General features: G+C 74.6%; 47 protein-coding genes, 4 tRNA genes and 1 pseudogene (1 of these 52 running past the window's edge). 30 read left to right on the top strand and 22 right to left on the bottom strand.

The genetic code is table 11. From position 1 onward, the window contains the following. Positions 1-149: 149 nt before the first annotated feature. Complete coding sequence (locus tag MY520_RS04005; RefSeq protein WP_436690321.1) at positions 150-758, top strand: MBL fold metallo-hydrolase; 609 nt, start codon at positions 150-152, stop codon at positions 756-758. 3 nt (positions 759-761) lie between these two features. Here the strand turns inward: MY520_RS04005 and MY520_RS04000 are convergent, their stop codons facing one another. Then, on the bottom strand, positions 762-1,406 hold the full coding sequence (locus MY520_RS04000; RefSeq protein WP_436690319.1) for a DUF5701 family protein: 645 nt from the start codon (positions 1,404-1,406) through the stop codon (positions 762-764). Between the two features lie 153 nt (positions 1,407-1,559). Between MY520_RS04000 and purF the strand changes: the two genes are divergently transcribed. After that, a complete protein-coding gene (gene purF / locus MY520_RS03995) occupies positions 1,560-3,113 on the top strand; it encodes an amidophosphoribosyltransferase (protein ID WP_436690317.1) in 1,554 nt (517 codons plus the stop codon). Beyond that, positions 3,110-4,177 (top strand): phosphoribosylformylglycinamidine cyclo-ligase, encoded by a 1,068-nt coding sequence (purM, locus tag MY520_RS03990; protein ID WP_436690315.1) that lies wholly within the window; start codon positions 3,110-3,112, stop codon positions 4,175-4,177. The genes purF and purM overlap by 4 nt, the downstream gene beginning before the upstream one ends. A 145-nt stretch (positions 4,178-4,322) precedes the next feature. Here purM and MY520_RS03985 read toward each other — a convergent pair whose 3' ends face one another. The 3 genes from MY520_RS03985 to MY520_RS03975 all read right to left on the bottom strand — a co-directional run bounded on the left by MY520_RS03985 (position 4,323) and on the right by MY520_RS03975 (position 6,448). Further along, a complete protein-coding gene (locus MY520_RS03985; protein WP_436690313.1) occupies positions 4,323-4,547 on the bottom strand; it encodes a DUF3073 domain-containing protein in 225 nt (74 codons plus the stop codon). Between the two features lie 185 nt (positions 4,548-4,732). Beyond that, on the bottom strand, positions 4,733-5,221 hold the full coding sequence (locus MY520_RS03980) for an ester cyclase (protein ID WP_436690311.1): 489 nt from the start codon (positions 5,219-5,221) through the stop codon (positions 4,733-4,735). Between the two features lie 162 nt (positions 5,222-5,383). Then, positions 5,384-6,448 carry a Glu/Leu/Phe/Val family dehydrogenase gene (locus MY520_RS03975; protein ID WP_436690309.1) on the bottom strand — a complete coding sequence of 355 codons (1,065 nt, stop codon included), beginning with the start codon at positions 6,446-6,448 and terminating at the stop codon, positions 5,384-5,386. Between the two features lie 121 nt (positions 6,449-6,569). Between MY520_RS03975 and MY520_RS03970 the strand changes: the two genes are divergently transcribed. Together MY520_RS03970 and MY520_RS03965 are read left to right on the top strand one after the other, a co-directional pair. Continuing rightward, positions 6,570-7,538 (top strand): sugar ABC transporter substrate-binding protein, encoded by a 969-nt coding sequence (locus MY520_RS03970; RefSeq protein ID WP_436690307.1) that lies wholly within the window; start codon positions 6,570-6,572, stop codon positions 7,536-7,538. A gap of 335 nt (positions 7,539-7,873) precedes the next feature. Beyond that, positions 7,874-9,139 carry a M23 family metallopeptidase gene (locus MY520_RS03965; protein ID WP_436690305.1) on the top strand — a complete coding sequence of 422 codons (1,266 nt, stop codon included), beginning with the start codon at positions 7,874-7,876 and terminating at the stop codon, positions 9,137-9,139. A 62-nt stretch (positions 9,140-9,201) separates the two neighbouring features. Here the strand turns inward: MY520_RS03965 and MY520_RS03960 are convergent, their stop codons facing one another. Continuing rightward, positions 9,202-9,726 (bottom strand): hypothetical protein, encoded by a 525-nt coding sequence (locus MY520_RS03960; protein WP_436690303.1) that lies wholly within the window; start codon positions 9,724-9,726, stop codon positions 9,202-9,204. Between the two features lie 125 nt (positions 9,727-9,851). On the opposite strand from MY520_RS03960, the gene MY520_RS03955 reads away from it, so the two are divergent. From MY520_RS03955 to MY520_RS03945, 3 genes are read left to right on the top strand one after another with little or no spacing between them, the layout of a single operon-like run. Next, positions 9,852-10,721, top strand: coding sequence for an MBL fold metallo-hydrolase (locus MY520_RS03955; protein WP_436690301.1), 870 nt, complete (start codon positions 9,852-9,854; stop codon positions 10,719-10,721). After that, complete coding sequence (locus MY520_RS03950; RefSeq protein WP_436690299.1) at positions 10,718-12,049, top strand: class I adenylate-forming enzyme family protein; 1,332 nt, start codon at positions 10,718-10,720, stop codon at positions 12,047-12,049. The genes MY520_RS03955 and MY520_RS03950 overlap by 4 nt, the downstream gene beginning before the upstream one ends. Next, positions 12,046-13,665, top strand: a complete 1,620-nt coding sequence (locus MY520_RS03945; protein ID WP_436690297.1) for a GMC family oxidoreductase — start codon at positions 12,046-12,048, stop codon at positions 13,663-13,665. Before MY520_RS03950 ends, MY520_RS03945 begins: the two co-directional genes overlap by 4 nt. Positions 13,666-13,668: 3 nt before the next feature. Here the strand turns inward: MY520_RS03945 and MY520_RS03940 are convergent, their stop codons facing one another. Together MY520_RS03940 and MY520_RS03935 are read right to left on the bottom strand one after the other, a co-directional pair. After that, the gene (locus MY520_RS03940) at positions 13,669-15,762 is read right to left on the bottom strand and encodes a transglycosylase domain-containing protein (protein WP_436690295.1); all 2,094 of its coding nucleotides are present in this window, start codon (positions 15,760-15,762) and stop codon (positions 13,669-13,671) included. A gap of 172 nt (positions 15,763-15,934) precedes the next feature. Then, positions 15,935-16,138, bottom strand: a complete 204-nt coding sequence (locus MY520_RS03935) for a hypothetical protein (protein ID WP_436690293.1) — start codon at positions 16,136-16,138, stop codon at positions 15,935-15,937. Between the two features lie 186 nt (positions 16,139-16,324). On the opposite strand from MY520_RS03935, the gene MY520_RS03930 reads away from it, so the two are divergent. Genes MY520_RS03930 through MY520_RS03920 form a run of 3 tightly spaced genes read left to right on the top strand, consistent with a single transcriptional unit; the run spans position 16,325 to position 17,947 of the window. Next, positions 16,325-17,035: a phosphodiesterase gene (locus tag MY520_RS03930; protein ID WP_436690291.1), complete on the top strand. Its 711-nt coding sequence runs from the start codon at positions 16,325-16,327 to the stop codon at positions 17,033-17,035. Beyond that, on the top strand, positions 17,032-17,469 hold the full coding sequence (locus MY520_RS03925) for a helix-turn-helix domain-containing protein (protein WP_436690289.1): 438 nt from the start codon (positions 17,032-17,034) through the stop codon (positions 17,467-17,469). Before MY520_RS03930 ends, MY520_RS03925 begins: the two co-directional genes overlap by 4 nt. Positions 17,470-17,518: 49 nt before the next feature. Continuing rightward, entirely contained in the window at positions 17,519-17,947 is a 429-nt protein-coding gene (locus MY520_RS03920; protein WP_436690287.1) for a VOC family protein, read from the top strand. Here MY520_RS03920 and MY520_RS03915 read toward each other — a convergent pair. Beyond that, entirely contained in the window at positions 17,925-20,540 is a 2,616-nt protein-coding gene (locus tag MY520_RS03915; protein ID WP_436690285.1) for an ATP-binding protein, read from the bottom strand. The two genes, MY520_RS03920 and MY520_RS03915, sit on opposite strands and share 23 nt — an antisense overlap. Positions 20,541-20,780: 240 nt before the next feature. Between MY520_RS03915 and MY520_RS03910 the strand changes: the two genes are divergently transcribed. The 3 genes from MY520_RS03910 to MY520_RS03900 all read left to right on the top strand — a co-directional run bounded on the left by MY520_RS03910 (position 20,781) and on the right by MY520_RS03900 (position 24,403). Further along, positions 20,781-21,596, top strand: a complete 816-nt coding sequence (locus tag MY520_RS03910; protein ID WP_436690283.1) for a hypothetical protein — start codon at positions 20,781-20,783, stop codon at positions 21,594-21,596. After that, the gene (locus MY520_RS03905; RefSeq protein ID WP_436690281.1) at positions 21,589-23,301 is read left to right on the top strand and encodes an FAD-dependent oxidoreductase; all 1,713 of its coding nucleotides are present in this window, start codon (positions 21,589-21,591) and stop codon (positions 23,299-23,301) included. The genes MY520_RS03910 and MY520_RS03905 overlap by 8 nt, the downstream gene beginning before the upstream one ends. Positions 23,302-23,410: 109 nt before the next feature. Next, on the top strand, positions 23,411-24,403 hold the full coding sequence (locus tag MY520_RS03900; protein ID WP_436690279.1) for a glycosyltransferase: 993 nt from the start codon (positions 23,411-23,413) through the stop codon (positions 24,401-24,403). Positions 24,404-24,471: 68 nt separating this feature from the next. Here the strand turns inward: MY520_RS03900 and MY520_RS03895 are convergent. From MY520_RS03895 to MY520_RS03885, 3 genes are all read right to left on the bottom strand, one after another. Continuing rightward, positions 24,472-24,545, bottom strand: a tRNA-Phe gene (locus MY520_RS03895). Between the two features lie 24 nt (positions 24,546-24,569). Then, positions 24,570-24,643 (bottom strand) — tRNA-Asp (locus MY520_RS03890). Positions 24,644-24,657: 14 nt separating this feature from the next. Beyond that, positions 24,658-24,730 (bottom strand) — tRNA-Glu (locus tag MY520_RS03885). Between the two features lie 153 nt (positions 24,731-24,883). Here MY520_RS03885 and MY520_RS03880 point away from each other — a divergent pair. From MY520_RS03880 to MY520_RS03870, 3 genes are all read left to right on the top strand, one after another. Continuing rightward, positions 24,884-25,546 carry a hypothetical protein gene (locus MY520_RS03880; protein ID WP_436690277.1) on the top strand — a complete coding sequence of 221 codons (663 nt, stop codon included), beginning with the start codon at positions 24,884-24,886 and terminating at the stop codon, positions 25,544-25,546. Positions 25,547-25,613: 67 nt separating this feature from the next. Then, complete coding sequence (locus MY520_RS03875) at positions 25,614-26,207, top strand: hypothetical protein (protein ID WP_436690275.1); 594 nt, start codon at positions 25,614-25,616, stop codon at positions 26,205-26,207. Positions 26,208-26,262: 55 nt separating this feature from the next. Then, positions 26,263-26,928 (top strand): AMIN-like domain-containing (lipo)protein, encoded by a 666-nt coding sequence (locus MY520_RS03870; RefSeq protein ID WP_436690273.1) that lies wholly within the window; start codon positions 26,263-26,265, stop codon positions 26,926-26,928. Between the two features lie 27 nt (positions 26,929-26,955). On the opposite strand, the gene MY520_RS03865 is transcribed toward MY520_RS03870, so the two are convergent. The 3 genes from MY520_RS03865 to MY520_RS03855 are packed head-to-tail and all read right to left on the bottom strand — an operon-like array spanning position 26,956 to position 29,345. Next, a complete protein-coding gene (locus MY520_RS03865; RefSeq protein ID WP_436690271.1) occupies positions 26,956-27,285 on the bottom strand; it encodes a hypothetical protein in 330 nt (109 codons plus the stop codon). Positions 27,286-27,308: 23 nt separating this feature from the next. Further along, positions 27,309-28,805, bottom strand: a complete 1,497-nt coding sequence (locus MY520_RS03860) for a metallophosphoesterase family protein (RefSeq protein WP_436690269.1) — start codon at positions 28,803-28,805, stop codon at positions 27,309-27,311. Between the two features lie 39 nt (positions 28,806-28,844). After that, positions 28,845-29,345, bottom strand: a complete 501-nt coding sequence (locus MY520_RS03855) for a GtrA family protein (protein ID WP_436690267.1) — start codon at positions 29,343-29,345, stop codon at positions 28,845-28,847. 143 nt (positions 29,346-29,488) lie between these two features. Here MY520_RS03855 and MY520_RS03850 point away from each other — a divergent pair, with 143 nt between their 5' ends. The 4 genes and pseudogenes from MY520_RS03850 to MY520_RS03835 all read left to right on the top strand — a co-directional run. Next, positions 29,489-30,367, top strand: coding sequence for a DUF2231 domain-containing protein (locus tag MY520_RS03850; protein ID WP_436690265.1), 879 nt, complete (start codon positions 29,489-29,491; stop codon positions 30,365-30,367). A 41-nt stretch (positions 30,368-30,408) separates the two neighbouring features. Continuing rightward, positions 30,409-31,257, top strand: coding sequence for a hypothetical protein (locus MY520_RS03845; RefSeq protein WP_436690263.1), 849 nt, complete (start codon positions 30,409-30,411; stop codon positions 31,255-31,257). 393 nt (positions 31,258-31,650) lie between these two features. Further along, positions 31,651-31,723, top strand: a tRNA-Lys gene (locus MY520_RS03840). Positions 31,724-31,836: 113 nt separating this feature from the next. Beyond that, a pseudogene (locus MY520_RS03835) lies at positions 31,837-32,033 on the top strand (IS481 family transposase); the annotation flags it as partial. A gap of 323 nt (positions 32,034-32,356) precedes the next feature. Here the strand turns inward: MY520_RS03835 and MY520_RS03830 are convergent. Then, positions 32,357-32,560, bottom strand: a complete 204-nt coding sequence (locus tag MY520_RS03830) for a hypothetical protein (RefSeq protein WP_436690261.1) — start codon at positions 32,558-32,560, stop codon at positions 32,357-32,359. Positions 32,561-33,000: 440 nt separating this feature from the next. Here MY520_RS03830 and MY520_RS03825 point away from each other — a divergent pair, with 440 nt between their 5' ends. Together MY520_RS03825 and MY520_RS03820 are read left to right on the top strand one after the other, a co-directional pair. Continuing rightward, on the top strand, positions 33,001-33,360 hold the full coding sequence (locus MY520_RS03825; RefSeq protein ID WP_436690259.1) for an MmcQ/YjbR family DNA-binding protein: 360 nt from the start codon (positions 33,001-33,003) through the stop codon (positions 33,358-33,360). A 164-nt stretch (positions 33,361-33,524) separates the two neighbouring features. After that, complete coding sequence (locus MY520_RS03820; protein WP_436690257.1) at positions 33,525-34,892, top strand: GntP family permease; 1,368 nt, start codon at positions 33,525-33,527, stop codon at positions 34,890-34,892. 176 nt (positions 34,893-35,068) lie between these two features. Here the strand turns inward: MY520_RS03820 and MY520_RS03815 are convergent, their stop codons facing one another. After that, a complete protein-coding gene (locus tag MY520_RS03815) occupies positions 35,069-35,584 on the bottom strand; it encodes a hypothetical protein (RefSeq protein WP_436690255.1) in 516 nt (171 codons plus the stop codon). Positions 35,585-35,820: 236 nt separating this feature from the next. Here MY520_RS03815 and helR point away from each other — a divergent pair, with 236 nt between their 5' ends. Further along, positions 35,821-37,971: an RNA polymerase recycling motor ATPase HelR gene (gene helR, locus MY520_RS03810; protein ID WP_436690253.1), complete on the top strand. Its 2,151-nt coding sequence runs from the start codon at positions 35,821-35,823 to the stop codon at positions 37,969-37,971. A 98-nt stretch (positions 37,972-38,069) separates the two neighbouring features. Continuing rightward, positions 38,070-38,363: a hypothetical protein gene (locus MY520_RS03805; RefSeq protein ID WP_436690252.1), complete on the top strand. Its 294-nt coding sequence runs from the start codon at positions 38,070-38,072 to the stop codon at positions 38,361-38,363. An 18-nt stretch (positions 38,364-38,381) separates the two neighbouring features. On the opposite strand, the gene MY520_RS03800 is transcribed toward MY520_RS03805, so the two are convergent. Then, on the bottom strand, positions 38,382-39,797 hold the full coding sequence (locus tag MY520_RS03800) for a sensor histidine kinase (RefSeq protein WP_436690250.1): 1,416 nt from the start codon (positions 39,795-39,797) through the stop codon (positions 38,382-38,384). Between the two features lie 164 nt (positions 39,798-39,961). Then, positions 39,962-40,450, bottom strand: a complete 489-nt coding sequence (locus MY520_RS03795) for a response regulator (protein ID WP_436690248.1) — start codon at positions 40,448-40,450, stop codon at positions 39,962-39,964. 383 nt (positions 40,451-40,833) lie between these two features. Here MY520_RS03795 and MY520_RS03790 point away from each other — a divergent pair, with 383 nt between their 5' ends. Continuing rightward, positions 40,834-41,454, top strand: a complete 621-nt coding sequence (locus MY520_RS03790; RefSeq protein WP_436690246.1) for a hypothetical protein — start codon at positions 40,834-40,836, stop codon at positions 41,452-41,454. Between the two features lie 13 nt (positions 41,455-41,467). Here MY520_RS03790 and MY520_RS03785 read toward each other — a convergent pair whose 3' ends face one another. Continuing rightward, on the bottom strand, positions 41,468-41,848 hold the full coding sequence (locus MY520_RS03785) for an ArsR/SmtB family transcription factor (RefSeq protein WP_436690244.1): 381 nt from the start codon (positions 41,846-41,848) through the stop codon (positions 41,468-41,470). A gap of 106 nt (positions 41,849-41,954) precedes the next feature. On the opposite strand from MY520_RS03785, the gene arsB reads away from it, so the two are divergent. From arsB to MY520_RS03765, 4 genes are all read left to right on the top strand, one after another. Further along, on the top strand, positions 41,955-43,079 hold the full coding sequence (gene arsB, locus MY520_RS03780; RefSeq protein WP_436690242.1) for an ACR3 family arsenite efflux transporter: 1,125 nt from the start codon (positions 41,955-41,957) through the stop codon (positions 43,077-43,079). Next, the gene (locus MY520_RS03775; RefSeq protein ID WP_436690240.1) at positions 43,076-43,504 is read left to right on the top strand and encodes an arsenate reductase ArsC; all 429 of its coding nucleotides are present in this window, start codon (positions 43,076-43,078) and stop codon (positions 43,502-43,504) included. Before arsB ends, MY520_RS03775 begins: the two co-directional genes overlap by 4 nt. Before the next feature lie 10 nt (positions 43,505-43,514). Further along, entirely contained in the window at positions 43,515-43,955 is a 441-nt protein-coding gene (locus MY520_RS03770; protein WP_436690238.1) for a heavy metal-responsive transcriptional regulator, read from the top strand. Positions 43,956-44,128: 173 nt separating this feature from the next. Further along, positions 44,129-46,735 (top strand): EAL domain-containing protein, encoded by a 2,607-nt coding sequence (locus MY520_RS03765; protein ID WP_436690237.1) that lies wholly within the window; start codon positions 44,129-44,131, stop codon positions 46,733-46,735. Between the two features lie 16 nt (positions 46,736-46,751). On the opposite strand, the gene phaZ is transcribed toward MY520_RS03765, so the two are convergent. The 3 genes from phaZ to MY520_RS03750 form a co-directional block, all read right to left on the bottom strand. Next, positions 46,752-47,618 (bottom strand): poly(3-hydroxyalkanoate) depolymerase, encoded by an 867-nt coding sequence (gene phaZ / locus MY520_RS03760; protein WP_436690235.1) that lies wholly within the window; start codon positions 47,616-47,618, stop codon positions 46,752-46,754. Then, complete coding sequence (locus MY520_RS03755; protein ID WP_436690233.1) at positions 47,602-49,329, bottom strand: PHA/PHB synthase family protein; 1,728 nt, start codon at positions 49,327-49,329, stop codon at positions 47,602-47,604. Before MY520_RS03755 ends, phaZ begins: the two co-directional genes overlap by 17 nt. 165 nt (positions 49,330-49,494) lie before the next feature. Further along, on the bottom strand, positions 49,495-49,919 hold the end of the coding sequence (locus tag MY520_RS03750) for a lysylphosphatidylglycerol synthase transmembrane domain-containing protein (protein WP_436690231.1). It continues 664 nt past the right edge of the window; only the last 425 of its 1,089 coding nucleotides appear in the window; its start codon lies beyond the right edge, outside the window; the stop codon is at positions 49,495-49,497.

Raw genomic sequence — 49,919 nt, 5'->3', positions numbered from 1 at the left:
CGCGACTTCCCGATGCTGGTCGACCTGTACCTGCAGGGCCGCTTCGACCTCGACGCCTTCGTCTCGGAGACCATCGGCATCGACGACGTCGAGTCCGCCTTCGAGAAGATGCACCACGGCGACGTGCTGCGGTCGGTCGTGGTCTTCAAGTGACGGCGAGGATCGACAAGACCGTCGTCAGCGGGGTCTTCAGCCTCGACGGTCAGGACTTCGACGTCGACAACAACGTCTGGCTGGTCGGCGACGACAGCGAGGTGCTCGTCATCGACGCCCCGCACGACGCCGAGCCGATCGTCGAAGCGATCGGCGGGCGGACGGTCAAGGCGATCGTGCTCACCCACGGGCACAACGACCACATCACCGCCGCGGTCGACCTCCGCGAGGCCACCGGCGCGCCGATCTGGTTCAACCCGGCCGACCGGATGCTCTGGGACGTCGTCCACCCCGACGCGGCCCCCGACTCCGAGCTGGCCGAGGGCACCCGCTTCGAGGTGGCCGGGACGACGCTGACGGCGCTGCACACCCCCGGCCACTCGCCGGGCAGCACCTGCCTGCACGCGCCCGACCTCAACACGGTGTTCACCGGGGACACGCTGTTCTGCGGCGGCCCCGGCGCCACCGGGCGCTCCTACAGCGACAAGCCGACGATCCTGAGCTCGATCCGGTCGCGGTTGCTCACGCTGCAGGGCGACACCGTGGTGAAGACCGGCCACGGCGACGACACCACCGTCGCCGCCGAGGTCGACAACATCAACTGAGGTTCAGGCGACCGGCACACGGCGCTGGGCGGAGGCGAAGCCCAGCCACGTGTGCCGGTTGCCGGCCCAGCACCAGCCGACCTTGGGCGCGTCCCGCCGCTCGCGGCCGTCGCGGCCGGTCCCGTTGCTGAGCCAGAGCGCCGGCGTCCGGGCGTCGAGCGTGCCGTTCGGCCTGCGCCGCCGGGAGCCGATCGTCATGAAGCAGTGGTTGCGGTCGAGGACCTCGGGGGCCTGCAGGACCCACTGCACGCCCTCCCCGAGGGTCAGCGGCGCCCGGCCGGCACCGGTGACCGCCGGCAGGGCCTCGTCCGGGCTCCAGTTCGCCATGGCGTCCCCGCGGTCGAGCCCCTCGACGAGGTAGACCGGGCCAGGGGGCAGGTCCACGTCCGCGATGGGGGCGAACGCGTCGACGTCGGTCATGTCGCCGACGACGAAGCCGCGGCGGCCCCGCACCTCCAGCAACGGCGCCAGCGCCGAGGCGGGCGCCCGGTCGGGGTGCAGGACGAGCAGCCCGCACCGGTCGCGCGCGGCCGCCACGACCTCGCGCAGGTCCGCGGCGGAGACCCCCGCGACCTCGTGCGCCCCGACGGCGACGAGCCGCTCGGCCTGGTCCGCGACGGAGGGCAGGGTGGTGAGGGCGACCGGCACGGACACCTCCGGATCGGCGGGGCACGGGCTGGGGGTCAACGCGCCGGCCGCCGTCCTGGTTCCCGGCCGTGACGACCCCTCGGACCGCGGAACGTGGGCACGGTCACCGTGGGGCGCCGCGGGAACGGAGCCCGCCCCGGTACCGTGGTCTGCGTGCCACGCGGTGACGGACGGCTGACGCACGACCTCGACCCCCACTCTCCCGGTCCCCAGGACGCCTGCGGCGTCTTCGGGGTCTGGGCGCCGGGGGAGGAGGTCGCGAAGCTGACCTACTTCGGTCTCTATGCCCTGCAGCACCGTGGTCAGGAGGCCGCCGGGATCGCGGTCTCCGACGGCGCCTCGGTGGTCGTCTACAAGGACCTCGGGCTGGTCAGCCAGGTCTTCGACGAGGCGACGCTGGGCAGCCTGCGCGGCCACCTCGCCGTCGGCCACACCCGGTACTCCACGACCGGCGCCTCGACGTGGGAGAACGCCCAGCCGACGTTCCGGACGACGGACGCCGGCACCGGCCTGGCACTGTGCCACAACGGCAACCTGGTGAACACCGCCGAGCTGGCCAGCCGGGCCGCCGACGCCGGTGTGCCGGGCGCCTTCGCCTCCACGACCGACTCCGACCTGGTGACGGCGCTGATCGCCGCCCGGCCGGACCTCTCGGTGGAGGCCGCGGCGATGGAGGTGCTGCCGCAGCTGCGCGGCGCCTTCAGCTTCACCTTCATGGACGAGAGCACGCTCTACGCCGCCCGCGACCCGCAGGGCGTGCGCCCGCTGGTGCTGGGCCGGCTGGAGCGCGGCTGGGTGGTCGCCAGCGAGACCGCGGCCCTGGACATCGTCGGCGCCTCCGTCGTGCGCGAGGTCGAGCCCGGTGAGCTCATCGCGATCGACGAGGACGGCCTGCGCAGCCAGCACTTCGCCGCGGCGCAGCCGAAGGGCTGCGTCTTCGAGTACGTCTACCTGGCCCGCCCCGACACCACGATCAGCGGCCGCGGCGTGCACGCCGCCCGGGTGGAGATCGGCCGTCGGCTGGCCAAGGAGCACCCGGCCGACGCCGACCTGGTGATCCCCGTCCCCGAGTCCGGCACCCCCGCCGCGGTCGGGTACGCCGAGGCCTCCGGCATCCCCTACGGCCTGGGCCTGGTCAAGAACTCCTACGTCGGCCGCACGTTCATCCAGCCGTCGCAGACCATCCGGCAGCTCGGCATCCGGCTCAAGCTCAACCCGCTGCGCGACGTCATCCGCGGAAAGCGGCTGGTCGTCGTCGACGACTCGATCGTGCGCGGCAACACCCAGCGGGCCCTGATCCGCATGCTGCGCGAGTCCGGCGCCCTCGAGGTGCACGTGCGGATCTCCTCGCCGCCGGTGAAGTGGCCCTGCTTCTACGGCATCGACTTCGCCAGCCGCGCCGAGCTCATCGCCAACGGCCTGGACGTCGACGGTGTGCGCGCCTCGATCAACGCCGACTCGCTGGGCTACGTCTCCGAGCAGGGCCTGATCGCGGCCACCGAGCAGCCGGTCAACCGGCTGTGCACCGCCTGCTTCACCGGCCAGTACCCGATCTCCCTCGGGGAGAGCGAGGTGCTGGGCAAGCACGTGCTCGAGGGCATCGAGCGACGGGTCGACGGCACCCGCGCGGTCAGCGGCTGGACCGGCCAGCAGGCCGGCAGCGCCACCGTGCCCGGTGGTGCCGACGACGCGCTCACCCGCCCGTGAGCCCAGCCGTGGACGGCGAGTTCACCTACGCCGCCTCCGGCGTCGACATCGACGCAGGCGAGCGGGCCGTCACGCTCATGCGGACGGCGGTCGAGAAGACCAACCGGCCCGAGGTCGTGGGCGGCCTCGGCGGGTTCGCCGGCCTGTTCGCCCTCGACACGACCACGTACCGGCGTCCGCTGCTGGCCTCCTCGACCGACGGGGTGGGCACCAAGATCGCCGTGGCCCGCGCGCTGGACCGGCACGACACCGTCGGCATCGACCTGGTCGCGATGGTCGTGGACGACCTGGTCGCCTGCGGGGCCGAGCCGCTGTTCCTCCAGGACTACGTCGCCTGCGGCCGGGTGGTTCCCGAGCGGATCGCCGCGATCGTCACCGGCATCGCCACCGGCTGCACGCAGGCCGGCGCGGCCCTGGTCGGCGGCGAGACCGCCGAGCACGGGGACCTCATGGCGCCCGACGACTACGACCTCGCCGCGACCGCGGTGGGCGTCGTGGAGGCCGACGCGGTGCTGGGCCCCGAGCGGGTGCGCGACGGCGACGTCGTCGTGGCGATGGCGTCCTCCGGGTTCCACTCCAACGGCTACTCGCTGGTGCGGAAGGTGGTCGCCGCCGCGGGCCTGGACCTGGCCGCGACGCCGACCGGGCTGGACCGGCCGCTGGGCGAGGAGCTGCTCGAGCCCACCCGCATCTACGCGCTGGACTGCCTGGCGCTGGTCGCCGAGTTCGGCGTCGAGGGCGTGCACGCCTACGCGCACATCACCGGCGGCGGGCTGGCGGGCAACACCGCCCGCGTCGTCCCGGACGGGCTGGCCGCGGTGCTCGACCGCGGCACGTGGGCGCTGCCGGCCGCCGTCTCGCTGCTCGAGGAGCACGGCGTGCCCCGCGCGGAGTCCGAGCGGGCGTTCAACTGCGGCGTCGGGATGGTCGCCGTCGTCGCCCCCGAGGCCGCTGACGGCGTCGTGGCCACCCTCACCGGTCGCGGCGTGCCCGCCTGGGCCGCCGGCACCGTGGGCCCCCGCAGCGGGGACGCCGCCGCCTCCCTGGTCGGCTCCTACCGCTGAGAGAGGACCCCGTCCTCACGCCTCGCACGCTCGGCGCGAGCCTCGGGACGTGGCCACGTGGACGGCTGAGGACGTGCGACGACACCGCGGCTCCCCGGAGGGAGTCGCGGTGTCGTCGCGTCAGACCGCGCGCGTCAGGCGCGGATCAACGGCTGGCTGCCCAGTCGTCGTCCGTGTCGTCGTCCGCCCAGCGGTCGGTGTACTCGTCGTCGTCCTCGTCGTCGTCGGTCGCCCGGTGAGGAGCGGTGTACGACGTCGATGGTGAACCGGCCAGCTCGCGCTGGAGCGCGGAGAGGTCGGTGTTCGGTGAGCTGTACTTGAGCTCACGGGCCACGCGTGTCTGCTTGGCCTTCGCTCGGCCGCGCCCCATCGGCTCGACCCCCTCGTTACGGAGTACGGGAGCCCAGCTCCGGGCTGGACGGCCCGCGTGGCGACCCCGACTGAGTGATTGTGTCTCCAGCGAGCTTACGACACGGATCGACGGCGGGCACGGGTCTCCCCCCGCTGTCCCTCGTCAGGGGGCCGCGAGCGCCGCCGGACTCGTCCGTCCGGGTGTCAGCGGGTCGACCCGGCCCGTGCCTGGTCGGTGGCCGCTCGCGGCCCGGGCACCGTTGCGCCGGCCGTGTCGGACCCGGCGAGTCCCAGCTGGGTGAGGAGGTCCAGCTGGTCGTAGTAGAAGTGGTGCTCCACCGCCACGCCGCCCCGCACGGTGACGATGTCGCACTCGCGGACCCGGATGGCCTTGCCCGTGGCGGGCAGCTCACCTTCCGGTGAGGTGAGCGTCGCCGTGTGCGTCCCGACGATGTAGCCCTCGTCGATGGCGGTGTCGCCGCTCTCGAACTGCCGGCCGTTCTCCCACGACATGTCCGGGAACCCGCGGCGGAAGCCCAACAGGTAGTCGGTGATCGCGTCGGCGCCCTCGAGCCGGGGTCCCTCCGGCCGGTCGGCGACCGCGTCGGGTGCGTACAGCGCGCGCAGGGCATCGGCGTCCCCGCGCACGATCGCCTCGGTCATGCGGTCCGCGATCTCGCGTGCCTGTCCCATGACGACCTCCTCAGCCGTCCGGGCGCCCCCGTCCACATCGACGGCGAGGCGCCGGGCGCCGTCGCGAGCAGCGCGTCCCGGGCCGGGCCCGCGCCTGCGGCGGGACCGCGCCCAGCCTCGTGGGTCCCCCGTGCCGGGGCCAGGGGCGAACGGCCCCGGCGCTCAGCGCGGCAGCCGGATCTGGGCCAGCCGGCCCACCGACCGAATCCGCTCCTCCGCGAGCCGGTCGGCGGCGACGGCGGGGGAGACGCCCTGCTCCTCGGCGGTGCGGAACACCCGGAGGGCGACGTCGAAGATGCCGGCGGCCCGGGCCTCGGCGCGGGGGAACGAGAAGCCGTGCCGCTCGTCCTCGACCTGGATCACCCCGCCGGCGTTGACCAGGTAGTCGGGCGCGTAGAGGATGCCGCGCCGCGTGAGCTGGTCGGGGATGCCGTCGTGGGCCAGCTGGTTGTTCGCCCCGCCGCAGACGACCTCGGCCTCGAGCACCGCGACCGTCTCGTCGTCGAGGGCGCCGCCGAGCGCGCAGGGGGCGTAGACGTCGGACGGCGTGCGCACCAGCGTCGCGGTGTCGGCGACGGCGTCCACGGCCGGGTGGCGGGCCTGCACCCGCTCCACGGCGCCGGCGTCGACGTCGGTGACGACCACGTCGGCGCCGTCCTCGACGAGCCGGTCGACCAGCCAGCTGCCCACCTTGCCGACGCCGGCCACCGCGACGGTCCGCCCGGCCAGCGACGGCTTGCCCCAGCGGTGCTGCGCGGCGGCCCGCATGCCCTGGAAGACGCCGAAGGCGGTGAGCACCGAGGAGTCGCCGCAGCCGCCGTTGGCCTCCGACCGGCCGTGCGCGAAGCGGGTCTCGCGGGCGACGACGTCGAGATCGGCGTTGTAGGTGCCGACGTCGCACGCGGTCAGGTAGCGGCCGCCCAGGGCCTCGACGAAGCGGCCGTAGGCGCGCAGCAGCGCCTCGGTCTTGTCGGTGTGCGGGTCGCCGATGATGACCGCCTTGCCGCCGCCGAGGTCCAGCCCGGCGAGGCTGTTCTTGTAGGCCATCGCCCTGGACAGGGCGAGGGCGTCGGCGACCGCGGCCTCCTCGCTGGGGTAGGGGTAGAAGCGCGTCCCGCCCAGCGCCGGCCCGAGCGCGGTGGAGTAGATCGCGATGATCGCGCGGAGCCCGGACCCGGGGTCGGAGCAGAAGACGACCTGTTCGTGCCCGGAGCCGAGAACGTCCACGCGGCGAGCCTAGATCGGGGTCCGTCGCCCGGGGCCCGGGACGCAGGCCTCCCGCCCGGCCCCGCCGGCGGGCGGGCATGATCCTGGGATCGCACACCCCGACGGCTCCCGGGGGTCGACCATGGCTGCTCCCCAGCGACTGCTGGCTCTCGCCGTCGCCGCGCCGCTGCTGCTGGTCGCCTGCTCGAGCGACGACGGCAGCGGGGGCGCCACCGAGGACAGCGGGGACCGCGACCTCACGATCTCGGTGGTCACCCACGGCTCGGCCGGAGACGCCTTCTGGGACGTCGTGCAGAACGGTGCCGACGCCGCCGGCGAGGACCTCGGCGTCTCCGTGGACTACCAGGGCGACGGCGACCCCCAGCGCCAGTCGCAGCTCGTCGACGCCGCGGTCAACCAGGACGTCGACGGCCTGGTCGTCTCGATGGCCAACCCCGACGCGCTGCACGACTCCATCGCCGCCGCCGTCGAGGCCGGGATCCCGGTGGTCACGATCAACTCCGGCGGGGAGCGGTCGGCGGAGTTCGGCGCGATCGGCCACGTCGGCCAGGACGAGGCGATCGCCGGCCGCGGCGCTGGCCGGCGGCTGGCCGCCGACGGGGCGCACGACGTGCTCTGCGTGGTCCACGAGGCCGGCAACGTCGGGCTGGAGCAGCGGTGCGCCGGCGCGGCCGAGGGCCTGGGCCGGGAGCCGGTCCTCCTGGAGGTGGACATCAACGACCTGGAGACGGCGCGGTCGGCGATCACCTCGCAGCTGCAGACCGACGCGGGCATCGACGGCGTCCTCACGCTGAACTCCGCCGTCGCCGCGGTGGCCGTCGCCGCAGCCTCCGACGCGGGGTCCGACGCGCAGATCGCCACCTTCGACCTGAACCAGGACGTCATCCGCGGCATCCAGGCCGGGGACATCTCCTTCGCCGTCGACCAGCAGCAGTACGAGCAGGGCTACCTGCCGATCGTGATGCTCACGCTCTACGCGGAGAACCTCAACACCGTCGGCGGCGGCCGGCCGGTCCTCACCGGGCCGGGCATCGTCGACGCCTCGAACGTCGACGCGATCGCCGACCTCGCCTCCGCCGGTACCCGCTGAGCGCGTGTGCCCCGCCACACCGCCGGCGGCGCCGGGGTGGCCTGCCGAGAAACCCGCTCGCCTGCCCTCAAGGTCACCCCTCGGGGTGACGAGAACTGAAGGGACAGGAGGGGAGCGGGCGCTCCCGTGAGCAACGGTGTGACAACCGTGCCGCGTGTTGCCTTTGTTACTCGATGTGACGATGCGACGCTGCGCCAGCCCCCACGCACCCCTCTTCCCCAGGGAGCGACATGCTGCACTGCCGTGCCCGCCGACGCGGAGCGGAGGCCTCTCCGGCCGCCGCGCGCCGCTCTCGGACGCGCGCCACCGCGGTGCGGGCCCTGCTCGCCGGAGCGGTGACCGGAGCCGTCCTGTTCGGCTCGGCCGCGCCCGCCGGTGCGGTCCCCGCGCCGCCGCCCAACCCCACCGACAGCGACCTCGGGCAGGCGCAGTCCGCGCAGGACGCCGCGGCCGCCGAGGTGGGCCGGATCGCCGCGCTGGTCGCCACCGCCGAGGGGGAGCTCGAGCGGGTGGGTCACCAGGCCGAAGCCGCCGGCGTCGCCTACCTCGTCGCCGAGGAGGCCCTCGTCACCGCGCAGGCCGAGGCGGAGCGGACGGCGGCGGAGCTGCAGGTCGCCGCCGCGGCCGTCGACGCCGCCCTGTCCCGGATCGCCGGCTTCTCCCGCGACAGCTACATGAACGGCAGCTCGCTCTCCACCGCTGCGGTGCTGCTCGACGCCGAGGGGCCGGCCGAGCTGGTCCAGCGCGCCGCCATGCTCGACTTCGTCTCCGCCAACCAGGTCGACGTCCTCGGCCAGCTCGAGGTCGCCCGCGTGCAGCAGGCCAACGCCGACTCCAGCGCCCGCGCCGCCCGCGACCAGATGGCCGCCGCCGAGGCCGAGGCCGAGGCGGCCAAGGCCGCCGCGGACAGCCAGCTGGCCGCTCAGCAGGCCGCCTACGACCAGGTCGCCGCGCAGAAGGCCAGCTACGACCAGCAGCTGCAGGCCGCGCAGATCCGGCTGCTGGAGCTGCAGGGCGCGCGGAACGCCTACCAGCAGTGGGAGCAGCAGAAGGCCGCCGAGGAAGCCGCCGCCGCCGAGGCCGCCCGTCGCGCGGCCGCCGAGGCCGCCGCTGCCGCAGCCGCCGCCCGCAACACCGTCGAGCGGGAGTCCTCCTCCGGGCAGTCCTCGTCGAGCAGCGGAGCCTCCGGGGGCTCGGGCCCGTACGTGAAGCCGACCTCCGGCCGGACGTCGAGCTGCTACGGCTTCCGCTGGGGCACCCTGCACGGCGGCGTCGACATCGCCGCGCCCATCGGGACTCCGGTCTACGCAGCACACTCCGGCGTGGTCCAGCGGGCCGGGACGGCCACCGGCTTCGGCTACGCGGTCTACATCCGCGGGGACGACGGCGCGATCACCGTCTACGGCCACGTCAACCGCTACTTCGTGAGCGCCGGCGAGCGGGTCTCGGCCGGCGAGGAGATCGCCGAGGTGGGCAACCGCGGCCAGTCCACCGGCCCGCACCTGCACTTCGAGGTGCACCCCGGCGGGGCGCTGCACGGCGGTCAGATCGACCCGGTGCCGTGGCTGCGGGCCCGCGGGGTCACCGTCGGCGGCTGCTGACGAAGGCCCCCTGCAGGGTCCCGCCGCGAGCCTGCGAGCGGTGGGGGCAGGGGGTCCTTTCCCTAGCTCGTCGGCGCCGGGGTGCTGAGGGCGCAGTTCTGGACGACGTAGGTGGTCAGGTTCGTCTGGGCCTGGCCGAGCTCCGCGGTCACCTGGGCCTCGGCGTCGTTGAACTGCTGCTGGCCCTCCGGCGTGTTGAGGTCCAGGCCGGCGGCGGTGTCGGCGAGCCGGCGCAGGGCGTCGAGGATGCCGTTCCAGTCCGGCGCGATGTCCGCCGGCGGCTCCACCGTCTCCAGCGTGGAGATCACCTCGGGCAGCCGCGCGGCCACCTCCGCGTCGGTGGCGGTGCCGAGGGTGGACTCGAGCTGCCCGAACGCCGTCGTCACCTGGGAACAGAACTCGGCGGCGGCCGGGTCGGGCGCGGCGGTCCCGCTCGGGTCGGCGGACGAGGAGGTCGCCGGGCTCGACGACGTCGCGCTGGAGGTGGCCGCCGGCTCGTCGTCCCCGGAACCGCCGCAGGCGGTGAGCAGGACGGCGGCAGCGGCTCCGGCGACGGCCGTGCGGAACAGGGTCGCGGGCTTTCGCATGGCGGCACGCTAGCCGGTACCCGCGCCCGGGCGGGGAGGCGTCACCGATCGGCCCGCGTCCGCTCCTCGCTCGTTCCCCGCCGGTGCTCCCGCGGCCGACGTCCGGCACCGCTAGCGTGCCGGTCGTGCAGATCCCGGCCGACCCGCGCGTCTCGTGGGACCTCCCGGCGCCCGGCGCCATGCCCCGCACGGCCGACCTCGAGCCGCTGGTGACCCGCGTGCTGGCGCCCAACCCCTCCCCGATGACCCTCGACGGGACCAACACCTACGTGGTGGGCGCGCCCGGCAGCGGGCAGGCCGCGCTCGTCGACCCCGGCCCGGACGACCCGGCCCACCTGGCCGCGGTGGAGGCCGCGCTGGCCGAGCGGGGCGCCCGCTGCGTCGCCGTGCTCGTCACCCACCACCACGGCGACCACGCCGAGGCCGCGCTGCCGTGGGGCGCCCGCCTCGGCGCGCAGGTGGCCGCCGCGGGCCCGCGGGTGGCGGGGCCGGGTGGGAGGGTGCTCGAGCCCGGGCAGCGGCTGACCCTCGCCGGGACGACGGTCGGTGTCGTCCCCACGCCCGGGCACACCGCCGACCACCTGGCCTTCCGGCTGGAGTCGGGCGCGGTGCTGGTCGGCGACCACGTGCTGGGCCGGGGGACGTCGGTGGTGACCCACCCCGAGGGCGACGTGCTGGCCTACCTGGAGTCGCTGCGCCGGGTGCACGACCTGGGGCCGAGCGCGCTGTACTGCGGCCACGGCCCGGAGCTCACCGAGGACCCCGGCGCGGTTCTCGACTTCTACCTGGCGCACCGGGCGATGCGGGAGGAGCAGCTGCTGGCCGCGCTGCGGACGGGGCCGCGGACGGTGGACGAGCTGGTGGCCGAGGTCTACGCGGCGGTGCCCCGCGAGGTGTGGCCGGCCGCCGCGCAGTCGACCCGCGCCACCCTGGACAAGCTGCTGGCCGAGGGGCGCGTCGAGGGCCGGCTCGACGGGCCGGTGCGGTTGGCGTGAGCGGGGTCGCCGTCGTCCGGGCCGCGGACAGCGAGCGCGACCAGCGCCGCGCGGCGGCGGCGCTGGCCGCCGCCGGCCTGCGTGCCGGCGACCGGCTGCTGGTGTCGGCCGCGTCCTCGCCGGAGCTGCTGGCCGTCGTCCTGGGCGCGCTGCGCACCGGCGTCGTCCCCGTGGTGCTCGACCCCGCGCTCCCCGCCGCCGAGCGGGCCGCGCTCGCCGAGGACGCCGACCCGCGGCTGGACCTCGGCGCCGAGCCGGCGCGGCTGCTGACCGGCACCGCGGAGGGCGAGGTCGCCGAGGCGCCGCTGGCCCGGCCGATGCACTACACCTCCGGGACGACCGGACGGCGCAAGGGCGTGTGGTCCGGCGTGCTGGCCGAGGACGACGCCCGCGCGCTGGCCGCCGAGGAGATCGACCTGTGGGGCTTCGGCCCGGGCGACCGGCACCTGGTGCTGTCCCCGCTGCACCACTCCGCGCCGCTGCGGTTCGCCGTCCACACGCTGCTGGCCGGCGGGGAGGTGCTGCTCCCCGGGCCGTTCGACGCCGCCCGCGCGGCGGAGGCGATCGGCGCGCTGCGGCCCACGACCACGTTCTGCGTGCCCACCCACCTGCACCGCCTCCTCGGGGGCCGAAGTGGCCACCATGGCCCCTCCGAGACCGTCGACTGGTCGTCGTTCCGGCGGCTCGTGCACGCCGGCGCGCCCTGCCCCGCGCCGCTGAAGCGGGCGGTGCTCGCCGCGCTGCCCGAGGGCGCGGTCTGGGAGTTCTACGGCTCGACCGAGGCGCAGTTCACCGTCTGCTCGCCGGAGGACTGGCTGGCGCACCCCGGCAGCGTCGGCCGGGCCCGTCCGGGCCGGCGGCTGGAGACCGACGAGCGCGGCCAGCTGTGGTGCGCGGTGCCGCGGTGGGCGCGGTTCGAGTACTGGCGGGCGCCGGAGAAGACCGCCGCGGCCTGGCGCGGGGACCTCGTCACCGTCGGCGACCTCGGCCGGGTGGACGACGACGGCGTCGTGTGGCTGGACGGCCGCCGCGAGGACCTGGTGATCTCCGGCGGGGTGAACGTCTACCCGGCCGAGGTGGAGGCCGTCCTCGACGCGCACCCCGGGGTGGTGGAGAGCGCGGTCGTGGGCGTGCCCGACGAGCAGTGGGGGCAGCGGGTGGTCGCCGCCTACGTGGGCGATGCGGACCCCGGCGAGCTCGATTCCTGGGCGCGGGAGCGGCTGAGCCCGGCCAAGCGCCCCAAGAGCCTCCACCGGGTGGCCGAGCTGCCGCGGACGTCGACCGGGAAGGTGCGCCGGCTCGACCTGCCGGAGCTCCTGGGCCTGTGACCACGCCGGAGTGGGACGTGGTCGTCGTGGGGGCGGGCACGTCGGGTGCCCCGCTGGCCGCCCGCCTCGCCGACACCGGCCGGCGGGTGCTGCTGCTGGAGGCCGGCGCCGACCACGCCCGGCCCGAGGACTTCCCCGCCGACTTCCGCGACGCCGCCCGGATGGGCGCCGCGGTGCCCGGCCACCCGGCGAACTGGGACCTCACCGGCGTCCTCACCGGAGAGCTGACGTTCCCGGTGCCGCGGGGGCGCGTCGTCGGCGGGTCGAGCGCCCTCAACGGCGGCTACTTCATCCGCGGCACGCCGGCGGACTTCGACGGCTGGGCCGCGGCCGGCAACGACCTGTGGTCCGCCGATCGGGTGCTGCCCGCCTTCGTGCGGCTGGAGGCCGACCGGGACTACGGGGACCGGCCCGGTCACGGCGCCGACGGCCCGGTGCCGGTCGGCCGGCTGCGCGGCGGCCACCCCCTGGTCGAGGCGTTCGGCGCGGCGACCGAGGAGCTCGGCTTCCCCGCGGAACCGGACAAGAACGCCGGCGCCGCGCCCGGCTGGGGGCCGATCCCGTTCAACGTGGTCCGCGGGGTGCGGACCAACACCGCGATGGCCTACCTGTCGCCGCGCCGCGGCTCCCCGGGGCTGACCGTGCGCGGCGGCGTGCACGTGCGGCGCGTCGTCGTCGAGTCGGGCCGGGCGGTGGGGGTGGAGACGGCGGACGGCGTCGTGCGGGCCGGCGAGGTGGTGCTCAGCGCCGGCGCCGTGGGCTCGCCGCAGCTGCTGCTGCTCTCCGGCATCGGGGCGGCCGACCAGCTGCGCGCCCTCGGCATCGCCGTGGTCGCCGACCTGCCCGGCGTCGGCGCCGACTGCACCGACCACCCCGACGTCTACCTCACGTACCGGCCGGCGCGGCGGCTGCCGATGCCGCGCGACCTGCCGCCGCTGCACAGCGTCCTCAACGCCACCTCGGACGGCGCGGCCACCCCCGGCGACCTCGAGGTGCTGCCCTGGCTCAAGCCGTTCAGCCGGGTGATGGTGGGCGGCAGCGCGGCGGGAGTGGGTGCCGTCCTGCGCCGGCCCGCGGCCACCCTCCGCGCGCTGCGCGGCACTTCGCTGCACCGGCTGCTGGACACCGCGCGGCGCCGCGACGACATGTTCCTCGGGGTGGCGCTGCAGCGGGAGGACAGCCGCGGCCGGCTGACGCTGACCTCGACCGACCCGGGCGTGCAGCCGCGGATCGAGTACCGCTACCTCACCGAGGAGTCCGACCGGCGGCGGATGCGGGAGGTGGTGCGGCTGGGCGCCGAGCTGCTGCGCACGCCGTCCATGGCCCCGCTGGTCGCCGAGCGGACCGGCCTGCCCGACGACGTCCTGGCCGACGACCGCGAGCTGGACCGCTGGATCGCCCGGCACCTGGCCACCGCCGTCCACCTCTCCGGCACCGCCCGGATGGGACCGGACGGCGACCCCGGGGCCGTGGTCGACCAGCACCTGCGGGTGCGCGGCGTCGAGGGGCTGCGGGTCGTGGACACCTCGGTCATGCCGCGGGTGACCTCGCGCGGGCCGGCCGCGACCGCGGTGATGCTCGGCGAGCGGGCCGCCGAGCTGATGAGCGGGGCCTGAGGGTCAGTTGCCGCCGTTCGGCGGCGGGGGCGGCGGCGGGGGTGCCGGCGGGGGTGCCGGCGGGGGTGCCGGCGGAGGCGGGCCCAGGGGGATGCCCGGCGGCGGGAAGAACACCGGCGGCTCCACCGACAGCACGGGGAACATCGCGTTCCGCCAGATGGGCGCGGCGAGGCCGCCGCCGAACCCGCCGACGTCCACGTTCGCCGTGGGGTTGAACAGCATCACGCTCCCGGCGTAGCGCGGCGTGTAGCCGACGAAGGCGACGGAGGACCGGTCCTGGGCGGTCCCGGTCTTGGTGGCGATCTGGTGACCGGGGATCGCCGCGCGCAGTCCCGTGCCGTACGGCAGCGTCGAGCCGCCGACGAGGATCTGGTTGAGCGTCGTGGCCACCGCCGGGGGGACGGCGTCGGGCGTGCAGGAGGCGCCGTTGCCCACCGGCGCGCCGTCCTCCCGGGTCAGCGGCTGCCCGGACCGGTCGAGCACGTCGACCACCGGTACCGGCGCGCACCGCGTGCCGTTCGCACCGAGGGTGGAGTAGGCACTGGCCAGCGCCAGCGGGCTGGTCGCCTCCGGACCCAGCGTGAAGGACCCGCGGTTCTGTGCCACGACCTGGTCGGCGACGGGGTCGAGGGAGAACAGGCCCATCCGCTGCGCCATGCGCACCGGGCCCTCGACGCTGCCGAGCTGGTCCTCCAGGGCCACGAAGTAGGTGTTGGAGGAGCGGACCAGCGCCTCCACCATGGTGAGTGTGGGCGGCAGGTCGCCGACGTTCTCGACCGTGTAGGGGTCGAAGCCGTTGCGGTACACGCGGGAGGTGTAGGGGCTCGACGTCGTGATGGTGTTCCAGGGCGGGATCCCGCGCTCAAGCGCGGATGCGGCCACGAACACCTTGTAGGTCGAGCCGGACCCCTTGCTGGCGGCCACGTTGAGGTTGACCGACTCCTGGGTCGGATCGGCCTCGTCGAAGCCGAAGACCCGGTTGGAGCTCATGGCCAGCACGTTGCCGGTGCCCGGCTCCACCACGGTGAAGACCGCGGCGACCGGGTCACCCAGGGGGAGGGCGGCGAGCACGGCAGCGTCGCCGGAGCGCTGCAGGTCCGGCCGGAGCGTGGTGCGGATGGTCAGGCCGCCGTCCTCCAGCCGGTCCTGGGGGATGCCCAGCGCCTGGGTCACGTGCCGCTGCACGAAGTCGCAGAAGAAGCCGCCGATCACGGCGTCGACGCAGCCGTTGGGCGGTGCCGGCGCCGGGGCGGTCTCCACGGGCAGCGCCGAGACCTCGGCCAGCTGCTGGTCGGTGATGTGCCCCTGGGCGTGCATGCGCTCGAGCACGACGTTGCGCCGTTGCCGGGCCTTCTCGGGGTCGGCCAGCGGGCTGTCGGTCGTCGGGGTCTGCACCAGGCCGGCCAGCATCGCCGCCTGCGGGAGGGTGAGGTCGGCGGCGTTGACGCCGAAGTACGTCTGCGCGGCGGCCTGCACGCCGTAGGCGCCCTCGCCGAAGTAGACGATGTTGAGGTAGCGGGTGAGGATCTCCGGCTTGCTGTACGTCTCCTCCAGTGCGATCGCCAGCCGGGCCTCGCGCAGCTTGCGGCCCAGGCTCTGCTCGGTGGCCGCCTGCCGGTCCTCGGGGGTGGTGGCGGTCTGCAGCAGCGTCTGCTTGACCAGCTGCTGGGTGATCGTCGACCCGCCCTCCTGCACCGCTCCGGCGGTCAGGTTCCGCATCAGGGCGCGCAGGGTGCCCTCGAGGTCCAGCCCGCCGTGCTCGTAGAAGCGCTCGTCCTCGATGTCGACCAGCGCCTGCTCCATGACGTCGGCGATCTGGTCGGCCCCCACCGGGGTCCGGTTGTTCCGGAAGAAGTAGGTGATCACCGAGCCGTCCGCGGCGAGCACGACGGTGTTGCCGGGCGGGGTGGCGTCGGTGAGCTCGACCGGCAGCGGCTCCAGGAGCGACGCCGACCTGCTGGCGGCCAGCCCGGGCCCGATGACCCAGGGCATGAGGACCGCGGAGACCAGGGCGCCGGTCAGCGGCAGGACCACCAGCAGCAGTCCGGCGGCGCGCCAACGGGGGTGGGGGCGGCGTTCTCTGACCGACCGTGCCATCTGCGACCTCGCCGAGGCCGGCCCACTCGGAGTGAGCGGGCGGGCGCGGTCCGATGATGACGTACGGAGGCGTTCCGGGACAGGGGAACCGTCGCGGTCCGTCGTCGCACACGCCCGGAGCGTCCCGGCGGCGCGCTGCCCGCAGCCGCCGGGACGCCGGAACCAGGAGCGGTCAGCGGACCGCGGGGATCTCCGACGTGGGAGCCGCCCAGGCGTCGGGGTGGCTGCGGCCGGTGTCGGCCACCCACCCGGTACCGGTGGCCGGTGCACCCGGAGCGCGGGAGGTGGTCGGGCGGGCGCTCAGGCTGACGATGAGGGCGAGCAGGGCGACGAGCCCGACGAGGACACCGCCGACAACCAGGAGCGTCGTGAACATGTACTGACGATATGAGGCGGACCGCTCCGTGCCACAGGGCCAGATCCGACCGACCGCAGCCGGCGATTGCACAGGATCTGCCGGACCCAGACCCGCTGGTCACACCCGTCACGGTCGGATCAGCACAGATGGGCAAGTGGTGCCCGACCGGGTAAGGGACGGTCGACGTCGGCGAAGGAGGACCCCGTGCCCGACCTGCCCCGGACGGCCGGACGCGCTGCCGCCGTCCCGCTCGGTGCCCTGGCCCGCCGGCGGCGCGGGAAGCCGATGCACCCTCGCGGTGTCGTGCTCGACGCCGTCCTCGAGCGGTCCGGCGGCCCGGACGGCTGGGGCGTGCCGTGGCTGGCCGCGACCGCGGAGCAGCGGGTCGTGGTCCGGGTGTCCCGGAGCGTGGGGCTGCCCGCGCCGCTCCCGGACGCGCTCGGCCTCGCCGTCCGAATCCCCGACGGGCCGGTGGACCTGCTGCTCTCCAGCGCCGGCCGCGGCCGGCGCACCCGGCGGCTGATCGTCCCCCGGCGGGACGCGGCGACCGTCTACTCCTCGATCATGGGCTACCGCTCCGCCGCCGGGACGCTGCTGCTCGCCGCGCTGCCGGAGGCGGGGACCGGCCCCCTCCCGTCGGAACCCGAGCCGCTGGCCGCCGCGGTCGCCGGGCGCCGTCCGGCGTTCACCCTCGCGGTGGCCCGGGGCGGCGGGCCGTGGCAGCCCTTCGCCCGGCTGCGGCTGCTCGGTCCGGTCGACGCGCTCGACCCCGACGTGCGCTTCGACGCGGTCCGGAACCCGCCGCCGGGGCTGGTGCCAGACGGCCCGATGGCCCGCTTCCGCGCGCCGGCCTACGCCGCGGCACGGCGGGAGCGCTCCCGGGCGCGCGGCCCCGGGCCGGGGCCGGCGCGGTGACCGCGACGGCGTCCCGCGGCGTCCCGGCCGAGCTGCTGGTGCACCTGCGCCGCGCCCGGGACCACATCGACCGGCACTTCGCCGACGACCTCGACCTGGACCGGCTGGCGCGGGTGGCCGGGGTGTCGAAGTACCACTTCGTGCGCTGCTTCGAGGCCGCCTACGGGGAGACGCCGATCCGCTACCTCACCCGGCGGCGGGTCGAGCGCGCCCAGGACCTGCTCCGCTCGGCGAACCTCACCGTGACCGAGATCTGCATGGCCGTCGGCTTCGCCAGCCTCGGCTCGTTCTCCTCCCGGTTCCGGCAGCTGGTGGGGGAGTCGCCGGTGGCCTACCGCGGCCGGTGGGCGGCCCGCGGCGGCGCGCACGTGCCCGGCTGCTTCCTGTTCATGCGCGGCGTGGTCGACGTCGCCGGGACGACCGGGTCGCGCTGAGCAATCTGGGAGAAGCCGGACGGCGCAGGCGCTCCCTACCGTCGTCGGCATGATCACCCACATCTCGCTGGTCACCGTCTACTGCCTCGACCAGACCAAGGCCCGGGACTTCTACGTCGACGTCCTGGGGTTCGAGCCGCGCACCGACCTCACCATGGGCGAGGGCTTCCGCTGGGTCACCGTCGCCCACCCCAGCCAGCCGGAGCTCGAGGTCACGCTGATGACGCCGGGCCCGCCGCTGGACGACGACGCCGCGGCGTTCGTCCGCGGCCAGCTGGAGAAGGGGTCGATGGGCGGGCTCGGGCTGGCCGTCGACGACTGCCGCGCGACCTACGAGGAGCTCTCGGCCAAGGGGGTGACCTTCCTGCAGGAGCCGGCCGAGCGGCCCTACGGCGTCGAGGCGGTGCTGCGCGACGAGTCGGGCAACTGGCTGGTCCTGGTCGAGCGCCGGGAGTTCAGCCCGGAGGACTTCCGCTGACCGGCGTCGCCTTCCGGACCGTCGCCAGCCCCTCGTCCAGCGCCGTCCACGGGTCCAGCCGGGCGCCGGCGGCCCGCTCGCGGCGGTCCTCGTCGGGGCCGAGCGCTTCGGCGATGGCGTCGGACAGCCGCCGGGCGAGGGGCTGCAGCGGCGGCCAGACGGCGACGCCGAGCTCACGGCGGGCCGCAGCCGCCGACCCGGCCAGCCGGGCGGCCATCGCCGGCTCACCGAGGGCCAGGGCGAGCGCGGCCAGCCCGTCGAGGCAGTAGGCCAGCCCCTCCAGGTCGCGCAGCTGCCGGTGCAGCTCGGCGGCCTCGGCCAGGCTGTCCCGCACGGTGGGCAGGTCGCCGGTCATCAGGGCGTCGAGGGCCAGCTGGTCGTGGAAGGCGGCGGCCAGGTGCTCGTCGCCGATCGTGCGGGCCAGGTCCAGCGCCTCGCGGTGCAGCCCGGTCGCCTCGGCCGGTGCGTCGCCCAACACGGCGACCGCACCCCGGAACAGCAGCGCGAACGCCACCGACCAGGTGTCGCCGCTGGCCCGCAGCGCCGCGACCGCCGCGTCGAGGGTCGGGGCGAGCTCGGCGTCGCCGGGCGGCAGGGTCATCGCCAGGCCGTTGAGCCCGTGGCCGAGCAGCCACTGGTCGCCGCGCGCCCGGGCGTCCTCGACCAGACGCTCCAGCAGCGGCCGGGCCTCCTCGACGCGGCCGAGGGCCACCCGCGTCGCGCCGCGCGCCCACAGCAGCAGACCGGCCAGGTCCGGCGGGAGGTGCGCGGCCGAGGGCAGGCCGGCGGTCCGCTCGGCGAGCTCCGCCATGACGGCGAGCAGCCCGCGCGCCCACCACCAGCGGGCCAGCGGCGCGGCCAGCCGGACGGCGAGCTCGGCGCGGTCGTGGTCCACCGCCCAGCGCAGGGCCGCCTCCAGGTCGGCGGCCTCGGCCTCCAGGCGGGCCAGCCAGAGCCCGTGCTCCGGGCCGGAGAGGCCGGCGCCGGCCTCGGCGCTCAGGTCGGCCAGGTGCATGGCCAGCCGCTCCCTGGTCGCCTCCTCCTCGCCCCGCTCGCGGAGCCGCTCGGCGGCGAAGGCGCGCACCAGTCCCAGCATCCGGAAGCGTGGCTCACCGGCGCCGGGGTCGCTGGAGGTGACCAGGCTGTGTGCGACGAGCTCCGAGAGGGTGTCGACGACGTCGAGGTCGTCGTCGCGGGCGCCGACCGCCTCCGCGGTGTCCAGCGTGCACCCACCGGCGCACACCGACAGCCGGGCCAGCAGCGCGCGCTCGGCCTCGCTGAGCAGGTCGTGGCTCCACGCGATGGTGTCCCGGAGGGTGCGCTGCCGGTCCGGCGCGTCGACGTCCACGGCGCGCAGGTCCAGCGCCCGGCCGAGCCGGCGCAGCAGCAGCGCGGGCGGGAGGGCGCGCACCCGCGCCGCGGCCAGCTCCACGGCCAGCGGCAGCCCGTCGAGCCGGCGCACCAGCTCGGCGACCGCCGCCGCGCTCTCCGGTGTCACGGCGAACGACGGCGCGGCCTGCTGCGCGCGGGCGACGAACAGCTCGACCGCGGGCGCCGCGCCGACCCGGTCGGGCCGCGCCTCACCGGCGTCGGGGACGGCGAGCGGGCCCAGCGGCACGTCGTGCTCGCCGCGCAGTCCGACCACCGAGCGGCTGGTGACCAGCAGCTGGGTGTGTGGGCAGCGGGCCAGCAGGGCCGCGGCCGACGGCGCGGCGTCCAGCACCTGCTCGGCGTTGTCGACCACGAGCAGCACGCGCAGCCCGGCCAGTCGCTCGGCGACCAGGTCCAGCAGCGGACGGCGTCCCTCCGCGGTCACCCCCAGCGCCGCGGCGACCGCGACCGGCACCTCCCGGGGGTCGCGCAGCGGCGCGAGGTCGATCCACCAGACGGCGTCCCGGTCGGGCACCACCCGCTCCGCGACGGCCAGCGCCAGCCGGGTCTTGCCGGTGCCGCCCGGCCCGGTGAGGGTGACCAGCCGCACCGCGGGGTCGGCGAGCATCCCGGTGACCAGCGCGAGCTCGGCCTCCCGGTCGACCATCGGCGTGGGCGGGGTGGGCAGCCAGCCGGAGGACAGGCCCGGGTGCGGCGCGTCCTTCTCGGCAAAGCGCTCGGTGAGCAGCACGGCGAGGTCGTCGGCCACCAGCTCGGCCAGCTGCTCGGGGTCCTCGTACGGCGTCGTCGAGGCCCCGCCCTCGGCCTGGATGCGGGTGATGAGCTCGGTCAGCCGCGGCTCCCGGCCGGGCGCGTCGCGGCGCAGGTAGAGCAGCCGCGGCATGCCCGCCGACAGCTCGAACTCGTCCTCCAGCCCCGAGATCGTCATCCCCGGCGCGGTCCACCCGTAGTGCTCGCCGTAGATGCCGACGAAGACGTCGCTCTGCGCCAGGTAGGCCCGGTAGAGGTCGCGCGGCGGGTGCGGCCGGGCACCGAGCTCGAAGAGGACGGGGGTCAGCCGCATCCGGGTCACCGCGGTCCGGACGGCGCGCCGCTCCTCGGCCAGCTCCTCGATCGTCGAGGAGACGAAGACGCGCAGCCGCTGGTCGGGGGTGGCGATCGGCGGCGGGACGTCGTCGGACGCCGGTTCCGGTCCGACCACGGACACCTCCCCGTCCGGCGCGGTCGGTGGCGCCCAGACCGGCGCTCCTCCCCGGAGTCTAGGGACGGCCCCGGGCTGCGGAAAGGCCGTGACAGCCCGCTGACCCGGTGGTTCGATTCGTCCGTCCGTCCGTCACCGTGCACGGGGGACCGAGGCGCACGGGAGGTCACTTTGGACGCCTCTGCCACGCACACTCCGACTCCGACCGCGCCGCCTCGCACTCTCCTGCCGGGCATTCGGGTGCTGCTGCTCGCCTTCAGCGTGCTCACCGCGCTGGCGGTGGTCGCGCTGTTCGTCCTGGCGCCGCAGACCGACGAGACCTTCGCCTGGACCATCCAGCCGCCGCTGACCGCGGCCTTCCTCGGCGCGGGCTACGCGGCCGGCTGCGTGCTGGTCGTGCTGTCCCTCCGCGACGGGGTCTGGGTGCGCACGCGGGTGCCGCTGCTGACCATCCTGGTCTTCGTCGTGATCACGCTGGCCTCGACGCTGCTGCACCTGGACCGGTTCCACTTCTCGGCCGAGTTCGCCGACCGGTCGATGATCGCGCAGGGCGCGGCCTGGTTCTGGCTGACCATCTACGTCGTCGTCCCCGTGGCGATGCTGGCGCTGCTGCTGCCGCAGGAGCGGACGGCCGGCACCGACCCGCCGCCGCGGCACCCGGTGCCGCGCGTGCTGCGCGGCCTGCTGGGGGTGGAGTCGGTGGTGCTGACCCTGGTCGGGGCGGCGCTGTACGCGGTCCCGTCGACGGCGACCACGCTGTGGCCGTGGCCGCTGACCCCGCTCACCGCCCGGGTGGTGGCCGCCTGGCTGGTCGCCTTCGGCGTCGCGACGGCGCTGGCGGCGCTGGCCGGCGACCTGGAGCGGCTGCGGACGGCGGCGATCGCCTACACCGTCTTCGGCGTCCTGGTGGCCGTGGCCGTGGCGCGCTTCGCCGGCACCGTCGAGTGGGCCGACCCGGCGGCGTGGGTGTTCACCGCGATGGTGGTCGCCGTGATCGGCACCGGAGCGGCCGGGTGGCGGCTCGCGCCGGTCCCGGCGCGGAGGCGGCATGGCTGAGGCGTACCCCGCGGCCCTGGTCGTCGTGTGCCGGGACGAGGCGCCCCGGCTGGCGACCGTCCGTGAGCTCAAGCGGCGCTACGGCGCCGACTACGTGATCATCTCCTGCATCCGCGCCGACGAGGTGCCGGGCGCGCTCGCCGCCTGGGGCGACCCGCCGGTCGCCGCCCTCCTCGGCGGGTTCGGGACGGAGGACCCCGACGGGCTCGCCGTGCTGCGGGCGCTGCACGGTCGCCACCCCGGCGCCCTGGCGGTCGCCCTGATCCGGTGGGGGGCCTGGGAGACGGCCCGCCCGATCTTCGAGGCGCTGACCCTCGGCCAGCTCGACCGGTGGGTCTACGCGCCCGAGGAGAAGGTCGACGAGGACTTCCACCGGGCGCTCACCGAGGTCCTCGACGAGTACTCCGCCCGGCAGGGCGGTGGTCGCGAGGCGGTGGTCATGATCGGCGAGCGCTGGGCACCCCGGTCCCAGCACCTGCGCGACCAGATGAACCGCAACCGGATCCCGCTCGGCTTCTACGAGGCGGGCACCCCGAGGGGCCAGGCGCTGCTCGAGGGTCTGGGGCTGGAGTCGCCGCGGCTGCCGGTGGTGGTCATGCGGTTCCACCCCGAGCGCCCCGTGCTGCAGGACCCCACCGACCTCGAGGTGGCCGAGGCGTTCGGCCTGTTCGAGCCGCTGGACCCCGACGCCGTCTACGACGTCGTGGTGGTCGGCTCGGGACCGGCGGGGCTGGGCGCCAGCGTCTACGCCGCCTCGGAGGGCCTCTCCACGCTGGTCGTCGAGGCCGAGGCGGTGGGCGGGCAGGCGGGGACCAGCTCGATGATCCGCAACTACCCGGGTTTCCCGACCGGGATCACCGGCAACCGGCTGGCCTTCAACTCCTACCAGCAGGCCTGGGCGTTCGGCAGCACCTTCCACTTCATGCGCTACGCCAAGGAGCTGCGCACCGAGGACGGGTTGATCCGCGTCGGTCTCAGCGACGGGACGACGGTGTGCGGGCGGACGGTCATCCTGGCCCTCGGCGCGAGTTGGCGGCGCATCGGCGTCCCGGAGCTGGAGGAGCTGGTCGGCCGCGGCGTCTTCTACGGAGCCGCGGTCAGCGAGGCCCCGGCCATGCGCGGGCGGCACGTCTTCGTCGTCGGCGGCGGCAACTCCGCCGGCCAGGCGGCGGTGCACCTCTCCCGGTACGCCGACCGGGTCACGGTGCTCGTCCGACGGGGCGGGCTGGCCGAGACGATGTCGGACTACCTGATCCGCGAGCTGGAGGCGATCCCGAACATCGACGTCCGGCCGCGGGCGCAGGTGGTCGGCGGGCGCGGCACCGAGTTCCTCGAGTCCTTCACCGTGCGCGACCTCGACTCCGGCGAGGAGACCGAGGAGGCCGGCGTCCTGTTCCTGCTGATCGGCAGCGAGCCGCGCACCGACTGGCTGGCCGGCACGCTCGCCCGCGACCGGTGGGGGTTCCTGCGCACCGGCACCGCGGTGACCGCGCCGGACGCCGACCCGCCCTGGACCCTGGAGCGGTCACCGGCGCTGCTGGAGACGAGCGCGCCCGGCGTCTTCGCGGCCGGGGACGTGCGCTCGGGGTCGGTGAAGCGGGTCGCCTCGGCCGTGGGGGAGGGGGCGCTGGCCATCACCCTGGTGCACGCGCACCTGGCGTCGATGCACCTGACCCCTTCGGGTGGAGGCGCGCACCGAGGGTGACGTCACGGGTTCGGCGTCCGCATGATGGGTACCGGACTGATCCGTACCGTTGACGACGACGTACCGCCCCTGCCGTCGCAGAGCGCGGCCGCAGGAGGACGACGATCGCGTGAGCGTGCCCGGACCTCGGGGGATGCGGGTGGTGACCGTCCCCCACGCCGATGCCTACGTCGACGCCGTCCTGCCGGCGGGCGTGGTCCGCGTCGGGCCGGCGCACGAGCCGAGCCCGTGGCTCGACCCCGCCTACCTCGCGGCGCACGCCGGCCAGGTCGACGTCGTGCACCTGCACTCCGGCTACGGGCACCTGCCCGAGGACGAGGTGGTCAGCTGGACCGAGACGATCCGGCGGACCGGCGTCCCCCTGGTGACGACGGTGCACCAGCTCCGCGACCCGGCGCAGCCCTCGCGGCGCCGGCACGACGCCCACCTCACCGCGCTGCTGGCCACGGCCGAGGTGGTGCTCACCCTCACGCCCGGGGCGGCGGACGAGATCGCCGAGCGGTTCGGCCGGACGGCGATCGTCGTGGCGCACCCCTCGATGGCCACGCCGGTGCCCGGGCTGGGCGCGGAGCGCGGCCTGGTCGGCCTGGCGCTGCGCGGTCACGGACCGGCGCTGCCCGACCCCTCGGGCATGGTGCGGGCCGCCCTGGCGGGTGCGGTGAACGGCGGCGGACGCCTGCGGGTGTTCCTGGCCGACGGCGTCGAGCCCCCGCCGGTACCCGCGGCGGGCGACACCCTCGAGTTCGCGCCGCTCAAGGCGGAGGCGTGGCCGCAGCAGCTGCAGGAGCTGCACGCCGCCGTACTGCCGGAGCAGTGCGGCACCCACTCGCGCGACCTGGAGATCTGCCGGGACGTCGGCACCCGGGTGGTGGCGCCCAGCTGCGGGTGGTTCGCCGACCAGTGGTCCGACGTGGTCGTCTACGACAGCGACGAGGAGAACGGCTTCGACCCGGTCTCGCTGGACGCCGCGGTCGCCGCCGCGCTCACCCGGCCGGCCCCGCGCCCGGCCGACCGCGCCTGGCGGGACGGTCAGCGCGCCGCCGTGCAGGACGTGCACGAGCAGGTCTACGCCCAGGTCGTCGCCGACCGCACCGGCGGCTGACCGGGGTCCACGCGCGCATGGCGGCGGCTGCGCCGCCGTCCCCGCTGAGCGGGGGAGGGGAGACTGTGTGGGCAGGGGCGGGGTCGAACCGCCGACCTCTCGCTTTTCAGGCGAGCGCTCGTACCGACTGAGCTACCTGCCCCTCCCGGTGTCTCCACCGGGGAAGCGACCCTGACGGGACTCGAACCCGCGACCTCCGCCGTGACAGGGCGGCGCGCTAACCAACTGCGCTACAGGGCCTTGCTGGTGGTGCGTGCCCCCAACGGGGTTCGAACCCGTGCTACCGCCTTGAAAGGGCGGCGTCCTGGACCGCTAGACGATGGGGGCTCGTGTTCGCCGGGGGCAGGACAGAACGATACATGCTCTCCCGATCGGGTCTGACACGGGGTGCCCTCGGTGTCCCGAGCGGGCGCTGCGTTGGTCGCATCTCCGCTGGTGAGAGCGCCGAAAAGTGTCGTACCCCCGGCCTGGGTTCGAGCCGTGTCCAGCGAGAGCGGGTTCGGGGTCGGCCTGGCGGTCGCCGATCCCGGGCTGCCCGCCGAGCTGCCGCCGCCCCCTGGGCGACCGGTGCGGCTGGCCGAGGTGCTGCCGGTCGCGGAGCGGTCGCCGGAGGAGAAGGCGCTGGAGCTGCGGCGGGTGCAGGTGCTGGAGTCCATGCTCGCCGCCTACGAGCTGGAGCTGGTCGCGGGGCTGGCCGCTGACCGGCCCGACTCGGTGGACCGTCGGCCGGAGCAGCCTGGTGCCGCGGCGCCCGAGGATCCGGCCGGGCCGGTGCGGCCGCCGGGTGTGAGTGAGTTCTTCGCCGACGAGCTGGCGATGGTGCTCCGCTGCTCGCGGACGGCCGCCACCGTGCTCACCGAGCAGGCGACCACGCTGACGACCGCGCTGGCCGCGACGCTGGCAGCACTGGCCGACGGCCGGTTTGGACTGGTCGCGGGCGCGCGTGCTGGCCCGGGAGCTGGGGTGGAAGGCCCGCGACACCGATCCTGCGGTGATCTCCGCGGCCTGGGGCCGCAGTGCTGCCCCAGGCCGCTGAGTTGTCGCTCAAGCAGTTGGAGGCGGCAGTGCAGCGGGAGCTGGCCGCCCGCGACGCAGCGGCGTCCGATCGCCGCCGCAAGGAGGCTGCGCAGATGGCGAACGTGACCGTGCGGCCGGTCGGTGACCGCATGTCGGAGCTGGTGGCGCTGCTGCCGCACGCGCTCGCGTCCGCGTGCCGGCAGGCCGTCGACGGTCTGCTCGGGCGGCCAAGGTCGCCGGGGACGGGCGGCCGCTGGGCGTGCTGCGGGCCGGCGTGCTCGCGGATCTGGTGCTGCGTCCCTGGGCGACCGACCGGGAGCCGGTGGTCGCGCACGTCCAGGTCACCGTGCCGATCGACGTGGTGACGCCGGCCCGCTTCCTGGCCGAGGGCGCGCCACTCCCGGCGGTGTACACCCCCGTCAACGCCGCGGGCGCCGCGGTGCTGCTGCCGCCCGGCTCCATCCCCGCCCCGATCGGGGAGGTGGACGGGCAGCCGATCACCGCCGCGCACCTGCGCGAGCTGCTCACCCAGCTCGACGCGGTGTGTCCCGGCGGGCGCAGGCCCCGGCCGGCGGCAGCCTGGACATCGCCTTCACCGACGCCGGCGGGGCGCTGCGGGCCACCACCACCCGTGTCGGTGACCACTCCCAGCGGCGTGACCCGCACCACCCGACCACCCGGCCAGCACCCGCCAGAGCTGCACCTGCTCGGCCCGCGCGTGCTCGCCGAACCCCCACCCGAGCCACCGCCGGCACCCGACCCCGCCGACGACCCACCACCCTTCTGACCGTCCCGTGCTGCACGGACCTCCGGACCAGGCCGAGGGCTGTCACGCTCACGCCGTGACCCGTCCCGCGGTCCCGCTCGCCGGCTCGTTGCTGCTCTCCGTCGCGCTCCTCGCCGGGTGCGGCGAGGACGGCAGCGCGGCACCGGACGAGACGACCGCGTCCGCCTCGGCCCCCGGTCCGGCGACGGGAGGGCCGACCGGGGGAACGGACGGCGACACCGACACCGACGGCGACGACGACGACGACGGCGGCGATGCGCCGGCTGACGCGCCACCCTTCCCGGCGGACGTCCGCCCCGACACCGGGGAGGCGTCCGCCGACGCGCAGGTCACCGTCACCGACATCAGGACCGGTCGGCACGAGGGCTTCGACCGGGTGGTGTTCGAGGTCGACGGCACCGGGACGCCTGGCTGGGACGTCCGCTACGTCGACCAGGCGACCTCCCAGGGGAGTGGCGCGCCGGTCGAGGTCGCCGGCGACGCGGTCCTGCAGGTCACGCTGACCGGCGTCGGCAACCCGCTCGACACCGGCGTCGAGGAGTGGGCGGGCCCCGATCCGCTGCCCGGCAACGGCACCGAGGTGGTCGCCGAGGTCGCCTGGGACTCGACCTTCGAGGGCACCTCGGTCGCTTTCGTCGGGACGACCGCGGAGTTGCCCTTCCGGGTCTACCCGCTGGATGGCCCCGCTCGCGTGGTGCTCGAGGTGGCCGACCGCGGCTGAGCCACGGCAGCCGGCGCCGGCGGCCGGTCAGCCCAGCGAGGCGGTCACCTCGACGGAGTCGGTCCCCACGGTCGTGCACTCCAGCGTCAGCGGGCCGGCGCTGACCGTCTCACCCTGGGCGCAGGAGACGCTGGCGTCGCCGACGCGCAGCGACGCCCGCCCGTCCTGGACGCCGCCGAAGGCCAGCGACGTCCCGAGGATCTCGACCTCCGAGCCGTCCCCGTCGAGCGTCACCGAGCACGAGCTGCCGCTGCACGAGAAGTTGTTCGAGGTGACCGAGCAGGCAGTGAGCGCGAGCCCACCGGCGAGGGCGGCAGCGGCCAGACGTGCGGCGCGGGTCGTCGTCGTCGCGGACATGGACCGAGGGTAGGGCCGGGACCTCAGTCCGCCGGGGAGGGGGGCGTGACCTCCTCCGTGCCTGCGCCGTCGGACCCGCCGGTGCCGTCCCCGGCCGCCGACGGCGCGACGACGACCCGCTCGATGGTCACCTCGGTCTCACCGAGGCCGCCGAGGGTGATGTCGTCGTAGGCGGTCAGCTCGCCGCTGACCGGGTCGAGGTAGAGCACCGTGCAGGTCAGCGGCTCCGGGAACTCACCCTGCAGGCCGCGCAGACCCGCGCCGCCGGTCGAGCCCTGCACCATCAGCCGGGTGCCGCCGTCGAGCTCGGTGACCTCCCGCTCGTGGGTGTGCCCGGCCAGCACGACCGGGACGACGCCGTCGAGCGGTGTCGCCTGCTCCGGGTCGTGCACCATCGCGATCGCCGGCGGCTCGATCAGCCCCTCGGCGAACGCGGCCAGGCCCTCCCCGCTCTCCTCCAGCGTCTCGGTGTCGCCGTCGGCGCTCTGGTCGGGGGTGAACCGCGGGTCCGGCGTCCCCACGATGCGGATGCCGGCCACGACGGTCGCCGAGTCGTCCAGCACGGTGGCGTTCTGCTGGGCGGCCACCAGCCCGGCGGTCACCCCGGAGTCGTGGTTGCCGCGGACGAAGACGTAGGGGACGTCCAGGTTCCCGACGGCGGTGATCAGCTGGTTCTCCGGCTCGCTGCCCCAGTCGGTGATGTCCCCGGTGTCCAGGACGCCGTCCACGTCGAACTGGTCGACGACCTGGCGCACCAGGTCGAAGCCGGCGGGGTTCAGGTGGAGATCCGACACGTGCAGCAGGGCGACCGTGCTCGCGGCTCCGCCGCCGGGCGGTGGCAGCGCCGACAGGGCCGAGTAGAGGGTGCTGACGTTGCCGACGAGGTCCTCGAGGGAGGCGCGGTAGGCGTCGAAGCGGGCCACGATGTCCTGCGCGCTGCCGATCAGGCTGTTGGCGTTGATCAGCAGCCCGGTGTAGGTCGGTTGCGACAGCGCCTCGGGCCGCCAGGTCGCCGCCGCCAGCCCGGCGGTCCCGGCCACGAGCGCCGTGGACAGTCCCAGCGCGATGAGCGGCTCCTTGCGGCGCCGCAGCACCAGCAGGGACGTCGCCGTCGCCCCCGCCACCGCCGCGACGGCGGTGAGCACGGCCACCCGCTCGACGGCGTCCCGCAGGTCGGCCGCGACCCGGTCGACGACGCCGTCCAGCTGCGCGGGGTTGCTGGCGAGGGCCTGCGCGCGGATCTCGTCGACCCGGCTGATCTGGATCTCCAGCCGCAGGGGGCCGTCGTAGGCGTCGACCTCGAGCGCGCCCAGGGGCGGGACGTCGAGGTCGGCGCCGCCGCCGGCCGGGCGCAGGGCGAGCGTCGCGTCGAACGGGCCCAGCGGAGCGCTCACCCGCCCGAGCACCAGGATGCCGAGCAGCGCGCCGGCCAGCGCGATCAGCAGCCGGACCGACCACCGCCGAGCGCCCCGGAGCAGGGCGGCGCGGCGCGGCGGGCCGGGAGGACTCGGCTCGCTCACCCGGCCCAGGCTAGTGAGCGCGGGGGGAGGGTGCGGTGCTCAGGCCGTGTCGGGGATCTGGTCGCGGAAGATCCACCGCAGCGCGATGAAGCGCATCAGCCCGATCATCGCCGTGACCGCGACGACGCAGGAGACCTGCAGGTAGATGCTCACCGAGCTGAGCGTCGAGTCGAGGACGCCGAGCGTGGCGCTGGTGGCGAACAGGCCGATGACGGTGATGCCGCCGGCCTCCCACTGCGCGGTGAACCAGTGCACGCGCTCACCGGCGCGGAAGGTGAGCCGGCGGTGCATCTCGTTGGCCAGCGCGGTGGACGCCGCCGTCGCCATGATGTGGGCGGGCAGGTACCCGAGCACCTCGAGGGCGATGAAGAGGGCCGCGTAGACCAGCGTCGTCGCCCCACCGACCAGCACGAAGCGGGTGAACTGGCCGAGGGTGTCCTCCGCCCGGACGCGGGCCGTGATGCTGCTGACGGCGCTGCCGACCGCCGGACGGCGGGTGTGCAGCGAAGGGCAGGTCACGACGGTCCTTCCGGTGGTCACGGGAGCAGGGTCCAGGGTGCCCCTGACAATCTCCTGTGGGCCAGCACTTATTCCCTGGTCACCCGGTGGGGGGCTGTGCGGGCGCTCACGTCTGGGCGCGGTCCGACGGCATCGTCGCAGCGCGCCCAGGGTAGAGGCCCGACATGAGCCTCATGGGGATGTTGGACCGGTTGTCGGACGTGGCGGCCTTCGACAAGGCGATCGAGCCGGCCCGCCGCGCGGTGCGGGCCGGGCTTCCGCAGGCCGTCAAGGACGTCCTGCACGGCACCTGGCTCGGCCATCCCCTCCACCCGGTGCTGGTCCAGGTGCCGGTGGGCAGCTGGGTCTCGGCAGGTCTGCTCGACGCCGTCCCGCGGTTCCGCCCCGCGGCCACCGTGCTGATCGGTACCGGCGTCGCCGCCGCGGTGCCGGCCGCGCTCTCCGGTGCCGCCGACTGGGCGGAGCAGGAGGTGGGCGTGCGCCGGCTGGGCGCCCTGCACGCGACCGCCAACACCGTCGCGCTCGGTCTCTTCGTCGGGTCCCTCGCCGCCCGTCGCCGCGGCCGGGACGGGCTGGGCCGGCTGCTCTCGTACGCGGGCCTGGGCGTCGCCACCGGTTCGGCCGCGGTCGGCGGGCACATGTCCTACGCGCAGTCCTCCGGCGCCTCGCACGCGATCACCGCGGCCCGCGCGCTGAGCACCGACTGGATCGACCTCGGTCCGCTGGACGACCTGCCCGAGGGGCGGCCCGCCCGGCGGCCGGGGAAGGGCGCGAGCGTCGACGTGCCGCTGGTCGCCGTCCGCCGCGGCACGCGGGTGGACGTCATGGTCGGGCCCTGCTCGCACCTCTCCGGGCCCCTGTACGACGGGACGGTCGAGGAGGTCCGTGGCCACGAGTGCCTGGTCTGCCCCTGGCACGGGTCGGCGTTCGACCTGGACAGCGGCGAGCCGCGCCGCGGCCCGGCGGCCAACCCGCAGGGGAAGCTCGAGGTGCGCATGGAGGCCGGCCGGGTGATGGCCAGGCTGCCGGGGCGGCACGAGTAGCACCTCCCGGGGTGCGCCGGGCGGTCTTACGCTCCGGCTCCATGAGGCGCGCGGCGGTGGCGGTGGCCGCCGTGCTCTGCGCGGCCTGCGGTGCCGACCCCTCCGCGGCTCGGCCGGCGACGTCGACGTCCGTGGCGCCGGCCCTGCCCACGGTGCCCGGGATCGAGGCGGAGGTGGTGCGGCTGCGCACCGACGTCGCCGTCGGCGGGCAGGTGCACGTCCGCGTCACCGACTCCGGGAACGAGCCGTTCACCGTCACGTCCGTGGCGGTCGAGTCGCCGGGTTTCGCGCCGGCGCCGGTCACCGCGGTCACCGCGGAGTTCGCGCCGGGCCGGGTCATCGACCTCCCGACGCCCTACGGCGAACCCCGCTGCTCGGCCGGGCCGGCCCCGGCGGCGGCCCGGCTGACCGTGGCCCGCGCCGGTGGTGCGGCCGAGGAGATCCTCGTGCCGCTGACCGGGGATGCGCTCGAACTCGTGCACAGCGAGGAGTGCGCGGTCGCCCGGGTGCGCGCGGTCGTCGACGTCGTCCTGACCGGGCTCACCGGCGGAGCCGAGGAGGTCACGGGCACCGTCGTCCTGACCCGGCACGGGGACGACGACCGCCCGGTGTCCGTGGTCGACGTGCGGCCGAGCGTGGTCTTCGACGTGGCGGTGGACGGGTTGCCGGTCGAGCTGGGGCCGGCGGACGACGAGGTGTCGGCCGACGTCACGTTCACGTCGGTGACCTGCGAGCCGCACGTGCTCGCCGAGACGAAACAGCCGTTCGTCTTCCCGCTCAGCGTGGTCCTCGGCGACGAGGAGCCGGTGCCGGTGCGCCTGCCCGTCGACGAAGGTCAGCAGGGGCTGCTCTGGGACCTGGTGGACCGGGTCTGCGCGCCACCGGCATGAGGCGGACTGGAGTCCGGCCCGGCCGCTCCGGGGGGAACGGTGCGGCCGGGCCGGGGCCTGGAGGGCCACCCCTCAGCGGGGTGACGTCCCCGTCCGGTGCCCCGGCGCGTGTGCGGCGCGGGGTCCCGATCGGGCACCAGTGACGCTAGGTAGCCATGGGCCTGGTCAGGCATCCCCCGAACAGGTGATACGACGTGATGAAGAACACGGACCGTGAAGTTCCGGTTCGAGCCGGGCTCGCGGGGGAACCGGGCTGCGGGTGTTCTTCCTCTTCTCCAGCCGGCTCGGCTGCCTCGGGTCGCTGTTCGTCTCGGCGGTGCTGACCCTGCTCTTCCTCTTCCTGCTCGATGTCCTCTGAGCGGCCGGCGCGAGGGTGGGAGACTCCTCGCCGCAGGGCCTCTAGCTCAACTGGCAGAGCAGCGGACTTTTAATCCGCGGGTTGTGGGTTCGATCCCCACGGGGCCCACCTCGCTGATGTGTTGTTTCGCCTGATGCTCGACCACGGAGCTTCGGGTGATCCCCGACAGTGGTGCGGCTGATGGTCGACAGCTGTTTCGGCTGATCCTCGACGCTCCCTCGATGAGGGAGTTGAACGTCGCTGGGCAGCGCTGTCGGGCGGTGCTGGCGGTGATCGCCGAGGGCCATCCGGTGACCTCGGTGGCCCAGCAGTGGGGCAGACGCTGCACTCATGGATGCGCGGCTGTGAGGACGGCGTGCTGGACGGCCTGGCCGATCGGTCGCATCGGCCCCGGCCGTGTCCGCATCAGATGCCGGCCTGACCGCGGCCTCGGGGTGAGATCAGCCGTGAGAAGTTCGCGGAGTTGGCCAAGCTGCCGATCGCCGATCCGACCACACACACGTCGGCGCTGTACTGCTTCAGCGTGTCATCCCGCGATGAGGTCGATGCGGTCAGCGCCGCTGCGCTGGCGGCGGGCGGCTCTGAGGCGGATGGCGCCGAGGACTACGGCTTCAGATGGACCCGGCGGCGGCGGAGCGGGGCCCCGAGGCGTTCACGGCCTCGATGCAGGACACCGACGCCCGGCCTGACCATCACCACGTGCGGGGCCGGGCCATCATCCCCGCCGTGCCCAGGTCGGCCTCACGACCGTCCCTGCTGCAGCAGCCTGAGCAGCCGCGCCTCGGTCTGCGGCGTGAGCTCCGGCACGGTCACCAGACCGTCGGGCCCGGCACGGGCCTGCAGCCACTGGCAGAACAACATCATCAGCTCATCCCGCGCGATGCGCTCCCGCCGGACCTCGGCAGCCCGCTGACGGTCCTCCTCGGTGATCCAGATGATCGTCACAACGCCCTCCGCTCTGAGCGGCCCACGGGGGGACAGGCTGTGACACCTGTCCTGATCGGAGCTGCGCCACACCGAGCCTCCTCCGGGGCGCCGGCTGCACGCCAGCGCCCCATCACGGTCGGGCCTGGCCTCCGTCGGCTCCCCTTGGTCCACCGTTCGGACGCCTGCGGCATGCGCCGGCGGCCATGCCGGTCCACGTGAGCACGTAGGTGTCACGGAGAGGCAAGAAGTCCGTGCGGAAGAGCTCGTCACCCAGCGGCAGAGTTGCCACCCACCTTCGCATCGCCTCGGTCACGACAACCGATGACTCCGGCCCGCCGTCGCAGTCGAAACGGTGTGCGCGATGCAGAAGAGCGGACTCCGATGGACGGGACCCGGCAGACCGAGTGGTGGGTGACAGGCGGCGGGCGGACAGGCAGCAATGACGGATGGGTTCTGACATGGCGACGATCGAGGACGTCCGGCCGCTGGGCACCGAGTTGGAGCGCTCGTACCAGGTGTACGTACGTGGCTGCTTGAAGTTCCGCGTCAAGCAGATCGTCTACGTGGCGTTCTCCGTGGATGAGAGCGTGATGGGCTTCGCGTTCCCCAAGGAGGAGCGGGAGGCGCTGGTCCTGAGCGACCCGCACAAGTTCCAGCTGCCGACGGCGTCGGACATGCGCTTCAACTGGGTCGAGGCCCACCTCGCTGCACTGGATCCGACCGAGGCACGCGAACTCGTCGTCGACGCGTGGCGCATGGTCGTCCCCAAGAAGCTCTCCAGCGCCGACGACGTCGTCCACCCCGTCGGCCCGGGCTGAAGCCCGGTCCTCGGAACGACTCTCGTCGGCTCGGGCGCTTGGCAGGCGTCTCCCGACCGTGGGCGGCGGCGTCGTCCGCGGCAGGAGTACCGCCGGTGGGGAGCGGGGCCGGCCCAGTGCCCATAGCGTGGTGTCGCCACTGGTCGCACAGAGCGGGAACGCCCATGGAGATCGTGCACTCAGCCATCGCGATCCTGGGCGCGATCGTGCTCATCATCAGGTTCAAGGTCGACCCGGTCATCTCCCTGCTGCTCGCGTGCGTGTACCTCGGGCTCGCCACCGGGCTGGGCGCCGAGGGCACCGTGGCTCAGATCACCGGGGGGTTCGGCGAGATCATGGCCGAGGTCGGCCTGCTCATCGGCTTCGGCGTCCTGATCGGGGCACTGCTGCACGCGATGGGCACCTTCAACGACCTGGTGGAGGTTCTCGCCCGCCGAGTGGGTCGCCGCCTGCCGTATGCGATGGCCGGCACGCTGTCCACGATCTTCCCGTCCATCTACGTCGACGTGCAGGTCGTCCTGGCTGCGCCGATGGCCAAGGAGTCGGCGCCGGCCGTCGACCGCCGGATAGGCCTGCCGTGGCTCGCCGGGGCCATGGCCATCGGCATCTTCGCCGGGTACGTGTTCGTCGTGCCCGGCCTCGCCGCGGTCGCCATCGCCGGGCTGATGGAGGTGCCGCTGGGGACCTATCTGCTGTACGGGCTGCCGATCGGGCTGACGACCGCACTGGTCACGACGTTCCTGTTCCGGCTGCTGCTGGGGCGGGGCTACTGGAACGACAAGACCGACTTCGACCCGGACGTGGTCGTCGAGGAGGGGCGTCCGCACGACGAGGTGGAGGACGTGCCGCGGGCCGACGGCGCCGCGCGGTTGCCTCTGTGGGTGCGTCTGTTGCCGATCCTGGTGCCGCTGGTGTTGATCGCGACCGGGGCGATCGCCGGCCTGGTGGAGTTCTCGAACCCGGTGATCGCCTTCCTCGGCGACGCGAACATCGCTCTGTTCGTGGGGCTGCTGATCGCGTTCGGCATGGTCCGGCCGTCGCTGGGCGCGGACGGGGTCGGCACGGTTCTCACAGCGGGCTTCCACACGACCGGCGAGATCCTGCTCGTCACGGGCGTCGGCGGGTCCCTCGGCGCGGTCATCGCCGAGAGCGGCATGGACGAGACGCTCACGACCCTGTTCTCCGCCGACGAGAACGCGCCTGTGATCCTCAGCATCCTGCTCGCCTGGTTCATCGCCGCGGTGCTGCACTTCGCGATCGGGTCGGTGTCGGTCGGGGCGATCACCGCCGCGGGCATCATCTCGCCGATCGTCGGCTCGCTGGCGGTCGATCCGGTCGTCATCGCGCTGGCGATCGCGTCGGGCGCGATGTTCGCCCTCCACGTCAACAGCAACTTCTTCTGGATGTTCAGCACACTGCTCGATCTCTCCACCAAGGGCAGCCTGAAGACCCTGACGATGGCGACCTCGCTCGGGGCCGTCGTCTCCCTGCCGCTCGTCCTGGGAGCCAGCCTGGTGGCCGCGGCCGTCTGAGCCGGTCGAGGCCCGGGGGGCGCCGGCGAACCGAGCGCGGCCGACGCTCGACCGACAGGTGTGATGTCTCGCCGCGGCCCCGCAACCGGAACGGGCACCCACGCGCCGGCGGCTGCCTGCGCGTGGGTGCCCGTCGCGGAGCACCCGGCGCGGCCGGTCGGGCCGCGCTGGTGGGATCAGTGAGCGGCGCGCGCCTGCGTGCGGCCGTGGTCGGCGTTCCAGTCGTCGTCGCCCTCGGGCTCCTTCGCCAGCAGGGCGGCGCCCACCGACCACACGATGCCGCCGAGCAGGCCGATCCACGCGCCGATCTCGGGCGAGAGGTCCGCACCGCGCTCGAAGGCACCGGGCGCGTCCACGATGTAGCCCAGGGACAGCAGGACGGCGGCGATGCCGACGGCCAGGGCGGTCAGCGAGAGGCCGCGGTGCTGGCGGCCCCGGGCGCGCTTGAGGGCGTACTGCAGAGCCACGGCCAGACCGATGCCCACGAACGCGACGAGCGCGATGCTCGTGTCGGTCTCGTAGCCGGAGCCGGTGGTGCCCTGCTCACCGTCGGTGGACACCCAGTCCAGGTACGTGGCGATCAGGAAGACCACGACGCCGGCCGTGGCGACGTGCGCGCCCATCGGGTTCGCCCGGCGGACGTGCTCGGTGGTGCGGCCACCGGCCGTGTTGGTCGAATCAGTTGTTGCCATGACACCGCGTTACCCCCACGCCCATGATCGACACGGAACGTGACTGAACCGTCATTCACTCCCGCAGCGGGCCGGTGCGGCTCGGGTCGACCGGTCACCGGGACGGGGAAGAGCGCAGTCGGGACGGGCAGTGCCCGCACGCGACTCCCTCAGCTCAGTTGTAGCAGGTTTCGGGCGGCCTCATGAGGCTCGGGGATCCGATCTAAGGTCACGGACCTCAGATCGGAGCTGATGACGTGAACCACCTGACCACCAGCGCGTTCGACCTCCCCGACAACCTCATCGCCAAGGCCGATCCGGCGCTGATCGCCGACGACGAGCTGCACTTCACCGCGATCGCCGAGAGCCTCGCGCAGTCGATCGCCGACCTGTCCGACCGCCTCGATGCCGAGCGCAGGGCGAAGGGCGGCACCGGCCAGGCGGCGCTGGACCGGGACCTGGAGATCCACCGGCTGACCGCCCGCCTGCGCACCCTGCGCCGCTTCGGTCTGGACCTGTGCCTCGGGCACATCGTCCGTGCCGACGACCCCGAGCCGGTGTACATCGGACGGCTCGGCCTCACCGACAGCACGGGTCGCCGGCTGCTGCTGGACTGGCGCTCGCCCGCGGCCGAGCCGTTCTTCGGAGCGACGCACGCCAACCCGATGGGCCTGGTCAGCCGCCGCCGGTATCGCTGGACCCGCGGCCGGATCAGCGACTACTGGGACGAGGTGTTCACCTCGGAGGGGTTCGCGGGGCACGCCGCCGCGCTCGACGACCAGTCCGCCTTCATCGCCAGCCTGGGTGGCACCCGATCGGCCCGGATGCGCGACGTGCTCGGCACGATCCAGGCAGACCAGGACGCCGTCATCCGCGCCGGATCCTCCGGCGCCCTCGTCGTCGACGGCGGTCCGGGGACGGGGAAGACCGTCGTCGCCCTGCACCGCTCCGCCTACCTCGTCTACTCCGACCCCCGCCTCGGCGACCACCGGGGTGGCGTGCTCTTCGTCGGTCCGCACCAGCCCTATCTGGCCTACGTCGCCGACGTCCTCCCCAGCCTCGGCGAGGAGGGCGTCCAGACCTGCACGCTGCGGAACCTCGTGGCCGAGGGGGCCGCAGCGGCGGTGGAGACGGACCCGGCGGTGGCCCGCCTGAAGTCGTCCGCCGACCTGGTGGAGGCGATCGAGACGGCCGTCCGGTTCTACGAGGAGCCGCCGACCGAGGTGCTGACGGTCGAGACGCCCTGGTCCGACATCCGGCTGACCGCGGACGACTGGGCCGAGGCGTTCGAGGCGGCCGAACCCGGCACCCCGCACAACGAGGCGCGCGAGCAGGTCTGGGAGCAGCTGGTCACGATCCTGATGGACAAGGACGACGGCGACGCCGCGCCCGACCTGCTCCGGAAGTCGCTGCAGCAGAACCGGGAGCTGCTCGCGACCGTCAACCGGGCGTGGCCGCTGCTCGAAGCAGCCGACCTCGTCGGAGACCTGTGGTCGGTACCGGCCTACCTGCGGAGGTGCGCTCCGTGGCTCGGCCCGGACGAGGTCCGGACCCTGCAGCGCGAGGACCCGCATGCCTGGACGGTGTCCGACCTGCCGTACCTGGACGCCGCCCGGCAGCGGCTCGGCGACCCGGAGGCGGCACGGCGCAAGCGCCGGCACGACGCCGCGGTCGCCGTCGAGCGCGAGCGCATGGCCACCGTCATCGACCGGCTGATCGAGGCCGACGACGACGGTGAGGGCCTGGTGACGAGCCTGCGCCAGCAGGATCTGCGGGATGCCCTGGTCGACGAGAGCGGGCTGACCGGCGCCGACCCGGACCTCCTCGCGGGCCCGTTCGCGCACGTCGTCGTGGACGAGGCGCAGGAGCTGACCGACGCGGAGTGGCAGATGCTGCTGCTGCGCTGCCCGTCCCGGAGCTTCACCATCGTCGGCGACCGGGCCCAGGCCAGGCACGGCTTCACGGAGACGTGGCAGGAACGGCTCGAGCGGATCGGTCTCGACCGGATCCGGATGGCCTCCCTGAGCATCAACTACCGGACCCCGGAAGAGGTCATGGCGGAGGCCGAGCCGGTCATCCGGGCAGCGCTCCCGGATGCCAACGTCCCGACCTCCATCCGCAGCAGCGGTCTGCCCGTCGTCCACGGCTCCGTCGCGGACCTGGGCTCGGTCCTCGACACCTGGCTCGTCGCGCACGCCGAGGGGATCGCCTGCGTGATCGGCGATCCCACGTTCCCGGCGACGTCCCGCGTCCGGTCGCTTCCGCCGGAGCTGTCGAAGGGGCTCGAGTTCGACCTCGTCGTGCTCGTCGACCCCGAGGCGTTCGGCGAGGGCATCGAGGGAGCGGTCGACCGCTACGTCGCGATGACCCGGGCGACCCAGCAACTCGTCGTCCTCACGAGCTCCTGATGTCGGAGGAAGTCGCAACGCGTTCCTGGTGATCTTGGGACCGTGCCGGGGTATGCCGATGTCGGGCCGAGAGAGCGGCCGCCCCGAGGAGGCTCGACATGACGAAGTTCCGCGTGAGCCTGGAGTTCGACCTGGACATCGGCGACGACGCGCAGGCCCGGGCGCTGGCCGCGGACTCGATGCAGCGACGGGTGCGGGCCGTCGAGGCGGACGGCCGTCAGCCGGAGACGTGGCGCGGGGAGTCCCCGGAGGTCACGCTCCACGCCGTGGCACAGGACATGGAGGCGACCGCGGTGATGCTCGCGCTCGAGGTCCTGCGCCGCGGTGCCCGGACCGTGCCGTGGCTGCGGATCACCGAGGTGGACGTCCGCAACGCCCCGACCGTGCGCTGACCGACGGGCCGGCGCCGGTCACCTCGGCACGACGAGTCGCAGCGACGTCCCGCGGCCCGGCGCGGTGGTGAGCTCCAGCGTCGCGCCGGCCTGCTCGGCGAGGTCGCTGAGGACGCGCAGGCCGAAGTGACCGGTCCCGGTCGGGGCCGACGCCTCCGCGGGGTCGAAGCCGACGCCGTCGTCGCGCACCTCCAGGGTGACCGACCCCGCCGTGTCCACGACGGTCACGACGGCGGTCCCGGCACGGGCGTGTCTCACCACGTTGAGCAGTGCCTCCTGGGCGACCCGGAACAGCAGGGCCGCCGTCTCCGGCGGCACGTCGAGGTCGTCCGGCAGGTGCAGCCGGGTGTCGACCCCGCGGGACCGGACGCGGGCGGTCAGGTCCCCGAGGGCCGCCGGCAGGCCGGCCTGCGCCAGGTGGGGTGGGTAGATCTCGATGAGGAGGGACCGGAGGGAGGCCACCGACTGGCGGACGGCGTCGGTGGCGCTGCGCAGGTCCGTCGCGAGCGCCTCGTCGTCCGCGGCCTCGCCCGGCTGTCGCTCGAGGCGCTGGAGCGCCCGGGACATGATCAACGGAGCCGCGGAGAGCTCCTGCACGACGCCGTCGTGCAGGTTGCCGGCGATCCGCCGGCGCTCCTCGGCGGTCGCCTCCGCGGCCCGCGCGTGCAGCCGCAGCCGCTCCCGGTCGGCGGCCCGCACGTCCCGGATCATCCGGCGGGCCAGCGGTACCTGGAGGAGGGTCAGGAGCCCGAGGGCAGCCGCCGAGATCGGGGCGATGTTCAGCCAGATGGTCCGCTGCCGGCTGGTGACCTGGTCGTGGCTGAAGTAGACCTCCAGCACCAGCCGCTCGCCCGAGGGGGTGGTGATCGGCCGGTACACCTCCAGCAGCCGGCCCTCCGAGCGCTCGAACACGTTCTCCGCGGAACCGAGGTCGCTGACCTCGGCGGACATGCCGGCGAGCGTGTCGACCTGGTACTCACCCGCCGGGAAGCTGCGGCCCATCAGCTGGTCCTCGTCCGAGTAGACGATCCGCTCGCTCTCGTCCCAGATCTTGATCCGCACCACCGAGGCGTCACGGAGTTGCCCCTCGACGACGGCGTCCAGTCGTGCCGCCGCCCGGGTGTCCCCGGCGAGCAGGGCGTCGTCGAGGTTGGGCTCGATCAGCAGGGCGGCCAGCAGGTCGGTCCTGCTCCGGGCATCGGCCAGCGACTCGTTGCGCGCCGCCACGTGGCTCGCCCACACGCTGCTCGCGAGCAGCACCGCCGCCGCGAGGAGGTTGCCGGCCACGAACCGGGCGAGCACCCTGCGGGCGGTCGGGGGAGCGCCGCCGGCGCGCCGCGGGCCGCCCGGCGCGCCGGGACCCGCCAGCCGCACCGGCGGCGCGGTCTCGCCCGCGGGCACCTGCTCAGTCCGTGCGCTCTCGGGTGCAGCCACCGTGACCCCTCCCCGCCCGCACCTGCCGCGGTCCCCCGTCGGTCGCGGTCATGTGGTCAGGGCTCGCGTCGGCACCCTGCGGATCAGAGATCATGGTGCGAACTGCCGCGCTCCGCCGGCAACCCCCGATGGGTGGGGTCGCCGGCGCCCCGGAGCCACCGACGTCAGCGGTGCCGCCGCGGGCTGTCGGCGACGCGGGCGGACGCCGTCCCGTCGGGGGAGGAGGCCACGAGGGAGTCCCAGCCGCTCTCGATGACCGCGCTCGCGGCGGGCGTCCACGCCGTTCCGCCGGCCGCGACCGCCCGGAGGTGGTCCGGCAGTTCCGCGGGGTCGTCGTCCTTGAGCAGGTAGCCGGCCACGCCCAGGGCCCGCGCCTCGAACGCCGTCGCCGGGGTGAGGCCACCGGTGAGGACGACGACGCGCACCTCGGGATGGGAGACGAGCAGCGCCTGGGTGGCCTGGAGGCCGTCCAGCACGGGCATCTTCAGGTCCATCAGGACCACGTGCGGCCGGGTGCGTCCGACGGCGTCGACGATCTGGCCGCCGTCGGAGCACTCGCCGACCACCTCGAAGTCGTCACTGCCGGCGAGGAGCTCGGTGAGGGCGTCCCGGATGAGCTGGTGGTCGTCGGCGATGAGGACCCTGATCGGCATCGAGCACTCCTCGGAACTCCGTTCCCCCTCACCTCTGCTTGGTCGTGCGGAAGCGCGGATACCCCACCGGCGACCGACGATGCATGGCTTCACCTGCGGTGACACGCCGGTCGGTGACCGTCGCCCGGGGTCACCGTGCCGGTCGCGACGCCGGTCACGCTCGGCGGGAGCTGCCGGTGTCTACATGTGGGCGCGGCGGGCGGCGGGTCACCGTCCCCGTTCGGGCCGTTGGCAACGATCCGGGAACGCGGGCCCCGCGGCCGGTCGGGCGGAGCCGGTCGGCGGCGCCGACGCGCCTACGTTTCTGCCACCCCCCGCTGCCGGTTCCGGTGGCGCGGGGGCACCGGCGCACTTCCCCCGCGCCGGTCCCATGGACGGGAGTGGTGAGCAGGGTGTCTGGTCTGTCCAGCGGTGAGGTCCTCCTCGGCGGCGCGATCCGGCAGGGCTGGTGGCTGGTGGTCGACGACGACGGCGCGGACCGGATCCTCGCCGGGCCGTTCTCCGACCGCGCCGAGGCCGGCTGGGCCGCCGGCCCGGAGGGTCACGACGGCGCCCGGCCGGTGTACGGCGTGCGCCGGGCCGACGGCGTGCTCGCCCGCCGGCCGTCACCGCAGGACTGGGCCTGGCTGGCCCACCTGGGCGGTCAGCTCGACCGGCTGCCCGAGGACTGGGACGCCGACCTCTCCGACGACGACCCGCTGACCACGCTCGTGGTGGAGATCGCCGCGGTGCTGGCCGAGGCGGGCCTGCCGCTGCACGACGCCGGCGGGTCCGAGGGCGCGATCGGCGGGGCCTGCCTGGTGCTGGAGCCGGCGCTCGGCGGGGTCGTCGTCGGCTGGCGCCAGCACGACCGGGTGAGCGTCGACCAGGTCCACGGCGCCGCCGCGGACGCGATGGTGCAGCAGGTGATGAACCGCGCGCTGGGCGACGTGCTGCGGCTGCACGGCTTCGCGGTCGAGTCCTTCGGCGACACCGGCGGTGCCGTCGTCCGGTGGGCGGCCTGACCGCGGCCGGTCCTCAGCAGGACGACGGCTGCCCGTCGGCCGTGCCGGCCGCGGTGCCCGCCGTGCTCAGCACCGCGGCGACGGCGTCCAGGGCCCCCGGCACGAGGGCGTAGTAGGCCCAGACGCCGCGCTTGTCACGGGTGAGCAGGCCGGCGTCGACGAGCACCTTGAGGTGGTGGCTGACCGTCGGCTGGGACAGCCCCAGCGGCTCGGTCAGGTCGCAGACGCAGGCCTCGCCGCCGGCGTGGGCGGCGACCAGGGAGAGCAGGCGCAGCCGGGCCGGGTCGGCGAGGGCCTTGAGCGTGCGGGCGAGGTCGGCGGCCTCCTGGGCGGTCAGCGCCTGCCGGACGATCGGCGCGCAGCAGGCGGGAGCGGGGAGGACGGCGAGGCTCACCGGGCCAGTATGCGCACGACATTGACGCCCGTCGATCCCTCGGGCAGCCTGGTGGCATCGACGAGCGTCGATGCCGTCTGCGCCTGCGAAGGGGATCCCGCCGTCCATGAGTGACACCGTCGCCGACACCCCGCGAGCCGGAACGGACCCGGAGACGCCCGTCCTCGCCCGGCTGTCGACGCTGGACCGGTTCCTGCCGGTGTGGATCGTCGCGGCGATGGCCCTCGGGCTCGCCCTGGGCCGCTGGGTGCCCGGTCTGGACGAGGCGCTGACCGCCGTCGAGGTGGGCAACGTCAGCCTGCCCATCGCCGTCGGGCTGCTGCTGATGATGTACCCGGTGCTGGCGAAGGTCCGGTACTCCGAGCTCGACCGGGTCACCGGCGACCGGACGCTGCTCGTCGCGAGCCTCGTGCTCAACTGGGTGCTCGGGCCGGCGCTGATGTTCGCGCTGGCCTGGCTGCTGCTCCCGGACCTGCCCGAGTACCGCACCGGGCTGGTCATCGTGGGCCTCGCGCGCTGCATCGCCATGGTGCTGATCTGGAACGACCTCTCCTGCGGCGACCGCGAGGCGGCCGCCGTGCTGGTCGCGCTCAACTCGGTGTTCCAGATCCTCGCCTTCGCGGCCCTGGGCTGGTTCTACCTGCAGGTGCTGCCCGGCTGGCTGGGCCTGCCGACGACGTCGGCCGAGTTCAGCGTCTGGGCCATCCTCGCCTCGGTGCTGGTCTTCCTCGGCATCCCGCTGCTGGCCGGGTTCCTCACGCGCACGCTGGGGGAGCGGGCTCGCGGCCGCGCCTGGTACGAGGGCCGGTTCCTGCCCCGGATCGGCCCGGTCGCCCTCTACGGGCTGCTGTTCACCATCGTCATGCTCTTCGCGCTGCAAGGCGAGGCGATCACCTCGCAGCCCTGGGACGTCGCCCGCATCGCGCTGCCCCTGCTGGCCTACTTCGCGGCGGTCTTCGGCGGCTCGTTCCTGCTCGGCATGCGCCTGCGGCTGGGCTACGCCAAGACCGCGACGCTGGCCTTCACCGCCGCGGGCAACAACTTCGAGCTGGCCATCGCCGTGGCCATCGGCACCTTCGGCGTCACCTCCGGGCAGGCCCTCGCCGGCGTCGTCGGGCCGCTCATCGAGGTGCCGGTCCTCGTCGCCCTCGTCTACGTGGCCCTCTGGGCCGCCCGCCGCTGGTTCCCCGGCGACCCCACCGTCCCCGACGCGCTCCGGAGCACCCGATGAGCACTCACCGGCCCAGCGTGCTGTTCGTCTGCGTGCACAACGCCGGCCGCTCCCAGATGGCGGCCGGCTGGCTGCGGCACCTCGCCGGGAACGCGGTCGAGGTCCGGTCGGCCGGGTCGCTCCCCGGTGACCGGGTCAACCCCGCGGCCGTCGAGGCGATGGCCGAGGTGGGCATCGACATCTCCGGTCAGCATCCCAAGGTGCTCACCACCGACGCCGTCGAGGCCTCCGACGTCGTGATCACGATGGGCTGCGGCGACGCCTGCCCGGTCTTCCCCGGCAAGCGCTACCTCGACTGGGCGCTGGAGGACCCGGCCGGCAAGGGCGTGGCCGCGGTGCGGCCGATCCGCGACGAGATCGGGTCCCGGATCCGCGGGCTGCTCGCCGACCTCGCGCTTGACCCTGGACCCCGCTCCAAGGCCTAGCGTCCGGCTCATGACGACGACGGTCCGGCGCGGGTTGCGGGTCGCGGAGCTGGCCCGCGCCGTGGGTGTCCGGCCGGACACCATCCGGTACTACGAGCGGGCCGGTCTCCTGCCGGCGCCGGCCCGGACCTCGACCGGGTACCGCGACTACGACGGCGGGGCGGTCGACCGGCTGCGCTTCATCCAGGGCGCCCAGCGGCTGGGCCTGCGGCTGGCCGACATCCGCGGCCTGCTCGCCGTCCGCGACACCGGCTCCTGCCCCTGCGAGCCGGCCGAGGCGCTGCTGCGCCGGCGGATGGCCGAGGTCGACGCCGAGATCGCCCGGCTGGCCGCGCTGCGCGCCGAGATGGCGGCCATGGCCGACGCGCTGCCCGACGCCGACTGCCCGCCCCCGACCCCCGGCACCTGGTGCCCACCGGTGGAGGGAGGTGAGACGACGTGCGCGAGCTGACCCCGATCTGCGACCCCGACTGCTGCGACGGGACGTGCGACTGCGACTGCTGACCCCGCCGCGCTGACGCAGGGACCACTGCCGGGCCCGGGACCGGCAGGGCACCGCCGACCCGCTCACCCCAGCGGGGGAGAGTCGTCAGGGACGGCGCCGTCCCCGTCGATGACCACGTCATGCGGAACCTGGGTCGCCGGCCGGCACGTCAGCACGGACGCGGCGCGCCCCTGTGGCTCTACCTCACGGCGCTCGTGCTCATCCCCGTGCTCGGCGTCGTCGTGCTCACCGCTGTCATCGCGCGGAGCCGGACGGCGGAGGCGGCCGGCGCCGCCCGCGCCGAGGAGGCCGTCCGCGCGGTGGCCCAGCTCGACGCCGCCCGCAGCAGCGTGGAGCACGAGATCGTGCCGGTGCTGTCCCTGGCGGTCATCGAGGACCCCTCGGCCGCGGTGAGCCTCGGCATCCCGTCGTTCCTGCTCGCCGGCCAGCGGGACAGCGCGGTCGCGGCCGCGCAGGAGGCCCGGGAGACGACCGACCGGGCCCTGGCCGCCGTCCCCTCGAGCAGTGACGGCGCGGCCGCCGCGCGGCACGCCGCCGACCGCCTGACCGGGCTGCGTGCCCGGACGGAGAGCGGGGCCTTCCGCATCGAGGACGTCTACGTCGACTACCTCGAGGTCTCCAGCGCGCTGCTGACCGCCCAGCGCCGGGCCGCCGCCGCGGCGAGCTCCGAGGAGGTGCCGGCCACCACGCTGCGGGCCACCCGGGACGTCGAGATCGTCGCCCAGCTGGCCCAGGCCGCCAGCCGGCAGATGCCGCTGTTCCTGGCCGGGCACTTCGACGCCGGTGAGCTCAGCGCGGGTTCGCGCCTGGCCGGGCAGAACGCCTGGCTGGCCTACACCGACGCGCGGCGGCAGATGGACGACCTGTCGCAGGAGTCGCTGCGCACGGCCTGGCTGCAGCTGCGCACCGACCCCGTGACGACCCGGCTCGACCGGCTGCTCTCCGACCAGTTCGAGTCCGGCCAGGCCCGCCTGCCGTTGACCCAGCTCGTCTCGACGCTCCTCCTCGGCAACGAGCGCGACGCGCGGCTCGCCGACCTCGTCGTCCGGGCCGTCGACAGCGCCCAGGCGCTGGCCGCCGCCGACCGCGACCTGGCCAACGGCCGCCTGACCACCACCCTGCAGCTGGGTCTCGGCCTGCTGCTGGTCGCCCTCCTCGGTGCCCTCTTCCTCGGCCGCAGCGTCTCCCGCTCCCTCGGCCTGCTCGCCGGCCAGGCCACCCAGATCAGCGAGGGCTCGCTGGTGGAGGTGCAGGTCGCCGGCCCGCGCGAGGTCCGCACCGTCTCCGGCGCCCTCGGCTCCGCGGTCGCCTCGCTGCGGCGGATCCAGGACCAGGCGCAGGCCGTCGCCCGCGGCGACCTGGCCAACACCGTGCTCGACCAGCCCCTGCCCGGCCCGCTCGGCGAGGTCGTGCACGCCTCCGTCCGGGAGATCGTCTCCTCGGTGCGGGCCCGTGAGGAGCTGCAGTACGCGCTCGCCCACCAGGCGACCCACGACCCGCTGACCGAGCTGCCCAACCGGGCCCAGGCGCTCACCCTGGTCACCGCCGCGCTGCACCGCGCCCAGCGTTCCGGGGAGATGACCGGCCTGCTCTTCGTCGACCTCGACGGCTTCAAGGCGGTCAACGACAGCCACGGCCACGCCTGCGGCGACGACGTCCTGCGGGAGGTCGCCCGCCGCATGGCCGCCGTCGTCCGGCCCGGCGACGTCGTCTGCCGCCTCGGCGGCGACGAGTTCGTCGTGCTGGTCGAGCGGGTCCGCGCCGAGCGGGACCTGCAGGAGCTCGGCGAGCGGCTGATCGCCGCCGTCAGCGAGCCGATCACGGCCGCGGGCCACCCCGACCTGCTGCTCGCCGAGGCCGACACCGCCGCCTACCGGGCCAAGCGCCGCGGGCGCGGGCGCACCGAGATGTTCGACGAGACGCTGCGGCTGCAGCTGTCCGAGCGCGCCGAGCTGGAGGCGGCCATCACCGCCGGCCTGGAGAACGGCGAGATGGAGCTGCGCTACCAGCCGGTCGTCGACGTCGGCCGCTCCCGCGTGATCGGCTACGAGGCGCTGATCCGCTGGAACCGCCCCGGGCACGGGATGGTGCCGCCCGACGAGTTCATCCCGGTCGCCGAGGGCAGCCGGCTGATCTGCGACCTCGACCGCTGGGTGCTGCACCAGGCCACCGCGCAGCTGGCCGCCTGGCGGGCCGCCGAGCCGCCCGCTCCCGGCGAGGCCGAGCCGACGATGGCGGTCAACATCTCCGGCCGGCACCTCGCCGACCGCCGGGTCGTCCAGGACGTCGCCGACGCGCTGGCCGCGTCCGGGCTGCCCGCCGCCCTGCTCATCGTCGAGATCACCGAGACCGTGCTGGTGAGCGACCCGGTGGCGATCACCCACCTGGAGGCGCTGCGTGAGATGGGCGTCGCCATCGCCATCGACGACTTCGGCACCGGCTACACCTCGATCGGCCAGCTGCGGAACATGCCGGTCGACACGCTGAAGATCGACCGCAGCTTCATCGCCTCGACCGAGCCCGGCCACCGGGAGCTGGTCGCGCTGATCATCCGGGCGGCGCACACCTTCGGCCTGACCGTCGTCGCCGAGGGCGTGGAGGAGCCGGCCCAGCTGGACCGGCTGCGCGCCGACGCCTGCGACCAGGCCCAGGGCTACCTGCTGTACCGACCGATGCCGGCGGCCGACGCCGGCGCGCTGCTGCGCACCGCCGTCCCCACCGGCTGAGTCCGGTCCGCGACCGTCAGTCGAGGAAGCGCTCGATGACCGGGGCGAGCACGGGGGCGTCGGTGATCAGGGCCAGGTGCCCGCCGCCGTAGACGTGCAGCTGCGCGTCGGGGATCAACCGGGCCATGATCCGCGCGTTCACCACCGGGATGATCGGGTCGTCGTCCCCGGCCACCAGGAGCGTGGGCTGACGGATCAGCCGCAGGAACGGCAGGCTGCTCCAGCCCGCGCTGGCGGCCAGCTGGTAGTAGTAGCCGCGCCGCGGCCCCAGCCGCGTGGCCGAGTGCAGCACCCGCGCCGCCAGGGCGGGGTCGTCCCGGATCGAGCCGCCGTAGATCGTGCCGGCCACCGACCGGGTGTAGTCCGGGTCGCGGTGCCGGCGCGGGGTGAGCATCCGGGCCAGCACCCGCGGGTGCCCGGGCACCATCAGTGACCCCGTACCGGTGGCCGCCAGCACCAGCCGCCGGCAGCGCCGCCGGTGCTGGACGGCGAAGTGCTGGGCCAGCCCGCCGCCCCACGACAGCCCGAGGACGTCGACCGGGTCCTCGTGGCCCAGCTGGCTGAGCACCCCGGCGACCACCGGGCTGAACGTGGCCAGCACGTAGGGGACGACCGGGCGCGGCGAACCGCCCACGCCCGGCACGTCGAACCGGATCACCGTGCGCCGCGGGTCGAGGGCGTCGACGAAGGGCTGCAGCACCTCCAGGCTCGCCCCGATGCCGTTCATCAGCAGGAGCGGTGGCACCGCGTGGTCCTCACCGTGGCGCACCGCCACCCGCAGCGTGCGCCCGGCGACGGTGAGGTTCCGGACCGTCTCCCGGGCGGATTCCCGCCCCGACGCCGCGGTGCGCGGCCGGAGCGGGGGCCTACTTGTCGAAGACATACGTGCCCGGGGCCTCGGCCAGCGGAGGCAGCTCGTCGGAACCGAGCGAGGTCGGGGCGGGCACCTCGTCACCGGTCCGCTCGGCCAGCCAGGACACGTAGTCCGGCCACCACGAGCCCTTCTGCTTCTCGGCCAGCTCCAGCCACCGCTCCGGCTCGGCCGGGGTCTCCGGCGCCACCTGGAACGACGCCTTGGGGTTGCTCGGCGGGTTGACCAGCGACGCGATGTGCCCGCTGGTGGAGAGGACGAACCGGCTCGCTCCGCCGAGCAGCTGCGTGGTCCGGTAGCAGGACTGCCACGGGCAGATGTGGTCGGCGATCCCCGCGGTGACGTAGGCGTCGATCTCCACCTTGGACAGGTCGACCGGCGAGCCCAGCATCGTCGCGGCACCGGGCCGGGTGAGCTTGTTGCCGAAGGCCACGTCGATGAAGTCGCGGTGCAGACCGGCGCTCATCCGGGTGGTGTCGGAGTTCCAGTAGAGGATGTCGAAGGCCGGCGGGGGGTTGCCCTGCAGGTAGTTGTTGACCCAGTAGTTCCACACCAGGTCGTTGGGCCGCAGCCACGCGAAGACCTCGGCCAGCGACGCGCCGTCCAGGTAGCCCTTCTTGCGCGACTTCTCGGTCGCGGCCTTGATGCCCTCCTCGTCCATGAGCGCGCCCAGCGTGCCGGCCTTCCCCCAGTCGAGGACGGTGACCGCGTAGCTGGACGCGGTCACCCGCTCCTGCGCGCCGGTGGCCGCGAGGTGGGCCAGCACCATCGCCAGGATGATCCCGCCGGAGCAGAAGCCCTGGAGCGCGACCCGGTCGCTGCCGGTGATCCGCTCGGCGGCGTCCATCGCGTCGAGGACGGCCTGCCCGTAGGTGTCCATGCCCCAGTCGGCGTGCCGCTCGTCCGGGTTGCGCCAGGAGATCATGAAGACCTGCTGGCCGGCGGCCACGTAGTGCTCGACGATGCTGCGCCCGGGCGCGAGGTCGGTGATGTAGTACTTGTTGATCGTCGGCGGCACCATGACCAGCGGCACCTGGCGAACGGTCTCGGTGGTCGGCCGGTACTGGATGAGCTCGAACACCGGCGTCCGCAGCACGACCGCACCCGGGGTGACGGCGAGGTCCTCGCCCACGGTGAAGGCGTCTGGCTCGACCATCGAGGGCACCCGCGGCTTGGTCGCGAGGTCGTTGACCAGCCGGCGTGCCCCGCTGACGGCGTTGCGCCCGCCGGTGTCGATGAACGCCTTCCACAGCAGCGGGTTCAGCGGGGTGTTGCTCGGTGCCAGCGCGTCGACGAGGTTGGTCAGCGTGAAGCGGATCCGCTCGTCGTCCTTCCAGTCGAGGTCGGCGTCGTCGACCAGGCCCACCGCCGCCCGCGCGGCCGCGATGTGCGCCTGCATCGCCCGGCGCATCAGCGGGTTGCCGGTCCAGGCGGGGTCGGCGTAGCGGCGGTCCTTGGGGGAGGGCTCGATGTCGGAGCTGCCGGCGAGCACCCGCCCGAGGTCGCCGGCGAGGTCCTTCGACCGCTGGGCGACCGCGTCGCGGCGGCGGGCCAGCGCGCCCCCGAGGCGCAGCATGGTCCTCGCCGGCGGGATCATCCGGCGCAGCGGGCCCCGGGCGCCGTCGACGAGGAGCATGTCCAGGCCCATCACCGCCTCGCCGGCGTCCTGGGTGGCCCCGTCGGTGGTGCCATCGAGCTTGTTGGTGCTGGCGGCGTCGGTCATGCCGGTCTCCTCGGTGGCTCGCGGTGTGACCGGAGCAACTCAACCACGGCGGACGGTCGTCCGCGCGCCAGCAACGCCCGCTCGGGGGACACTCCGATCAGCTCCGGCCCCCCTCCAGGGCACCGCCCCGAGCTCGCGAGGGGGTGGGGAGGAGGAGGGGCTCTCTCAGGTCGTCTCGGGGACCAGCGGTGTCCGGGGTGCGGTGTTGGGCTCACGCCGCCAGGAGTGGTTGCGCCGCCAGAACACGTAGGTGCCCAGCCCGAGCGGGATGGGCAGCACGTAGGTCAGCGCCCGGTAGACGAGGACGGCGGCGGCGACCAGCGCCCGGTCACCGCCGGCGGCGGCCAGGCCGGTGATCATGGCGACCTCGACGACCCCCAGCCCGCCGGGGGTGAACGGGACGGCGGTCAGCAGCCGGGCGAACGCGAACACGGCGAGCGCCTCCACCACGCTCACCTGGGCCGCGTCCACCCCCACGAACCGCAGCGCCAGCAGCAGGACGACGAACAGCGAGAGGTGGCTGACCAGCGTCGCGAGGCTGATCCAGTGCCAGCGGGCCCGCAGCAGCAGGATCGTCCGGTCGCGGAACT

Origin of the sequence: Geodermatophilus sp. CPCC 205506 (assembly GCF_051383635.1) — a bacterium.
Classification (GTDB): domain Bacteria; phylum Actinomycetota; class Actinomycetes; order Mycobacteriales; family Geodermatophilaceae; genus Geodermatophilus.
This window is presented reverse-complemented; position numbering and strand designations above follow the sequence as displayed.

Coding starts and splice junctions, on each gene's coding strand:
- MY520_RS03985 (WP_436690313.1), bottom strand. CDS start 4,547: ATGGGGCGCGGCCGAGCGAAGGCCAAGCAGACACGCGTGGCCCGTGAG.
- MY520_RS03980 (WP_436690311.1), bottom strand. CDS start 5,221: ATGGGACAGGCACGCGAGATCGCGGACCGCATGACCGAGGCGATCGTG.
- MY520_RS03970 (WP_436690307.1), top strand. CDS start 6,570: ATGGCTGCTCCCCAGCGACTGCTGGCTCTCGCCGTCGCCGCGCCGCTG.
- MY520_RS03960 (WP_436690303.1), bottom strand. CDS start 9,726: ATGCGAAAGCCCGCGACCCTGTTCCGCACGGCCGTCGCCGGAGCCGCT.
- MY520_RS03940 (WP_436690295.1), bottom strand. CDS start 15,762: ATGGCACGGTCGGTCAGAGAACGCCGCCCCCACCCCCGTTGGCGCGCC.
- MY520_RS03935 (WP_436690293.1), bottom strand. CDS start 16,138: ATGTTCACGACGCTCCTGGTTGTCGGCGGTGTCCTCGTCGGGCTCGTC.
- MY520_RS03920 (WP_436690287.1), top strand. CDS start 17,519: ATGATCACCCACATCTCGCTGGTCACCGTCTACTGCCTCGACCAGACC.
- MY520_RS03905 (WP_436690281.1), top strand. CDS start 21,589: ATGGCTGAGGCGTACCCCGCGGCCCTGGTCGTCGTGTGCCGGGACGAG.
- MY520_RS03865 (WP_436690271.1), bottom strand. CDS start 27,285: ATGTCCGCGACGACGACGACCCGCGCCGCACGTCTGGCCGCTGCCGCC.
- MY520_RS03850 (WP_436690265.1), top strand. CDS start 29,489: ATGAGCCTCATGGGGATGTTGGACCGGTTGTCGGACGTGGCGGCCTTC.
- MY520_RS03845 (WP_436690263.1), top strand. CDS start 30,409: ATGAGGCGCGCGGCGGTGGCGGTGGCCGCCGTGCTCTGCGCGGCCTGC.
- MY520_RS03825 (WP_436690259.1), top strand. CDS start 33,001: ATGGCGACGATCGAGGACGTCCGGCCGCTGGGCACCGAGTTGGAGCGC.
- MY520_RS03820 (WP_436690257.1), top strand. CDS start 33,525: ATGGAGATCGTGCACTCAGCCATCGCGATCCTGGGCGCGATCGTGCTC.
- MY520_RS03815 (WP_436690255.1), bottom strand. CDS start 35,584: ATGGCAACAACTGATTCGACCAACACGGCCGGTGGCCGCACCACCGAG.
- MY520_RS03805 (WP_436690252.1), top strand. CDS start 38,070: ATGACGAAGTTCCGCGTGAGCCTGGAGTTCGACCTGGACATCGGCGAC.
- MY520_RS03795 (WP_436690248.1), bottom strand. CDS start 40,450: ATGCCGATCAGGGTCCTCATCGCCGACGACCACCAGCTCATCCGGGAC.
- arsB (WP_436690242.1), top strand. CDS start 41,955: ATGAGTGACACCGTCGCCGACACCCCGCGAGCCGGAACGGACCCGGAG.
- MY520_RS03775 (WP_436690240.1), top strand. CDS start 43,076: ATGAGCACTCACCGGCCCAGCGTGCTGTTCGTCTGCGTGCACAACGCC.
- MY520_RS03770 (WP_436690238.1), top strand. CDS start 43,515: ATGACGACGACGGTCCGGCGCGGGTTGCGGGTCGCGGAGCTGGCCCGC.
- MY520_RS03765 (WP_436690237.1), top strand. CDS start 44,129: ATGCGGAACCTGGGTCGCCGGCCGGCACGTCAGCACGGACGCGGCGCG.
- phaZ (WP_436690235.1), bottom strand. CDS start 47,618: ATGTCTTCGACAAGTAGGCCCCCGCTCCGGCCGCGCACCGCGGCGTCG.
- MY520_RS03755 (WP_436690233.1), bottom strand. CDS start 49,329: ATGACCGACGCCGCCAGCACCAACAAGCTCGATGGCACCACCGACGGG.